The following is a 56,392-nucleotide window of genomic DNA, read 5'->3' as shown; positions in this document are numbered from 1 at the left end:
CGGGCGGGAAGATATCGCAAGTCGACCAGGAGAAACACGCGCTCATCGCTGCCGTTCGCGAGGCAACTGCCACCCTGGCTCGCGCGAAGGCAGCCTGCGCGGCTTGACCGGCAGTGGGAGTGCCCATCGCTGATGCGACGTATTCGATGAGGAGCCGACCCTTCGGAAAGTCGATCGTGTGCGTGGAAGCAGATTCCCTCCTGGCGTCGTTCCCGTCCGCCCCCGGAGATTTCTCCTCGTTCACGGAGGCGATCAATCGGGCTGAGGACGTGGCGTCATAGCTGCCCCCGGGTTGGGACACTCCCGGCAACCGGGGGTACCCGTCGGACATGGTCACCACGAAGGCACCCGAGGACGCCTACACCGCTGCACCCTTCGTTCCGGACCGCGGCGGCCTTCCTGCGTTGCGCCGCGCCGCCGCCGAGTGCCGAGGCTGCCCCCTGCACCGGAACGCCACCCAAACCGTATTCGGCGCCGGAGACAAGAACGCCCGCGTGATGCTCGTCGGCGAACAGCCCGGCGATCAGGAGGACCGCCAGGGCAAACCGTTCGTGGGCCCGGCGGGGCGCCTGCTCGACCGCGCCCTCGCGGAGGCCGGCATCGACCCCGGCGACGCGTATGTCACCAACGCCGTGAAGCACTTCAAGTTCACGCCGACGGAAGCCCCCAAGCGCCGCATCCACAAGGCGCCGACCCTGCGCGAGATGACCGCGTGCGCGCCCTGGCTGGCCGCCGAGCTGGCCGTCGTCGAGCCCGAGCTGATCGTGCTCCTGGGCGCGAGCGCGGGCAAGGCGCTGCTGGGCTCGTCGTTCCGGGTCGGGGAGGTGCGCGGGGCGCTGCTGGAGCGGGAGATCCACGGTCGGCCGGAGAAGCTGGTGGCGACGGTGCATCCGGCGTCCGTGCTGCGGGCACAGGACGACGCCGACCGCAAGGCGGCGTACGAAGGGCTGGTCGCGGATCTGAAGGTGGCGGCGCGAGCACTGTCGTAATGGCTACGATGGCATAGTGTCCCTTACTTTCACTCTCGATCCCGCCGTCACCCCCGCACTCCGCGACGGCATCCTCGATCTGTGGACAGACGTCTCCAACGCGGGCGGAGCCGTGGGCTTCGTGCCGCCGGTGACGCGGGAGGAGATCCGGCCGGAGCTGGTGATGCACTTCGCCGCGATGGCCGACGGGAGCAAGAGGCTGCTCGTCGGGCACGACGAGGAGGGGCGGGTCGCCGCCACCGCGTTCCTCACCTTCAACTCGCACCGGCTGATGGCCCACTGGATCTGGCTGTACACGGTGATGGTGCACCCCCGCCACCAGGGCAAGGGCTACGGCCGTGACCTGCTGGCGGCCGCCGAGCGGGCCGCCCGCGGCTTCGACGGCATCGACGCGATCCGCCTCACCTGCCGCGGTGGCCTGGGTCTGGAGCGCTTCTACGGCTCCTGCGGCTACAAGGAGGTGGGCCGGATCCCGGCCGCCATCCGGGTCGCGCCGGGCGACGACCGGGACGACGTGATCATGCTGCTGCCGCTGGGCTGAACCGCGTGGCGACCCCCCTGCAAGATCGGGTGGGCGGCGTGCTTCACTGGACGGTGGCCCTTTTTGGAATCGGAAGAGTGGATTGAGATGCTCCGCTACACACTGATGCGCCTCGGGATCTTCGTGGGCTGCCTCGTGGTCGTCTGGGGCCTCGTCTACTCCGGCCTCGCCCCGCGCGGCCTCGGCGTCTCCAACGGCATGTGGATCATCCTGCTCGCCCTGGTGATCTCGGCCCCGATCAGCTTCGTCGTGCTGGGCAAGGAGCGCGACCGCGCCTCCATCCGGATCGCCCAGAAGGTCGACCGGGTGAAGGCCAACCTGGAGGCCAACCGCAGCCAGGAGGACGACGCGGTCGACGAGGCGGCTCGGGCGCAGGAGCAGGCTTCCCGGAGCTCGTAGGCCTCGCGGACGCCTCCGGGGTCGGCCGTATCTGCGCTTCCGGAGACCGGCTCTCCCGGATCGGTTCTTCCAGGCCCCGGCTCTTCCTGGTCCCGGCTCTTCCGGGTCCCGCCTGCGCTACCGAGGGGTAACTGTCCGGGGCACCCCCCTTACCCTTGTCCGGATCATGATGTGGGATGGCTGGAACCACATCGGGCCGACCGGTGTATCACCAGTAGGACCCGCATCCAACGGGCATCGGAACACAAGGGGGAACCGTGGCACGAGCGCGCGCGAAACAGGGCGCACGACGCGTTGCCGAGGCCGTAGCCTCCGGCACCGACCCGCGGACTGCCGCGCAGGAGGAACTGCGGCGGCAGATCGGCGGACGGGGGACGGCGGGAGCCGGCGGCGAGGAGTACGACGCACAGGGCTGGGGCATCGACCCGGCCGACTTCCCGGCCGCCCGGGAACAGGGCGGGTCCACCGCCACCGTGATGCGGCAGAAGACCGTGCCGCTGGACGAGGCCGGTGAGGCGCTCGGCCGCAGCGAGCAGGTGCGCGAGGGCGGCGAGGTGGTCCACGCCATCTGCCCGATGGTGATCCCCAAGGGCCGCTCGTTCGTCTCCATGCTGCCGGTGCTGACGCTGCTCGTACTGGGCGCGGTGGGTGCGGGAATCGTGGGGGCGGCCGGTGCCGACGTCCTGACGAACCCGTTGTTCGGCGTGCACTACTGGGTCATCTCGGTCGTCGCCGTCGGCTTCGTGTGGTGGCGGCAGGGCATGGTCATGGTGCCGGACGGCTGCCAGGCCATGATCACCAAGTTCGGCAAGCTGGAGAAGGTCGTCGGCCCGGGCCGGGTCGTGCTGCTGAGCCCGTGGAAGCGGGTGTCGTACATCGTCAACACCACGATCGAGTACCCGTTCAACGCGCCGGTGCGCGAGGCCCCGACCAGGGGCGGCGTGAAGGCGTCGATCGACCTGTTCATCCAGTTCCGGATCAGCGACCCGACCGAGTTCGTCTACACGCTCGGCGCGGTGCGCGGCTTCGAGGAGAAGCTGAGCAACGCGGTCAGTGAGACCATCCGCAGCCTCATCTACGAGCAGGAGGCCGCCGGCATCTACGACATGGTCGGCGAGGACACGGGTCGCCTGCTGGAGCAGCTCAACCAGCAGTTCCGCCCGGCCGTCGAGCTGACCAACGCCAACATCACCCACGCCGAGCCCTCCGACCAGCGCTACCGCATGGACCTGGCGGCGCCCGAGATGGTGCGGGTGGCCAAGGAGGCGTACACACACGAGTACGCGCTCCAGCTCCGCAAGGAGCAGGACGAGGGCGACCTCACCCGCGAACTCGCCTCCAGCCTGGAGACCCTCTCCGCGATCCAGGCCGACATCGCCCAGTACCAGGCGCAGATGGACACGGCCGTCGAGCGCGAGACCAACCGCGCCGAGGCCCTCGCCCGGCAGCGGTACGTCCAGGCCGAGTCGGAGGCGAAGGCCAACGCGGCCCTGCTCGAAGCCCAGGCCCTGGACATCCGCGCGGTGACCGCCGCCGAGGCGCCGGAGATCCTGGAGTACCGCTACCAGCAGCAGGTGCTGGACACGCTGGAGCAGGTCGCCGACCACCTGCCGCGGCTCGTGCGCATCGGCGGTACGACGGACGGGGGCGGCGTAGCCGGGATCGACTTCCTGGAGCTGGCCCGCGAACTGGTCGGCGAGCGCGGCACGGAGCTGTTCACGGACGAGGACATGGCCGCCGTACGATCGCGTCTCGCCGAGGTGTCCGAGCGGATCGCCGCGCGCGAGACGGAGATCGGCGCGCTGCTGGCCGCCGAGCGGCCGACGGTGCCGCGGGTGCCCGACCAGCCCTCATCGACCGAGAGCTCCGGAAACTCCGGCAGCTCCGGCAGCTCCGGCAGCTCCGACCGTTCCGACCGTTCCGATGCCTCCGACCTCTCCGACGTCTCCGAGGAGGCCGCCCAGTGAGCAGCGCCCGTTCCCACCGCCGGTCGGTCATCTCCGAGACGGTCGCCCCCTGGAGCGACATCGCGCGGCTCCTGCGCGGCGGCGAGGCCGACACCCTGATCCCGGTCATCATCCCCCGCCACCGGCGCCGCCTGTGGTGGATGCTGCCGCTGTGGCTCGGCGTCTACGCCCTGTTCATGGGCGTCATGCTGTCCCTCGGCGAGGCGGACTCGACCGCCGGGGAACTGGCCTACGGCACCCTCGCCGCCGTCTCCTACGCCGGTGGCGCCGTCCTGGTGCTGGTCGGCGTGCTGTGGTGGTGGCGCTCCTCGATCGTCGAGATCGAGCAGGGCACCAACGGCGTGCAGACCCGCTACGGCGCCGTCGTCCGCACCCTCGACGCCGGCCGCCACTACCTGTGGCACCCGTGGTCCCGGGTCGACTTCGTCGTCGACACGGCCACCGAGATCCCGTACTCGGCACCGGTGATGGCCTGCCCCACGCAGGAGAACGTCCCTCTCCGTTCCATCGAGTTCTTCCTGAAGTTCCGCATCACCGACGCGGTGCTGTTCGTCCGCACCATCGGCGCGGGCAACTTCGACCTCGTGCTCTCCAGCGCCGTACAGGACGCGATCCGGCAGCGGGCGCGGAAGATGCGCACCGAGCGGGCGTACGACCTGCGCGGCTCGGACGTGGCCGACATGCAGGAGCTGCTCAACCGCCAGCTGTCCGGCTACGGCGTGCGCATCACCGGCTGCAACATCCCGGACGTCCAGCTGCCGGCGCAGTACCAGCAGCACCTGGCCACCCGGGAGCGGGTCGCCAAGGAGCGCACGGCCTACGAGCAGGAGTGGGGGCTGATCCGCAAGCGCCGGATCGACCAGCTGGGCATGGACATCGAGCGGGCCAAGAAGGTGCGGGACGCCCGGATCGTCGAGGTCAGGGCCGCGCTGAACCGGGCCCGCGAGGAGGTCGCCCAGCTCCTGGAGCAGCAGGAGACCAACGCCCAGCGCGTGCGGTTCGAGATCGAGACGCGGGGCCGCAGCGGCCTGATCGCCGCCGAGAACGAGGCGCGCGCCCAGCGTGCCCTCGCCAAGGCCTACCGCGACAACCGGGCGGTCCTGCAGTACGAACTGGCCCGGCGCCGCCTGGAGGTGGGCGCGAAGCTGGCCGGGAAGGCTCCGCAGCCGGTGGTCGTACGGACCGACGGCACGGGCGCCGACACCTCGGCCCTGTCCACCCTCCTCACCGCGCAGCTGCTGCCCCGGCTGACGGCCCTGCCGTCGGGAGCCGGTGAAGGACAGCCGTGGGCGGACCGTATGGACCGGATCGACCGGCTGGCGCGACTCGCGGATGACGTGAGCGGCGAGGAGTAGGACACCCGGGCAGGACAGCTGTTCGCGGCGGGCCGGGTGGGATCGCCCTCCCGGCCCGTACGCTAATCGGCATGGGTGCCGTGAAGACCAAGCGGATGCCGCGTGCGGTCCGTGAGCAGCAGATGCTGGACGCCGCCGTGCGGACCTTCGGCCAGCGGGGGTACATGGCCGCGTCGATGGACGAGATAGCCGAACTCGCGGGCGTGTCCAAGCCGTTGGTGTACCTGTATCTGAACTCGAAGGAAGACCTCTTCACCGCCTGCATCCGGCGTGAGGCGGCCGCCCTCACCGCGGCCGTGCGCGCGGGCGTCCACCCCGAGCTGGCCGCCGACCGCCAACTCTGGGAGGGGTTGCGGGCGTTCTTCACACACACGGCCCAGAACCCGGACGGCTGGTCCGTCCTGCACCTCCAGGCCCGCACCCACGGCGAACCGTTCGCCTCCGAGGTCGCCGCGATGCGCGCGGAGATCGTCGCGTTCGTGACGCAGCTGATCCTCGCCGCCGCCCGTGAGGCACACCGAGACCCCGACCTCCCCGAGCGGGAGGTCGCCGGTCTCGCCGAGGCCCTGGTCGGTGCCGCCGAGTCGCTCGCCGACTGGGCCAACGCCACGCCGGGCGTGACGGAGACGGAGGCGGCGGCCACCCTGATGAACTTCGCCTGGTCGGGCCTGGGCAACCTCATGGGCGGCCGGCCCTGGACTCCGTCGGGCAGCACTCACGAGGTGAGTGGATAGACCTCCCCGGCCAGGTGGACGCGCTCCTCGCCGCCCCGCAGTTCGAACCGCCCGCCCTCCGCGGCGTAGGTCACCGTCCCCGGCAGCAGCACGGGCGCCCGGAACTCCGCCCGTACCAGCACCTTCTCCGGTGTGCCGTACGCGGCGAGGCAGCGGGCCACCGTCCACATGCCGTGGGCGATGGCGCGGGGGAAGCCGAACAGCCGGGCGGTGAGGGGGTGGAGATGGATGGGGTTGCGGTCGCCGGAGGCGGCACCGTAGCGCCGCCCGACGTCCCCGGCGATGCGCCATTCGGCGACCCGGGGGAGCGGCTCGGGCTCCTCGGACGTGCGCCCGCCCACCGCGTTCGTACGGTGCCGGGCGAGATACCTGCTCCTCGACTCCCAGACGACGCCCTCCTCCGCCCGCACCTCGGTGACCACCACGGCCTCCGTCCCCCGGCGATGCGGCACCAACCCGTCGATGTGGACGGTGAGTTCGTACTCACCCGTCGCCGTCATCGCCGTGTGCCGGGTGATCTCGATCGACGTGTGCACGAGCCCGAGCAGCGGCAGCGGGAACTCCCGTGCGCTCATCAGCCGCATGGCCAGCGGGAAGCCGAGGACATGCGGATAGGTGATCGGCAGCGCGTCGTCGCCCGTGGCGAAGCCGCACACCCGCTCGTACGCCGCCAGTCGCGCGAGGTCGACGCGAACACCGGGCAGGACGAGCCGGGTGCGTGGGAACTCCGCGTCCGCCGCCGGTCGTTTGAAGGGTGACAGCAGGGCGCCCCGGGCGAGCAGGGGCGGAAGGGAAGGAGCACTGGTGAGGACGAGGGACATCAGGCCCCCAGCAGGCTCTGGCCGCATACGCGTACGACCTGGCCGTTGACGGCACCGGACCCAGGATCCGCCAGCCACGCGATCGTCTCGGCCACGTCGACCGGCAGTCCGCCCTGCGCGAGGGAGTTCATCCGGCGCCCCGCCTCCCGGATGAACAGGGGAACCGCGGCGGTCATCCTCGTCTCGATGAAGCCCGGCGCGACCGCGTTGACCGTCACCCCGTGCTCGGCGAGCGCGCGCGGCGCGAGGGAGCGGACCAGGCCGACGACACCGGCCTTGCTCGCGGCGTAGTTGGTCTGTCCGGCGTTGCCCGCCAGCCCCGCGATCGACGCCGTCGCCACGATCCGGCCGCCCCGCCGCAGCGTCCGGCTCGCCAGGAGCGCGTCCGTCGTGCGCAGCACGCTCGCGAGGTTGACGTCCAGCACCGAACTCCAGCGCTCGGCAGGCATGTTGGCCAGGCGCCGGTCACGGGTGATCCCGGCGTTGTGGACCAGCACGTCCAGCCCGTCGGGCAGCGCGGCCGCGATGCGCTCGCCCGCGTCGGGGGCGGTGATGTCGAGCGCGAGGGCGGTGCCGTCGAGCCGTTCGGCCACGCGCCGCGCGTCCTGTTCGGCCTGCGGAACGTCGAGGACGACGACCCGCGCGCCGTCCCTGGCCAGCGTCTCGGCGACGGCCTCCCCGATGCCGCGCGCGGCGCCGGTGACGAGGGCGGTGCGGCCGGTGAGGGGGCGGTCGGGGTCGGCGGGCTCCGTGATGCCGTCGTGGGCGCCGACCTCGATGACCTGCCCGCTGACGTAGGCCGACTTGGGAGAGAGGAGGAAACGGAGGGTCGACTCGGCGGCGGGTGCGTCCGTCAGCCGTACGAGGTTCACGGTCCTGCCCCGCCCGATCTCCTTGCCGAGCGAGCGGCTGAAGCCCTCCAGTGCCTGCTGGGCGGCGGCCTGGTGGTGGTCCGCGGGGTCGAGAGGCGTGCCGAGGACGACGATCCGACCGCTCTCGGCGACCGACCGTACGACGGGGTGGAGCGCCGCGTGCACCTCGGCGAGCGTCTCGACGTCCCGGACTCCGGTGGCGTCCAGGACGACGGCGGCGGGCTGCTCGGATGAGGCTGCCTGCGCGGAGGAGGCTGTCAGGTCGAACCCCAGCGCTGTCAGGTCGAGGCCCAGAGCGGCCAGGTCCAGTTCCGACTTGCCGGCCGTCAGCAGCAGCCGGTCGCCCCGCAGCGCCGGCCGCTCCGCCGACCAGCGTTTCAGCGGCGCGGGTTGGGGCAACCCGAGACGGCGGGTGAGGAAGCGGCCGGGTGTGGTGCCGGTGAAGCTCAGATAGCGGTCGGCCATGTGGGACTCCAGTGCGCTCCGGAACTGACTCCGGAGTAAGGTTACCGGAGGTAAGCCCATGGTGACGTGAGGAGTGGGTGGAGATGAGCTCCCTGTTGGCCCCTGCGGTACGGCGCGTCGCGATCATCGGCGGCACCCGCATCCCGTTCGCCCGCTCCGACGGCCCGTACGCCACCGCGTCCAACCAGGACATGCTCACGACCGTCGTCGACGGCCTGGTCGAGCGCTATGACCTCGCCGGCTCCGGCGCGGTCGGCGAGTTCGTCGCCGGAGCCGTACTGAAGCACAGCCGGGACTTCAATCTCGCCCGCGAGACCGTCCTCGGCTCGAAGCTGGACGCGCGCACACCCGCGTACGACATCCAGCAGGCCTGCGGCACCGGCCTCCAGGCCGTCATCGCCGCCGCCAACAAGATCGCGCTCGGGCAGCTCGAGTCGGCCGTCGCGGGCGGCGCGGACACGGCCAGCGACGCGCCCCTCGGCGTCAACGACCAGCTGCGCCGGATCCTGCTGGAGGCCAGGCGGGCCAAGTCGCTCGGCGATCGGGTCAAGGCCCTGACGCGCCTACGACCCGCCCAGCTGGTCCCCGACATCCCTCGCAACGCCGAGCCCCGCACGGGGCTCTCCATGGGTGAGCACGCCGCCGTCACGGCCCGAGCCTGGGGTGTCTCCCGGGAGGCGCAGGACGAGCTGGCGGCGACGAGTCACCAGCGGCTGGCGGCGGCGTACGAACGCGGCTTCTTCGAGGACCTGGTCGTGCCCTTCCGGGGCCTGACCCGTGATCAGAACATGCGACCCGGCTCGACGCCGGAGAAACTCGCCGCCCTCAAGCCGGTGTTCGGCCTCGACCGGCCCGATCCGACCATGACGGCGGGCAATTCGACGCCGCTCACGGACGGGGCGGCGGTCGTGCTGCTGGCGAGCGAGGAGTGGGCCGCGGCGCGGGGACTGGAGCCCATGGCGTACCTCACCGCGTACGAGACGGCGGCCGTGGACTTCGTGCGAGGCGATGTCGCGGACGGCGAGGACGGGCTGCTGATGGCCCCCGCGTACGCCGTCCCCCGCATGCTGGAACGCGTCGAACTCGCCCTCACCGACTTCGATTTCGTCGAGATCCACGAGGCCTTCGCGTCCCAGGTGCTGGCCACGCTGGCGGCATGGGAGAAGCGGGGGCTCGCCCCCGTGGACCGGGCCCGTCTGAACGTGAACGGGTCCTCCCTGGCCACCGGCCACCCCTTCGCGGCGACCGGTGCGCGGATCGTGGCGACGCTGGCCAAGTCGCTGGCGCAGAAGAGCGATTCGGGCCGCGGGCTGATCTCCGTCTGCGCGGCGGGCGGACAAGGGGTGACGGCGGTGCTGGAGCGAGACTGACGGCGGCTCAGGGGCGTGGGGCAGGAGGCGGGTAAGGAAAGGGCGAGACGAAGCTGAGTGCCCCTCACATACCCCCCGACGTTGCACATACCCGGCCCCGGACCCTCGCCGAACCCGCACAACCCCCACACGCGGGAGCCGTACGATCACCTGCCTAACCAGCGGTAACCCTTTCCGCAGGCCTCCGCAGGTGAACGCCACGGTGCGCGAGGCACGTACGTCATGCAGCAAGCAGTTTCTTCGCTGCACGCCCGCCGCAGGAGCCGCCCGTGTCCACCCCGCTTCCCTCCTTCGCCCCCTCGGCCGCCTTCGACGACGCTCCCGGACCGAACCTGGTCCAGCCCGAGACGCGACGGTTGGACGGAGAGGTACGGGAGGCGTACGTGCCGCCGTTCGCGCCCCTGGTGACCCATGGCTCGCTCGCGGACCTGCCCTTCGACAACGCGAGCGCCGCTCCGGACGCGGTGATCCTCAGCCGCAAGGGCGAGAACGGGACGTGGACCGACGTCACGGCGGCACAGTTCGCCGAGCAGGTGCAGACGGTGGCGAAGGGCCTGATCGCCGAGGGGTTCGCCCCGGGCGACCGGATCGCGGTCATGGCGCGCACGCGTTACGAGTGGACGCTCCTGGACTTCGCGGCCTGGGCGGCCGGTCTCGTGACGGTCCCCGTCTACCCCACCTCCTCCGTCTTCCAGACCCGCTGGATCCTCCAGGACTCCGGCGCGGTCGCCCTGGTCACGGAGACCGCCGCCCAGGCGGCCGCCCTCGGCCCCGAACTGGACCGGGTGCCCGACCTGCGCCACATGTGGGTGATGGAGAAGGGCCATGTGGAGCGGCTCGCCGAGCTGGGCGCCCAGCAGCCGGACGGTGAGGTGGCCGTACGGCGCGGCATGCTGGTGCCGGACACGCTGGCGACGCTCATCTACACCTCGGGCACCACGGGCCGCCCCAAGGGCTGCGCGCTGACGCACGGCAATTTCTTCGCCGAGGTGGACAACGCGATCGAGCTGCTCTACCCGATCTTCAAGGCGAGGACGAGCGAAGAGGCGTCGGTGCTGCTCTTCCTGCCCATGTCGCACGTCTTCGGTCGCATGGTGGCGGTGGCGTGCGTCCGGGCCCGGGTCCGCCTGGGGCACGCGCCGAGCCTGAAGGCGGAGGACCTCCTCCCCGACCTGGCGGCCTTCCGCCCCACCTGTCTGCTCACGATCCCCTACATGCTGGAGAAGGTCTTCAACTCCGCCCGCGCCAAGGCCGAGGCGGGCGGCCGGGTGTCGTCCTTCGACCGCGCGGCGTCGGTGGCCGAGCGCTACGGCGAGGCGATGGAGGCACGGGCGGCGGGGACCGGGTCGGGCCCGAGCACAGCCCTCAAGACGGCCCGCGCCTTCTACGACCCGCTCGTCTACCGCCGTATCCGCAACGCCATGGGCGGCCGCGTGAAGTACGCGATCTGCGGCGGCTCACCACTCGGCCGCCGCCTGGCCGCGTTCTTCGCCGGATCGGGCATCGAGATCTACGAGGGCTACGGCCTCACCGAGACGACGGGCGCGGCGACGGTGACACCGCCGCTGAAGCCCCGTCTGGGCACGGTCGGCTGGCCGCTGCCCGGCACCCGGGTCCGTATCGCGGCGGACGGCGAGATCCTGGTCGCCGGCGAGCAGGTGCTGCGCGGCTACTGGGACCCGGCGGCGGGCGGTGTGGTCCCCGCGGCGGCCGACGGCTGGCTCGCGACCGGTGACATCGGCGAGCTCGACGACGAGGGCTATCTGACGATCACCGGCCGCAAGAAGGAAATGCTGATCACGGCGGGCGGCAAGAGCGTGGCCCCGGCGCCCCTGGAGAACTGGCTCCGCTCGCACCCGCTGATCTCGCAGTGCATGGTGCTGGGCGACCGGCGGCCGTACGTCTCGGCGCTGATCACCCTCGACATGGACGGCGTCACCCACTGGCGCCGGATGAACGGCAAACACGCGGTCCCAGCCGAACTCCTGGTCAACGACGACGATTTGCGGGCGATCCTGCAGCGCGCGGTGGACGAGGCCAACAAGCTCGTCTCCCGGCCCGAGTCCATCCGCCGCTTCGCCGTCCTGCCGACCGACTTCACGGAGATGGCCGGCCATCTGACCCCGTCGATGAAGCTGCGGCGGGAGGCGGTCCTGCGGGACTTCGCGGCGCAGGTGGAGGGGCTGTACGCGAAGTAGCGGCGGCTTCAGGGGGTTCCGGAACCGCCCTCAGGCCGAACCGTTCGCGGTCTTCAGCGCCCTGTCCAGCAACCGGTCGGCCAGCTCGGTGAAGGCCGTGCTCAGGGCCTTGTCCGTGGTCTGCCGGGCGTAGGACTGGAAGACCAGGGCGGCCGTGGCCTGGACGGCGGGGGAGACCCGCTTCGCGTCGACGCGGAGCTCCCGTTGCAACTGCACGGGCACGGGCCACCTCCTCGGCCAGGGCATCTTCGGCGGGTCCGGGCAGATGTCGTCCCCGACCTCCCTGAGCACCTCGGCGGGCTTGCGCCCCGCCAGGCTGGCGGCGATCGTCGCCTCCGCCACCGAGACGGACATGTCCCGGACGGCGTGCCACAGGCCGTCCTGCTGCTCGGGCGGCAGCGGCTGCGGGTTGAGCGCCACCTCGCCGGCGACGGGATGGGGAGGGACAACGGGATGGGGAGGCACATACGGCGGGCGCGACTCGACGAGCGGCCACAACCGCGGGTTCAAAAGGGCCAGCAGCCTCAGGACGTCGATGGTCGTCGCCGCACGCTTGACGGTTGCCATGGTGGCTTCCTTCCCTGGATCTCGGTGACAGCGTGAGACCGTAGGGTGCCCTGGTACGGCTGTTCGGGCATTGGCCCTTTCGAGGGCGAGGCCGTGCCTCGGCGCTACGGCGCTACGGCGCTACGGCAGGATCTCCAGCCGAACCGCGCTGTCGGTGCCCCGCAGGCCGGAGATGAGGCAGTCCGTGGGCAGTTGCCTGGGGAGAGAGGTCACGGTCCGCCGTACGACGTGGCCCTTGCCGCGCCCCTCCAGGACCCGGCCCGACTGCAGGACGACCAGGACGCCCGCGACGCGCGCGGTGGTGGCGCCCTCGATGACGATCAGGGACCGGCTGCCGTCGGCGTAGTGGACGGTTTCGGTGCCGCGCGCGCCGGCCAGGGACAGGCAGGAGGCCGCGGGTGCTTCGGCGTGGAAGGAGCCGGTGGCCGCGACGGTGTGGCCGGGGGCGGTCGTGCAGGTGTAGGCCACGTCCGCGTGGTTGTGGGTCTTACGGGGCTGGAGGGTGAGCGGCGGGTCGTAGCGGCTGCTCGCGTTGCCTGTGCAGCTGACGGACTCGTGCCCGCCGGTACTTGCCTGACTGGCCGGGGCCGCCACCAGCGACGAGACCACGAGCGCCAGAGTTCCCAGCGTGACCGCCGTACCGCGCCTGCTGAACACATGCCCTCCTTGAAGACCGCGCACGTCTTTTGTGCCGCTGGTGCCTCAACTGGCCCGGAGGACGAGCGGCTACAGGCGCCTCGCAGCACACCACCGGCGCACGCCCGCCCCAGGCGCCGCGGCGCACGCTTCTGCTCCCGGACGTCCGCTTGACTCCCCGAACCGGCCGGGTAGGAAGCGCCGGACGATTCCTCGTCGACCACGAGCAGGACCCCGAGCAGCAGGAGACCCGAGTGAGCCGTACGACCGCCGACGCCGCGACGACCGCACGCGTGCGCGTGTTCGCGATGATGGACGCCGACGGGGACCAGGTCGTCACAAGGCACGACTACCTCTCCCGGATCGACCGTACGGTGGCGGCCACCGGCCGCACGGAGGACGACCCCCTCGTCGTCACGGCCCGCGCGGAAGGCGTCAAGGCGTGGAGTGAGATGGACGCCGACGGCGACGGGAAGCTGACCTTCGACGAGTACAACGCGTGGGTGGGCGCCGACAAGTTCGACAACGTCTGCCGCTTCGCCCTCGGCGCCCTCTTCGACCTCGCCGACGCGGATGGCGACGGCGCCTTGGACAAAGCGGAGTTCACGACCCTGCGCACGGCACTGAACAACCCGCCCGACAACGCCGCCGCCGCGTTCGAAGCCCTGGACGCGGATGGCGACGGCCGGGTGGCCCGCGACGCGTATCTGGCGTCGATCCGCGCCTACATCGTCGGCGACAGCTCACCGATGGGCGAGGTCCTGTACTGACTCGAACGTTCGAGGGGCGGCCTCCACGAGACCGCCCCTGACCAGCCATCAGCCCGAGTGCCAGGGGCCTAGGGCTGCTGCCTCAAGCGGTCGACGATCGCCCACTCCACCACGTGCGACAGCTGGATGTACGTCTGCTTCCCGGAACGCGAGGTCCGCTCGGCGCGGAAGCCCAGGAATTCGTAGGAATCCGGGTCGAAGATGAGGTACTTGCCCTTCTCGGACCAGTGCTCAGAGTAGGAGATCCCCACGCCGGTGCGCCCGGCAGAGTCCTGTACCCCCGGGGTCACCTTGACCCCGGGCACCAGTGCCAGCGCCTTGTACGCGGCAGGACGCAGTCCCTCGGGCAGCACCGGCCACTTCAGGAGCTCGCCGAGCATGAAGTAGGCGTCGTACCAGTCCAACGCGGTGAAGTCGTCGATCGACTTGCCGGACGTGCCGGCGCCGATGATGCGCGGGATGAGCTTCTCCGGGTCGGTGGGCAGCCTCTCCAGTTTGCTCCACTCCCGAGGCGGCCACACGCTCCCGTTCCCCATGGGCTCCTCCCAGATAACCCGGCCGAGCTCCATGGTCAAAGATCGCTTGGAGCCGTCCACCGAGTCCCAGTTCACGTCCACATAGGTCTTGACCTCGCCGGTCTTCCGCTCCGTCTCCTTGATGATCCGCTTCGAGTAGATGAACTGGTCGTCGCGCGGCGCCACGGGCTTCTCGTGCTTGGTCGCCCACGCCGCCGCCCCGTTCAGCACCGTCACGGCGGCGGCGTTGCGCATCCGCGGGGCGTTCGTGCCCGCGCGATCGGTGCGGCCGCCCTCGTCGGCACCGTCCGTGGCGATCAGTACCGCTGTGCCCGTGACCGCCATGCTGACCACCGCGGCTGTCGCGAGGCGCAGCGCGAGGCGGCGGCTGGGTGCGGCGTCGGAGTGCCGCTCTGTGCGCGCGATCGTGTTGAGCAGTCGGTGGCGGGCCTGCGCTCGGGTCGTTTCGGTGAGCGGGGCCGCGTCCGCGTTCCAGTCCCGCAGGAGTTCGAGTTCGTCAGTCATGGCCGGATGCCTCTCGCAGTGTCGTCGGATCGGATCCGCCCAACGCTTCGCGTAGCTTGCTGCGGGCCCGGTGCAGCCGTGATCTGACCGTGCCGATGGGGACACCGAGGGCCTGGGCCACCTCCTCGTAGCCGAGACCGCCCCACGCCACCAGCAGCAGCACGTCCCGGTGCCGCGCGGGCAGTGCGGCCAGTGCCGCCGCCAGCTCCCGGCGTACGGCCTCGGCCCCCACCCGGGCCGCGGCCCGGTCGGCCAGCGGCTCCTCGTGGTCGACGGGAACCGGGATGCGGGCCAGGGCCTTGAACCGCCGGGCCTCGGCCCGCCGGTGCCGGCCGACCAGGTTGGTCGCGATGCCGAAAAGCCAGGGCCGGGCGCCGTCGCCCGTGGTTTTCGCGGGGTCGTACCGGCGCCGCTGCTGGAAAGCGGTGGTGAAGGTCTCCGCCATGAGGTCGTCGGCCGACTCGCCGCCGAGCCTGCGGGCCAGATAACGGTGTACCGCATCCGCGTGCCGGTCGAAGAGCACGGCGAATGCCTCGGGCTCATCCCGGGACCGCGCAATTACCGAGGCATCGCTGTCCACCCCCGTGCGGACGCCTGGTTCGACGGTCATCGGGGCTCCTCTCGTGCTGGGGAACGCTTCGAAGGCTTGGGCTTTCATCTCTCCTTCGCCCGTCGCCTCCGGCGAGTTCCATCGCCGAGATCCCTAGCCCCGCTCGGTGATCAACTCCCCTGCCAGGAAGGCCGACCAGGTGGTGGGAGTGACGGCGAGCCGAGGGCCGGTGGGGTTCTTGGAGTCGCGGATGTGGATGGTGTGGGGGCAGGTGGCGACCTCGACGCATTCGCCGCCCTCGCCGCTGCTGTACGTCGACTTGCGCCAGGCGTAGGCGACTTCGAGGCAGTCGCCGCCCTCGCCGCCGCTGTAGCTGGACTTGAACCAGTCGAGTATGTCGGTGCTCACAGCTCCCCCAACTTCTTCTCGATCAAGGCGCGGGACTCCAAGGGACTGAGGGCCAGTGCCCGCATGATCCCATAGCGCTCGGCGAGCTTCCGCACCTCTTCCATGTCAGTGATAAGCCTTGGGTAGCCCTGCACCTCCGTATAGCCCACCTGCGCATGCTTCTGGGGTGTCAGCAGGTTGAATGCGCCATCCATGTTGGGGTGCTCCTCGACCTTGGTCGGCATGACCTGGAGCTCGACGTTCCGCAGGTTGCCGATCCGTAGCAGACCCTCCAACTGCTCTGCGAAGAGGGCCTTCCCGCCGATCGGACGGTCCAGGAGAACCTCTTCGAGGATGTAGCTGATGACGGGCAGGGGCTCGCGGTCGAAGACCTGTTGCCGGGAAAGCCGGTCCGACACCCGCTTCTCGATGGCCTCTTCGGTCAGCAGCGGGCGCCGCTTGACGAACACCGCACGCATGTAGTCCTCGGTCTGCAGTAGCCCGTGCAGCGCATGGCTGCAGTAGTGGTGCAGCTCGACGGCGTCGGCCTCCAGCGCCGCGTAACTCCGGTACCACTCCGGATGCCGCGTCCGCCGCTTGGACATCGCCCGCTCGACGTCCTCGATCGCATCCGTCAACAGCCCGCCCGCGTTGAGGATTTCATCCGCCTTCTGCAGGAACTCCGGCCGCGGCACCCGCACGCCCCGCTCGATCGCTCCGATCTGGTCGGGACCGTAGCCGACCAGCTGGCCGAACTCCTTCTGCGTCAGCCCCGCCCGCTCGCGCAGCCGCCGGATCATCTTGCCCAGCGTCCGGAACAACTCAATGGTTCCGTCGGCCTCCGCCGGAGTCTCCGGCCTCCGCCGGAGTCTCCGGCCTCCGCCGGAGTCTCCGGCCTCCGCTCCCGCTCGTCCTTCACCCGCGTCCCCGTCCTCACGTCCCGTCCTCGTGGTCACGGCCGACTACCCGACTTCGCACGCACGGAAGCCGTACAGCTACGCAGAGTCGCTCAATCGCCCCTGTTCAGGGTAGATACAACCGACCACGCTCAGTGACGTGAACCCGGAAATCACCCACCCCACAACCGCCCCCACCTTCACCCAACGCCTCAGCGCCACCCCCCGAGGCGCCCGCCTCGCCAGACGCCTCACCGCACACCAACTCACCGCCTGGGGCCACCCGTACGACAGCGACGCGAACCACACCGCACAGCAACTCGTCGCCGAACTCGCCGCGAACGCCGTCACCCATGGCCGCGTCCCGGGACGGGACTTCGAGCTGCGGCTCATCCTTCCCACCGAGCAAACCCTGCGTATCGAAGTCAGTGACGCCCGCGGTGACCGCCCGCTCCGTTTCGTCACCGACCCCGACGCCGAGGGCGGACGAGGCCTGCTTCTCGTCGCTCTTCTCGCTCTGACCTGGGGAGTTGCCGATCGGGACGTCGGTAAGACGGTGTGGGCGGAGGTCGCACTCAAGGACGCCTTGACCTGAACGTGGAAAACGGTTGCCGTCTCGTTACGACAACACCTTGACGTGACATGCCATATCCGCGTTGGCTACCGCCAACCCCGGGTAGCAACGCCGCTCCTCCGCTCGGAAGGCACCACCAGTGAACGTCCGCACCCCCCACATCTCCGCTGTACGCCGCCGTCTCGGCATAACCCTCGCCGCCTCCGTCTCGGCCCTGTCGCTCACGGCGTGCGGGGCCTTGGACGGCATCGGGGGCGGTGACAGCTCCGCGGCACCGGAGAAGGGCGACGACATCACCGTGGGGCTGCTGCTGCCCGACAAGGACACGGCACGCTTCGAGAAGTTCGACTACCCACTGATCAAGAAGGAAGTCGCCGCCCTCACCAACGACAAGGGCAAGGTCGACTACGCCAACGCCGAGGCGAGCCCGGACAAGCAGAGTGAGCAGTTCCAGCAGATGATCGAGGACCAGGTGGACGTGATCCTGGTCGACGCGCTGGACGCCAAGGCCATCGCCTCCGACGTGCGGAAGGCCAAGGACGCGGGCATTCCGGTCATCGCCTACGACCGGCTCGCCGAGGGGCCCATCGACGCGTACGTCTCCCACGACAACGAGCTCGTCGGGGAGGTCCAGGGCCGCGCGCTCGTCGAGGAACTCGGCTCGAACGCCTCGTCCAGCAAGGTCGTCATGATGAACGGGGACCCCGCCGACCCGAACACGGGCCGGTTCAAGGCGGGCGCGCTGGACGAGCTCGAGGGCGAGGTCGACATCGTCAAGCGCTACGACACCGACAAGTGGTCGCCCGAGATCGCCAAGAAGAACATGCAGGCGGCGATCGCATCGATAGGGCTGAGCAACATCGCCGCCGTCTACTCGGCCAACGACGGCATGGCGGGCGCCGTCATCGAGGCGCTCAAGGAGGCCGGGGCCACCAAGCTGCCGCCGGTGACCGGGCAGGACGCGAACCTGGACGCGGTGCAGCGGATCGTCGCGGGCGAGCAGTTCATGACGGTCTACAAGCCGTTCGCGCAGGAGGCGACCAACGCCGCGAGGATGGCCGTGTACAAGGTCCAGGGACGTGACATCGAGTTCGACGCACTCGCCCAGGACTCGGTCGACAGCGCGTCGCAGGAGAACATCCCCGCGCAGCTGGTGTCGGTGGTCTCGGTCACGAAGAAGAACATCAAGGACACGGTGGTCAAGGACGGCGTCTACACCGTCAAGGACATCTGCACTCCCGAGTACGAGGCGGACTGCGCGGCCATCGGCCTGAAGTAGGCCCAGAGCCGGGAGTGGTCAGCCCTGCGCGCCCCGGCGATGGCTCTCCACCAGGTCCGCGAACGCCCTCGCCGGGGGGCTGAGCGCGTCCCAGCGGCGGACCGCCCAGCCGACGGGCAGGGGCCGCAGGGCGGGGAGGGGGATCAGGCGCAGGTCGCCCTCGGCCTCCCCGCTGCCGGGTGCGGGCAGCCCCGGAAACGCCGGCACCACCGCCCGCCCGACCCCCAGCTCGGCCAGCAGCAGCGCCGTGTCCCAGTCGGCGACGCTCGTGTCGTGCGCGAGCCGGACGCCCAACTCGGCGCAGGCCGCGTCCAGATGAGCGGCCGAGGCCGAGTTCGGTGGCAGCCGGATCAGCCGTACGTCACGCAGGTCGGCGCCGGCATCGACGTACGGCCGCCCCGCCAGCGGATCGTCGGCCCGTACCGCCAGCACCCACGGCAGCTCCACCACCGGCCGCTGCTCGATGCCGCGCACCGGCGGGCCGAGGGTGATCCAGGCCAGGTCGAGCGTGCCGTCGGCCAGCGCGTCGAAGCTGCCGCGCCCCGAACTCACCGTGCGGAACTCCAGGTTGACCTTGGGGTGCCGGCGCCGGTAGGCGACGACCGCCTCCGACATGAAGTGCCGCACGCTCGTCGCCCCCGTCGCCACGCGCACGAACCCGCTCTCGCCGTCGACCAGGTCCCGCAGCTGCCGTATCGCCAGATCCAGCCCGGAGATCCCCTCGGCGGCGGCCGTCTCCAGCACCCGTCCCGCCCGGGTCGGTACGACTCCCCGGGGCTGCCGCTCCAGCAACGTGACCCCGGTCTCCCGCTCCAGCCGCTTCACGTGCTGACTCACCGCCGACTGGGTGCACCCCAGCTCCCGGGCCACCGAACTCAGGCTCCCGGCCCGGCACACGGCCACGAACACGCGAAGGTCGTCGAGGGTCATGACTTCTAAGTTAACCCTTGGGGATTGCGACAAATCCCAAGGATTGACTGGCCTCTGCCCGATGTACGACGATCCTTGACGGGCCCGGGCGGCAACCCGCTCCACGCCCTCGCCGGAGTCCGGACCGGGTGCGGGGGAGGGGGCGGGTGCCGACCCAACGGCAGACCGTGAGCTCCGCAGGGGCGGCAGGGGAGTGCCGCTTGCCCGCCGCTTGCCCAACTCCCTTGCCTGCTCCTTGACTTCACAGGGCATCCGCGCCACATTCGCATTTCTGACACCTGACTTCTGACACACCCTCAGAAAACGCGGCGTCGTCCATGCGGGAGCGGCCTCCATGTCCACCAGCGCGAACCCTTCTCGAAGACACGTTCTCGCCGCGGGAGCCGCGGGCACGGCAGCGGCCGCCTTCGGCGTCGTGGGAGCGGCCCAACAGCAGGCGTCGGCCGCCGACCTGCCCCTTCTCGGCACCTACGACGTCGTCGTCATCGGCTCCGGAGCCGCCGGCATGACCGCCGCCCTGACCGCCGCCGAGCAGGGCCTGAGCTGTGTGGTGCTGGAGAAGGCCGCCACCTTCGGCGGGTCCGCCGCCCGGTCCGGTGCCGGGATCTGGATTCCCAACAACTCGGTGATCCTCGCGGCCGGCGTCCCGGACACCCCCGCGAAGGCCGCCGCCTACCTCGCCGCCGTGGTCGGCCCGGACGTGCCCATCGAGCGGCAGCGCGCCTTCCTCGCCCACGGCCCGGCGATGCTCTCCTTCGTCATGGCCCGCAGCCCCCTCCGGTTCCGCTGGATGGAGGGGTACAGCGACTACTACCCGGAGCTGCCCGGCGGCCTTCCGATCGGCCGCTCCGTCGAACCGGACCAGCTCGACGGCAACATCCTCGGCCCGGAGCTGGCCCGGCTGAACCCGCCGTACATGGACGTGCCCGTCGGCATGGTCGTCTTCAGCGCCGACTACAAGTGGCTGGCCCTGGCCGCCGTGAACGCCAAGGGTGCCGCCGTGGCCGCCCAGTGCCTGGCGCGGGGCACGGCGGCGGCCCTGCGCGGGGAGAAGCCGCTGACCATGGGGCAGTCACTGGCGGCGGGTCTGCGGGCGGGGCTGCGGTCGGCCGGGGTTCCCGTGTGGCTCGGTACGCCGCTCACCGACCTGTACGTCGAGGGCGGTGCCGTGCGCGGAGCGGTCGTCACCAGGGACGGCGGTCCCGCCCTGGTCCGCGCCCGCCGGGGCGTGATCGTCGGCTCCGGCGGCTTCGAGCACAACGCGGCCATGCGTGAGCGCTACCAGCGCCAGCCCATCGGAACGGACTGGACGGTCGGCGCCAAGGAGAACACCGGCGACGGCATCCGGGCCGGGCAGCGGATCGGCGCCGCCCTCGGCCTCATGGACGACGCCTGGTGGGGCCCGGCGATCCCGCTCCCCGGCCAGCCGTACTTCTGCCTCGCCGAACGCACCCTCCCCGGCGGCCTGCTGATCAACGCCGCGGGCGCGCGCTTCGTCAACGAGGCCGCCCCCTACAGCGACGTCGTCCACACCATGTACGACGTCAACGACACCGACCCGGCCATCCCGGCCTGGCTGATCGTCGACCAGCACTACCGCAACCGCTACCTGTTCAAGGACGTCCTGCCGGCGCTGCCCTTCCCCGGCGCCTGGTACGACTCGGGCGCCGCGCACAAGGCATGGACCCTGGACGCGCTCGCCACCTCGATCGGCGTCCCGGCGACCGCCCTGCGTACGACGGTGGACCGCTTCAACTCCCAGGCGCTGCGCGGCGAGGACCCCGACTTCCACCGGGGCGACAGCGCCTACGACCACTACTACACGGACCCGTCGGTCCTCCCGAACTCCTGCCTCGCGCCCCTCTGGCTCCCTCCGTACCACGCCTTCCGCATCGTCCCCGGCGACCTCGGCACCAAGGGCGGCCTGCTCACCGATGCGCGGGCGCGGGTGGTGCGGGAGGACGGCTCGGTGATCCCCGGCCTGTACGCCGCCGGAAACGCCAGCGCCGCCGTGATGGGCCGCAGTTACGCGGGGGCCGGTTCGACGATCGGCCCGGCGATGACGTTCGGGTACATCGCGGCGCGGGACCTCGCCGGAGTGCTCTAGATCTCCGGTCGGGCGGGCTTCCGGACGATCAGGAACGCCTGCTGGGACACCTCGTCGAGCCCCGGGTCGGGTTCGCGGACGGTGTGGGAGACGAGGGCGAATCCGGCCGCCCTCAGCAGGCCGACGACGTCCTCCGGCCGGCGCCGCTGGAAGGTGAGCGAGACGGGGTGCCCGAAGGGCCGGTCATGGTGCCGGTGCTCGTCGCCGGCCTGGAAGGCGACGAGCAGGGGCGCGCCGGGGGCCAGCACGCGGTGGAACTCGGCGAAGAGGGAGGGGAGTTGTTCCACGGGGGTGTGGATGGAGGAGTAGAAGGAGAGGGCGCCGGCCAGAGCCCAGTCGGGGAGGTCCAGCTTCAGCATCGACCCCTGCTCGAACCGCAGGCCCGGGTTCTCGCGGCGGGCGATCGCGAGCATCGACTCCGACAGGTCGATCCCGAACACGGGCAGCCCCAGCGCGGCGAGGCGGGCGGTCGTCCGACCGGGGCCGCATCCCAGGTCGGCCACCGGACCGTCCCCCTCGACGAGTTCGGCGAACACTCCCAGCACCGCCCGCTCCAGGGGCCGGTTCGCCAGCTCGTCCCGGAAGAGGTCCGCGTAGTCCTCGGCGATGGCGTCGTAGAAGGTGCGGGTGCTGGTGATGAAGTCGGCTTCGGTCATGGCCGGGGACCCTAGCGAAGCCGGGCGCTACTCGCCCCTGTCTTCCTGCTGACCCGTCCGCTTCAGGCCGACACTCATCGCGGCCCCGATGGCGATACCCAGCCCCATCCCCAGGGCGAGTCCCAGCCCCAGGTTGTCGAAGAGGACCAATCCGAAGACGACGCCGATGCTCGTACCGAAGGAGAGGCCGAGCGCAATGCCCGTCGCCGCGCGGTTGTCGGGGGCAGCCCCGCCGTCGTCGCCGCCGTTGTTCCCCAGGTCGTTCTCTCCACCGCTCGTCACCTGGCGATTTTCCCATGGGGGCTCCTCAGGCCACCCCCACCGCCCGCAGCACCGCCGTGACCACCGCCGCCCCCAGCACCACCACCGGGAACGGCGCCCGCCGCCAGGCCAGTACTCCGGCCACCAGCACCCCGGCCGGCCGGGCCCACCCCGCGAAGCCGCCGTCCTCGGTCAGCGCACCCGTGGCCAGCAGGGCCACCAGCAGGACGACCGCGCCCGCCGACAGCAACTCCTGGACCCTGGCCGGAAGTTCCACCCGCCCGTGGAGGACCGGCCCGACCAGCCGGAAGGCGTACGTCCCGACCGCGAGCGCCAGAAGCATGGCCACCGTCGCGCTCATGCCGTACGCCTTCCGCCGTCGCGTCCGAACAGGGCGAGCCCCGCCAGTGCCACCAGCACCGGCACCCCCGCCGGGACGGCCGGCGTCACCGCCAGCGCCAGACCGGCGCCGAGCAGCGCGCAGCGCCGTACGGCCGGATCGTCGCGCAGGGCGGGCAGGACCAGGGCGACGAGGACGGCGGGGAAGGCCGCGTCGAGGCCGTAGGTGCCGGTGTCGCCCAGCGCGCCGCCCGCCAGTGCCCCGGCCAGGACGCCCAGGTTCCACACGGCGAACAGACCGAGCCCGGAGATCCAGAAGGCCGCCCGCCGCCGTGCCGGATCCGGCTGGGCGAGGGCGAAGGCCACCGTCTCGTCCGTCACCAGGTGCGCGCCGAGAAACCGGGCGAGGCGGCCCGGGCCGACGAGGCGGCTCGGGCCGATGATGTCCGCGACGGCGAGGCTGAAGGCCGCCGTTCGGGTGTTGAGCAGCAGCCCGGTGGTCGCGGCCGCCACCGGACCGCCCCCGGCGAGCAGCACACCGACCGCGCTGAACTGAGCCGAGCCCGCGTACACAACCAGCGACATCACCACCGGCACCCACACGGGCAGCCCACCGGCCACGGCGATCGCGCCGAAGGAGACGCCGACGACTCCGCTGGCCAGCCAGACGAGTGCGCTGTCACGCACCAGAGCCGCTGTCGGAGGTGCCATCATCGGTGTTCGGAGTGGCGAACGCATGTTTTCCAGAATGAACAGGCAGGCGTCGTTCGTCAAGGCGAACGAACATACCGGTAGAGCGAACGACGGGAAGTGGACCATATGAGCGAGCCGCTCGCGTGGATCGCCGCCTCGCTGCGGCGCGAGCGCACCCGGGCCGGGCTGTCCCTGTCCGAGCTGGCCAAACGGGCGGGGATCGCCAAGTCGACGCTGTCCCAACTGGAGGCGGGCGGCGGGAATCCCAGCGTGGAGACGCTGTGGGCGCTGGGGGTGGCGCTCGGCGTGCCGTTCAGCGCTCTGGTGGAGCCGCCGGCTTCGGCCGTTCAGGTCATCAGGGCGGGTGAGGGGCCGACCGTCGCCTCCGAGCGGTCGGACTTCGTGGCCACGCTGCTCTCGGCCAGTCCGCCCGGCGCCCGCCGGGACATTTACCACCTGCGCGCCGAGCCCGGCACGCCCCGGGAGTCGGAGCCGCACATTCCGGGGAGTGTGGAGCACCTGATCGTCAGCACGGGGCGGGTGAAGGCGGGGCCGCGGGGAGAAGAGGCCGATCTCGGGCCCGGCGACTACATGTCGTATCGCGGGGATGTGCCGCACTCGTACGAGGCTCTGGCGGCCGGGACGACGTTCGTGCTGATCATGCAGCACGTGTAGACCGGCGGTGAAGGTCGTCGGTGAGCGTCGGCGGTGAACCTCGGCCGTGAGCATCGGCCGTGAAAAAGGCAGGAGCCCCGCTGCCGTACGGCATGGGGCTCCTTGGGTACTGCTCTCAGGTCCGGATCAGAGATACGGATCGCCTCAGATGGCGGTGACGTTCTCCGCCTGCGGGCCCTTCGGGCCCTGGGTCACGTCGAAGGAGACCTGCTGGTTCTCCTCCAGCGAACGGAAGCCGTTCGCGTTGATCGCGGAGTAGTGGACGAAGACGTCGGGGCCGCCGCCCTCCTGGGCGATGAAGCCAAAGCCCTTTTCGGCGTTGAACCACTTGACGGTTCCGGTAGCCATAAGCCCTCCTTGGGCCCAAAGGGTCGCCCTGCTCCAGAACCTGCAAGTGTGAGAGCTAATGCCGCACTGCATACGTCTGAAAACGACTAGAGCCCGCGGTTACATGCTCCGCAGGCTCTGTACTGCAAGGGAAACCAAACTGCAACTTGCGGCGAGCCTAGCACGCGGGCAGCCGAAAGCAATAGAGGTCAAGATCACGTCACCCGGACGTTTGAAGATCAAAAATAGGTTGACCCCAGGGGGTGGAGTCTGGAGCGTACCCCAATGGGTCTAGTCTCGCGATGTGGACAATTCTCGCACCCGGCCGCGCGTGGGCCACATCCAGTTCCTGAACTGCCTGCCCCTGTACTGGGGGCTCGCGAGAACGGGCACACTCCTCGACTTCGAGCTGACCAAGGACACCCCGGAGAAACTCAGCGAGCAGCTGGTGCGGGGCGACCTGGACATCGGGCCGATCACCCTCGTCGAGTTCCTGCGCAACGCCGACGACCTGGTCGCCTTCCCGGACATCGCGGTCGGCTGCGACGGCCCGGTGATGTCCTGCGTGATCGTCTCGCAGGTCCCCCTCGACGAGCTGGACGGCGCCCGCGTCGCCCTCGGCTCGACTTCCCGTACGTCCGTCCGCCTGGCCCAGCTGCTGCTGGCCGAGCGCTACGGCGTACGCCCCGACTACTACACGTGCCCGCCCGACCTGAGCCTGATGATGCAGGAGGCGGAGGCGGCCGTACTCATCGGGGACGCGGCCCTTCGGGCCAACCTCCTCGACGGCCCGCGCTACGGCCTGGAGGTCCATGACCTCGGCTCGCTCTGGAAGGAGTGGACCGGCCTGCCCTTCGTCTTCGCCGTGTGGGCGGCGCGCCGGGACTACCTGGAGCGCGAGCCGGTCATCACCCGTAGGGTCCACGAGGCCTTCCTCGACTCCCGCAACCTCTCCCTGGAGGAGGTCGGCAAGGTCGCCGAGCAGGCGGCCCGCTGGGAGGCCTTCGACGAGCGGACCCTGGAGCAGTACTTCACCACCCTCGACTTCCGCTTCGGCGGCCCGCAGCTGGCGGCGGTCGCGGAGTTCGCCCGGCGGGTGGGCCCGACGACCGGATTTCCGGCGGATGTGAAGGTGAATCTGCTCCAGTCGTAGAGGGGCAGACTCCAAGGGGCCCCAAAGGAGGGGCGCTTCGGCGGGGCGGCGCTAACCTGCTGGCAGTTCCACGGGCGCGACAGGCCGTACGGGGGAGGGGTGGGCGCCGATGCAGCCGCTCGGAGTTGACGAACCGACCGCCGTCGGGCCGTACCGGCTGCTGGGGCGGCTCGGTTCCGGCGGGATGGGGCGGGTGTACGTCGGACGCAGCGCGGGCGGCCGTACGGTCGCCGTCAAGATCGTGCATCCGCACTTCGCGCTGGACGAGGAGTTCCGCGCCCGCTTCCGCCGGGAGGTGGCGGCGGCGCGCCGGGTGGGCGGTGCCTGGACGGCGCCCGTGCTGGACGCGGATCCGGAGGCGGCGGTGCCGTGGGTGGCCACGGCGTTCGCGGCCGGACCCTCGCTGGCGGCGGCGGTCACGGGCTCGGGTGCGCTGCCCGCTCATTCCGTACGTGTGCTGGGGGCCGGGCTGGCCGAGGCGCTGGCGGCGGTGCACGAACTGGGGCTGGTGCACCGGGATGTGAAGCCGTCGAACGTGCTGCTGACACTCGACGGCCCCCTGCTGATCGACTTCGGCATCGCGCGCGCCATGGACGGCACGGCGTCCCTGACGTCGACCGGCGTCTCGATCGGCTCGCCCGGCTACATGTCGCCCGAACAGATCCTGGGCGAGGGGGCCACGGGTGCGGCGGACGTCTTCTCGCTGGGCGCGGTGCTGGCGTACGCGGCGACCGGGGAGCCGCCGTTCTCCGGGGACACTTCGGCGGCGCTGCTCTACAAGGTCGTCCATGAGGAGCCCGAACTCGGCTCGACGGACGGTGCGCTGAGCGGCGAGCTGCGGGAGCTGGTGGAGGCATGCCTGGCCAAGGAACCGGGCGCGCGGCCCGCGCCGGGGGAGGTGGCCCGACGGCTGGCTCCGGACGGCGCCGCTCGGGCGGTGGCGGGTGGGTGGTTGCCGGGGCCGTTGGTGGAGCAGGTCAGTCGCAGTGCCGTGCGGCTGCTGAATCTGGAGACGGGGGAGGACGTCGCCTCGGGGCCGGTGGAGTTCAGCCGGCAGGCGACCGTCGGGGAGTTCGGGCCGCCGCCGGTGATGCCGGGAGCGGCGCCCGGGACCGCGCCCGCGACCGGTTCCGGCGCCGGGGAGCCTGTTCCCGCGCCCGAAACGCGTGACGCCGTGCCTTCCCAGGTCACGGCCCCGCCTCCGCAGGGCAGCGGCCCGGCCCCCCAGATCACGGCTTCGCCTCCGCAGGACACGGCCCCGGCATCCGAGAACCGCCCCGGCAAGCTCTCCCTCTCCGTCGCGGCGGCCTCGACGCCGGGGGACGGAGGGCGTGGGCGGCGGCTGAGCTGCACGGTGGCGCTCGCGGTGGCGGGGGCGCTGGCCGCGGTGACGGTGGGGTCCGTGTTTCTGTTCGAGCTGCTGCCGGGCGGCGGGGGCCAGGACACCAACGCGGACTCGGGAACGGTCTCGCCCCAGACGCCGGGCGAGGAGGTGTCCGCCACCCCGGCCGCGGGCTCCGTCCCCGCCCGCTACCTCGGCACCTGGGAGGGCGAGGCCGAAGCGCTGGGCGGCAGGTTGCCGGCGGGGACTTTCCGGCTCACCGTGCACCGGGCCGACGTCGGCGACGAGTTGGGCACCCTGCGGCAGACGGACCTGCTCGGCGGCGTCTGCAACGACGTACTGACCCTGAAAGAGGTGACGGCGAAGGAGCTGGTCGTCACCTCCGTGGGCAAGAAGGGCAACCACGGCGGGTGCAACCCGACCCCGCACACCGTCCGGATCACTCCGGCGGGCGACGACCTGGTGTATCGCTCGGAGAGCGACGCGGAGGGCAGTCCCGAGGCGCGGTTGTCGAAGGTCGGGTAGGCACCGGGACCCTCTACTGTGTCTGCTGCTCAGGTGCGCATGACGACGGGGGAGGGCGACCATGGCGACACCGCAGCCCGACGAGCCGCGGGAGTCGGGCGGCCACCGACTGCCGTGCGGACTCGTCCGATGAGCACCGCTCTGCTGGTTCTCGCCGCCGCGCTCTGGGGTGCGGCGGCGGGGGCGCTGCTGCCCAGGGCCGCCTACCGGTTCTCCGTGCCTGAGGAGTCGGAGGAGCCGGAGAACTCAGAGGGGGCGGAAGAGCCGGAGGAGCCGGAGGAGGGGTGGCGGGAGCGGTGTCCGGGCGGGCATCCCTTCGTGGGGTTCGGCGGGGGGTGGATCGGGCGGGCCCGGTGCGGACAGTGCGGGACTGGTTCACCGTCCAGCTCCGGCACGCCGGTCGGCCTCCGCACCCGGTGCAGCCCGGGCACGCTGTACGGCCCCGGCGCCCCGACGCTCGCCACCGTCACCGCCCTGGTCTGCGCCGCCCTCGCCGCCGCCACCGGCACCCGGCCCGAGCTGGGCGTCTGGCTGCTGCTGGCGCCGGTCGGGGTGCTGCTCGCGGTCGTCGACCTCCGGGTGCGGCGGCTGCCCGACCCGCTCACCCTCCCGCTCGCGGCCGCCGCGCCGGCGCTGCTCGGCCTGGTCGCCCTCGTCCCCGAACACTCCGGCGACTGGTCGACCGCCCTGTGGGCCACGCCCGCGCTCGGCGCCTTCTACTACCTGCTGTGGCTCATCAACCCCCGCGGCATGGGCTTCGGCGACGTGAAACTGGCGCTCGGCGCGGGGGCGGTGCTGGGCTGGTACGGCTGGCCGACGGTCATGCTGGGCACCTTCGCCGGGTTCCTGTCCGGGGCGCTGTACGGCTGGGGCCTCGTACTGACAGGGCGGACCGGGCGCAAGTCGGCGATCCCGTTCGGGCCGTTCCTGCTCGGCGGGACGTTCGCGGGGCTGCTGATCGGGGCGTACGCGGCCTGACGTCCGTACGGCAAAAGGCCTGGCGTAGGCTGGTTCGGTCCGCCCATAACCGGGTGGATCTGTCCACAACCCTTGACGAAAGGGACGCCCCGGTGACCGAGAAGGCCGACCTCCAGTCTGTGCTCGACCGTGCCGCAGCGGGCGGGCGGATCACCCCAGAGGAAGCGCTCGACCTCTACCGCGACGCCCCGCTGCACGCCCTGGGCGCGGCCGCCGACGCCGTACGCCGCCGCCGGTACGCGGGCACCGAGCACATCGCGACGTACATCATCGAGCGCAACATCAACTACACGAACGTGTGCGTCACGGCGTGCAAGTTCTGCGCCTTCTACGCGCCGCCGAAGGACACCAAGAACGGCTGGACCCGGGACCTGGACGACATCCTGCGCCGCTGCGCGGAGACCGTCGAACTCGGCGGCACCCAGATCATGTTCCAGGGCGGGCACCACCCGGACTACGGCGTCGAGTACTACGAGAAGCACTTCAAGGCCATCAAGGACGCGTACCCGCAACTCGTCATCCACTCCCTCGGCGCGTCCGAGGTCGAGCACATGGCCCGGATCTCGAAGGTGTCGGTCGAGGAGGCGATCCAGCGCATCCACGCCGCCGGCCTGGACTCCTTCGCGGGAGCCGGCGCGGAACTGCTCCCCGAGCGTCCCCGCAAGGCCATCGCGCCGCTCAAGGAGTCCGGCGAGCGCTGGCTGGAGATCATGGAGACCGCGCACAACCTGGGCGTGGAGTCCACCTCCACCATGCTGATGGGCACCGGCGAGACCAACGCCGAGCGCATCGAGCACCTGCGGATGATCCGTGACGTACAGGACCGGACGGGCGGCTTCCGCGCCTTCATCCCGTACCTCTACCAGCCCATGAACAACCACCTGAAGGGCCGCACGCAGGCCACGATCTTCGAGTACCTGCGGATGATCGCGATCGCCCGGCTCTTCATGGACAACATCGCCCACATCCAGGGTTCCTGGCTGACCACCGGCCAGGACGCGGGCCAGCTGACCCTGCACTACGGCGCGGACGACCTCGGTTCGGTCATGCTGGAGGAGAACGTCGTCTCGGCGGCCGGCGCCAAGCACCGCTCCAACCTGCAGGAAATGATCGACATGATCCGTACGGCGGGGCGGGTCCCGGCCCAGCGCTCCACCACGTACGAGCACCTCGTCGTCCACGACGACCCGGCGAACGACCCCGTCGACGAGCGGGTCGTCTCCCACATCTCCTCCACGGCGATCGAGGGCGGCACGGCCCACCCCGAGCTGAAGATCCTCGCCTCCAACTGACGTACTCGTGCTGACGATCCACGCGGACTCCAAGGGGCGGGCGCTCGCCGTGCAGGGCGCGTGGATCGCCGACGTGGGTGAGTTGGCGGATCTGGTCGCCGCCCATCCGCGGGCCCGGGTGCGGGAGTGGCCCGGCATCCTCACACCCGGACTGATCAACCTCCACGGCAACGAGCTGCTGGAGGAGGCCTACCACCCCGACCCACGCGAGGCCGACGAGTTGGGCACCGAGCCACTGACCGGCGACGCGTTGGCGGCGCTCACCATGGACGACGCCCGCTGGGGAGCGAGTGCGCGGCGGGGGGTGCAGCGGATGCTGGCGCACGGGACGGTCCGGGTGGCCTGCGAGGAGTTGCGCAACCGGGCGGTGCGGGACGCTGTGCACCGCTCGGGACTGGCGGTCATGGGACGGCTCGGACGCCCTGGCGGGACCCCGGCGCTCGACCCGTACGACTCCGGGTTGCCGGTGGAGTTCGCGGAGCCGAGGGAGCGGAATTCCGCAGCCAACTTCGCGGTGTTCGACGTAGGGGACGAGACGGAACTGGCGAAGCGGGGCGCGGGGACGTGCGTGGCGACGGTGGTGGACGGCCGGTTGGTCTACCGCCGACGGTGAGTGAACGTTTTTAGGGGGGCGCGGGGAACTGCGCGATCGGCCGCCAACGGCCCGCAGTCCGCTACCACAGAAGCGACCGAGCTCATCCCGAAAACGCCACCGCAAACGCCCCGTCCGCCTGATCCACCCCACTGCAATTGGTCAACGCGTCATCCTCCGAATCCTCCCCACACTGCTGATCCCGGAATGTCGCCCACATGGACACCCACCCGACCCCCTTCTCCTCCGCGAACTCCCGCACCTGAGCCGCATCCTCAAGCGTGAACGTCTCGCCGTCGACGTCATTCACCCCGAGCATCGAGGTCAACGCCATCGCATTCCAAGCGGTAGCGTCCGCCGTACCGAAGATCTCCTTCAACTGGGCATGCGTGGCCTTCGCGGACGTGAGCGCGTAGTCCCCCATGTCACCGGTGTACGACTCGCCGTAGTTCATGGTCATGATGTTGACCGTGGAGACCTGCACGTCATGCGAGTTGGCGGACTCCAACAGCGCCACACCGCCGCTGGGCGACGCACCGGGCAATGCGTCCTCCACTTCCTCTGGGAGCCGCCGGACAACTGCTTCGGCAGCGCACTGACCGACCTGGCCGCCTTCCTCTTCTGCTGAATCCTCGGCTTCGCGCACCGGGAGGGTGTCCTGCGCCGCCTCAAGCCGCTCGCCGTCACCGTCCTCTCCCTCGCGGCGATGGCGTACGGCGGCTGGTTCGCCCTCACGCACCAGGCCGAGACGGGTTCGTACGACCTGGACGACATCCCCCTCGCCCAGGCGTTCTGGTCGGCGGGCCTTGTGACGCTGCTGATGTACGCGAAGGAGTTCTTCCGGATCGACTTCGCCTGGCTCACCCGCTTCCCCCGCCTCGACCGCCTCGTCACGGTCTTCAACGCCCGCGCCGTGACGGTCTACCTCTGGCACGAGATCGCCCTGATCCTCGCCGTCCCGCTGATCGACAGTTCTGGAACGTGCCGCGTTCGAGAAGTACCTGCCGCTGGAGAGCCAGTGGTTCATGTTCGGCATCGGCTGGATACTGATCGCCGTGTTCGTCCTGCTGTGCGGCTGGGTGGAGGACGTGGCGGCCAAGAAGAAGCCGGAGCTCGTCCCCGGAGGCCGTACTGCCACAATGGGCCCGTGACCCGCGCATCCCTGGACAAGCAGCCGCACGAAGTCGCCTCGATGTTCGACAACGTGGCGGAACGGTACGACCTGACCAACGACGTGCTGTCGCTCGGCCAGGACCGCAGATGGCGCAAGGAGGTCGCGAAGGCCGTCGACGCCCGACCCGCGCAGAAGGTCCTCGACCTGGCCGCGGGAACGGCCACCTCCTCGCTGCCCTTCGCGCGGACCGGCGCGTACGTCGTGCCCTGCGACTTCTCCCTGGGCATGCTCCAGGTCGGCAAGCGCAAGCACACCTGGCTGCCGTTCACGGCGGGCGACGCGACGAGGCTGCCGTTCAAGGACGACACCTTCGACGCCGTGACGATCTCCTTCGGACTGCGCAACGTCCAGGACTTCGACGCCGCCCTGCGCGAGATGTACCGGGTCACGCGGCCCGGCGGCCGAGTCGTGATCTGCGAGTTCTCGCACCCGACCTGGGCGCCCTTCCGCACGGTCTACACCGAGTACCTGATGCGCGCTCTGCCCCCGGTCGCGCGCACGGTGTCCTCCAACCCCGACGCGTACGTCTACCTCGCCGAGTCCATCCGCGCCTGGCCCGACCAGCCGGCCCTCGCCGAGCGTCTGCGCAAGGCCGGCTGGTCGAAGGTGGCCTGGCGGAACCTGACGGGCGGGGTGGTCGCCCTGCACCGCGGCTTCAAGCAGAGCTGAGCATCGGTTTCAAGCAGAGCTGAGCATCTACTTCAAGCCGAGCTGAGCATCTACTTCAAGCAGAGCTGACAACGGCGTACGGGTCCCCGGGCTCGTCCAGCTCGCGCTGCAGCCCACCCGACGGCGGCCGGGGGATGCGCGGCTCGCGTACGCCTCCGCCGCCCTCGCCATCGCCGAAGTCGAACCAGATGTAGACCATCGAGTCCCGCGGCACCTCGGCACCGGGCTGGGGATACTGGCGTACGACGTAGTCGACGACCGTGAGGTGGAAGTCCGGTCGGTCCGGCGCGTTGAGGAGCAGGCCGTGCGACTTCGCTGCCTCACGTGCGTCCATGGCCATCAGTCCGACGAGCTTCGGCACTCGCACCTCGGGCGTTTTGGGTGTTATGCGCACAGATGTCACCCCCAGCGGTACTGGCAGGGTAACCGCCCGGGGGTACCGTCCGGAAGCGCTGAGTGCCTTTCTGTAGCAGTCAGCTACTCAGAGTTACCGCTCGGGCTGGGCAGAGCCAGCCGGTAGCAGTGCCCCTTCTGCTGCCCGTCCGGCGTGGTGAACACCTCGGCGAGCTCCATCCCCAGCCGCCGCGTCACCGCGATCGACCGCGCGTTGCGGGCGTCGACCATCGCCACCACGCTCGGCACCCCGGCCGCCTCGACCCGCTCCAGCGTCAGCCGCGCGGCCGCCGTGACATACCCCTGGCCCCAGTACTCCCGCCCGAGCCGCCAGCCGATCTCGATCTCCCCGACGGGACCCCAGTCCCGCTCCCACGGCTGCGCGCCGGTGAAGCCGATCACCCGCTCGTCCTCGTCGAGCACGGTCCACAGGCAGAACCCGCGCTCGGCGTCGTGCCGGCGCTGGCGGGCGGTGAGTTCCTCGTAGACGGACAGCTCCGCGGCCCTGCCGCCGTGGAACTCCATGACGTCCGGGTGGGAGAAGACCCGGTGCCAGGCGACCGCGTCCTCGTCGGTGGGCACTCGCAGCCGTACTACGGGGAGAGCTCGGTTCACAGGGCAGCCCTTCAGCCGGGTGATCAATTCTGCTGAATAGACTGCCCATGTCCAGTGCCGGTCGGCACGCAGATTTCGAACCCGGGGAGATCCAGCCGTGACCGTCGTGACCGAGCACCACTCCTCGCCCCTCTCCGAGAACACCGCCGACGTGATCGTCGTGGGCGCGGGGCCGGCCGGCTCCACGACGGCGTATCACCTGGCCAAGTCAGGCCTCGACGTACTCCTGCTGGAGAAGACCGAGTTCCCGCGGGAGAAGGTCTGCGGCGACGGCCTCACCCCGCGCGCGGTCAAGCAGCTCGTGGCGATGGGCATCGACATCTCCGAGGAAGCGGGCTGGCTGCGCAACAAGGGCCTGCGGATCATCGGCGGCGGTGTGCGCCTCCAGCTGGACTGGCCGGATCTCGCCTCCTTCCCCGACTACGGCCTCGTCCGCAAGCGCGACGACTTCGACGAGCAACTCGCCCGCCAGGCCCAGAAGGCGGGCGCCCGGCTCTACGAGCGCTGCAACGTCGGCGCCCCGATCATCGACGACCGCACCGGCCGGATCACCGGCGTCCACGCCAAACTCGGCGAGGAGAAGCGCGAGGTCACCTTCCACGCCCCGCTGGTCGTCGCCGCCGACGGCAACTCCACCCGTCTGTCCCTCGCGATGGGCCTGCACCGACGCGAGGACCGTCCGATGGGCGTGGCCGTACGGACGTACTTCGAAAGCCCTCGCCACGACGACGACTACCTGGAGTCCTGGCTGGAGCTGTGGGACCGCCGCGGCCCGGGCGAGGACCGCCTCCTCCCCGGCTACGGCTGGATCTTCGGCATGGGCGACGGCACGTCCAACGTCGGCCTCGGTGTGCTCAACACCTCCGACTCCTTCAAGGAGCTGGACTGGCGCGAGGTGCTGAAGGCCTGGTGTGCGTCGATGCCGGAAGACTGGGGCTACACGCCGGAGAACATGACGGGCCCGATCCGCGGGGCCGCCTTGCCGATGGCGTTCAACCGCCAGCCCCACTACACGCGCGGTCTGCTGCTGGTCGGCGACGCCGGCGGACTGGTGAACCCCTTCAACGGCGAGGGCATCGCCTACGCCATGGAGTCCGGCCAGATCGCCGCCGACGTCATCGTCCAGGCCCACGCCCGCTCGACGCCCGGCGGGCGTGAACTCGCGCTGCAGCGCTACCCGCGCGTCCTGAAGGACACCTACGGCGGCTACTACACGCTGGGCCGCGCCTTCGTGAAGCTCATCGGCAACCCGAAGGTCATGAAGATCGCGACCCAGCGCGGCCTGACCCACCCGCTGCTGATGAAGTTCACCCTCAAGCTCCTGGCCAACCTCACCGACCCGACGGGCGGCGACGCGATGGACCGGATCATCAACGGGCTGAGCAAGGTGGCACCGAAGGCCTGAGCGACAGTGCCCAGGGCCTGAGCGGCAGCGACTAAGGCATGGGCGGCAGTGCCCAAGGCCCGAGCGGCAGCGACTAAGGCCTGCCGAGGGCCTCGATGTTGGCGGCCCGGCGCGCGAAGACCTCCTCCCGCCGGTCCGCCACCTGCCGCAGCGCCTCCTTCCGCTCCCGCTTGGAGAGCCGGTCCAGATAGAGCTGCCCCTCGCAGTGATCGGTCTCGTGCGCGAGGCAACGGGCGAAGTACCCGGTGCCCTCGATCAGGAGTGGTTCGCCGTCCTTGTCGAACCCGCGCACCACGGCCCGGTCCGGGCGCGGTACGTCCATCACCGCGCCCGGCACCGACAGGCACCCCTCGCTGTCGTCGAGGAGCCGGCGGCGCGTGGCGTCCAGCGGCTCCAGCACCGGGTTGACGATGTGCCCTACGTGCCGGACCCCGTCGTCGTCCGCGCAGTCGTACACGAACAGCCGCAGATCGACGCCGACTTGATTGGCCGCAAGCCCGGCCCCGTCGGCGATGTACATCGTCAGGAACATGTCGTCGATGAGCGCGGCGAGATCCGGCCCGAACTCGGTGACGTCCCGGCACGGCTTGTGCAGGACCTCCTCGCCCGTCTCGGTGATCCTGCGCACCGACCCGCGCCGGGCCTCGGGCGCAAGCGGCGGATACGACTCGACGGGCCTGCCCTGGACGAACACGCTTGGCATGGCTGCTTCTCCCTGCTGTTGTGAGGATGCTGTAGGTGACCGGGAAACGGGCTTCCGGCCTTCGGAGCCCCTCCCTACCCTCCGGGAATCATGACAACAGAACACACCCAGGAGCCCCAGGAGAAGACCGGCCGTGCCCCATCCGGCCACACCCGCAGACGCTTCCTCACGGCCACCGGGGGAGTCGCTTTCGCCGCAGGTGCCTTAGGAACGGCCAGCACGGCGTCCGCCGCGGCCCTGTCCAGCTCCGGCAGCTCCGGCAGCTCCGGCAGACGCGTCGCCGTCCTCGGCGGCGGAGTCTCCGGCCTGAGCGCCGCCCACGAACTCGCCGAGCGCGGCTACGCCGTCACCGTCTACGAGTACTACGACGCCCTCGGCGGCAAGGCCCGCTCGATGCCCGTCCCCGGCACGGCCTCCGGTGGCCGCGCGGACCTCCCCGCCGAGCACGGCTTCCGTTTCTTCCCCGGCTTCTACCGGAACCTGCCGGACACCATGCGCCGCATCCCCGTCCCGGGCAACGCGAACGGCGTCCACGACAATCTCGTCAGCGGCACCGAGGCCCTGTTCGCCCGTGCCGGCGGCCGCCCCGACCTGCACTTCCCGCTCCGCCGGGCCACCACCCCGCCCCGCCCCGGCGACCTCACCCCCGGCTGGATCCGCGACCAGCTCCTCTCGGTGCTGGACCTCGGCACCCGCCTGCCCGCCCACGAGGTCGCCTACTTCGCCGACCGCCTCCTCGTCCACCTCACCAGCTGCGACGCCCGACGCGAGCAGGTGTGGGAGAAGGTCGCGTGGTGGGACTTCATACGCGCCGAGGAGATGAGCGAGGAGTACCGGACCGTCCTCGGCGTCGGCCAGACCCGCAACCTCGTCGCCACGCGCGCGGAGGTCGCCTCCACCCGAACCGTCGGCCGGGTCATCATCGAGGCCCTGCTCCTGTGGGGCCTGCTCGGGCGCGGCATGGACGGCGACGCCGACATCGACCGCGTACTCAACGCCCCCACCAGTGAGGCCTGGATCGACCCCTGGGAGACCCACCTGCGCTCACTCGGCGTCGAGTTCGCCCTCGGAACACAGGTCCGGGAGGTCCTCTACGACGCCGGTCGCGTGAGCGGCGTCCGCGTCTCGGCCCGCGGCGGCGGCGACGAACGCACCGTCACCGCCGACCACTACATCTGCGCGCTCCCGGTCGAACACGCGCGCACGACGTGGGGCCCGGCCCTGCGCGCGGCGGACCCGCAGCTCGCGCGTTGCGACGCCCTCCAGACCGACTGGATGACCGGCGTGATGTTCTACCTGCGCACACCCACACCGGTCGTGCACGGCCACATCAACTGCCTCGACTCGCCCTGGTCGGTGACGGCCGTCGGCCAGGTCCAGTTCTGGGACGGACGGGACTTCTCCCGCGACTACGGCGACGGCCGCGCCCACGACTGCCTCTCCGCCATCATCTCGGAGTGGGACAAGCCGGGCATTCTCTACGGCAAGACGGCCAAGGAGTGCACCAAGGAGGAGGTCGTCGCCGAACTCTGGGCTCAGTTGAAGGACGGCCTCAACGACGCCGGCAAGACCACCCTCCGGGACGAGGACCGCCTCGGCTGGTTCATGGATCCGGCGGTGACCGGCCTGGGCGGCCCCGACCCGCAGAACCGCGAGCAGCTCCTCATCCACCCCACGGGGACCCTCTACAACCGCCCCACGGCCCGTACGAAGGTCCCGAACTTCTACCTCGCGGGCGACTACGTCCGCACCGACGTGGACCTGGCGACGATGGAGGGCGCCAACGAGTCGGCCCGCCTCGCGGTCAACGCGCTCCTGGACGCGGACAATTCGGACGCCGACCGCTGTGAGATCCGGGAGCTCTACCGGCCTCCGGAGCTGGAGCCCCTCAAGCGGATCGACGAGGTGCGCTACCGGCTGGGCCTGCCCAACACCTTCGACCTCGGATAGCGCCGAGGGTCACCTCGGACAGGACCGCCGAAGGCCACCTCGGACAGGACGGAGGGGCCGCTGCCCCCGAGCGGCTGCGGCCCCTTCCGTACGACTGTGCCGTACGGCCTCGCGTCAGAGTACGCGCACCGCACCCGACGCGGGGTAGCCGGAAAGGTCCTGGATGACGACGCCCTTGGACGGGTTGGCCGCGTCCAGGTACTGGCCGTTACCGATGTAGACGCCCACGTGGTAGGCGGAGCCCTTGCCGCCCCAGTAAAGGATGTCGCCGACCTGGATCTGCGAGAGCGGGATGTCGGTGCCGGACATCGACTGGTCCTGCGACACCCGCGGCAGGTCGACGCCGACCTGCTTGTACGCGGCCTGGACCAGGCTGGAGCAGTCCCACGCGTTGGGGCCGGTGGCACCCAGGACGTACGCGTCGCCCAGCTGCGCCTTGAGGAAGGAGATGACCGTCCCGACACTGCCGCTCGCGGGAGCGGACACGTCCGTGCTCGCGGACGCGGACAGGGTGGCGCGCTCGGCGCTGCGCGAGGCGGCGGCCTCGGCGGCGGCCCTGCGGGCCTCCTCCGCCTTCTTCTTCGCCTCGGCCTTCTTCTTGGCCTCGGCGAGGTCCTTCTTGGCTTCCTTGGCGGCCGCGGCGGCGGCCGCGTCACGCTCGGCGTCGAGCTCGTAGTTCGCCGCCGCCAGCTGGGTGGCGTCCGCGGACTGGGCGAGCTGGGCCGCCAGGTCACCCGTGAGGGTGGGCAGTTCGATGGTCTGGGTCACCGGCTCGGCGGCGTTCGCCGTGGCCGACGCACCCGCCGCTGCCATGCTGAGGACGCCACCGGCAACTCCGGCACGCATCGCGATGGACGACGACGCGCTGCGCCGGGGCTTCCGGTGGCTACGTATGTGAGCGGTGTGGGACATGAGAACAACGGGTATCAGGGGCTCCTCCATACCTTCAAGAAACGTGGGCTGCGCCACAGTTGCTCAATCGCCGCCCCAATTCCCCCGCGCTCCACTCTTTATTGACGCCGTAACGGACATTGCGGACGCGCCCTGTCACGCCCGTGATCACGGCCTTTCATCATTAAGTCCGGATTGCCCGCCGCCTACCACTGGTTGGGACCGGTGGCCAAGCCCGCTTCTCGGAGATCTCCCATTGATGTGGTGGAGGTCACGCAACGATTACGGCGTCGTGCGCGTCCTGTGCCCGAATCCCGCCCCGTGTCGCTCGTGAACGTGTGCACGCGTCCACATCCCGCTCCAAAGCTCCCTCTGAGGTGTGAACGCGCTCCTCTATCAAGGCGTGCCGTCCAGCGCCAATTTGCATGCAAGGGAACTCTCTTGATACTGAGACGCCCCTTCCGAGCTGCGCCGACGAGCGAAAATGTCACCTCTGGTGATCACTCGGACGCTTCTTGTACGAAGATCGACGCTCATCCAGCTTCATGATCCTTCGTCAGGTGGTGGAGATCACAAAGCTTGTGTAATACCCCGTGTCGCAGATCACAGAGCGGCGGGCATAAGATGCGAGGCAGTTGGGCTTGTGACCTGCTTCACATGTTCTCGATCTTCGCCGGGACGAGCGGGGCTCGTGAGATCGGTGGGGCGGCTGTGAGCCCAGTGCAACCGCCAGCAGTCAGTGCCGACTGAGAGGAGCGAGGAGCGGTGAACGCGTATGCGCCCATCCTCGTACTGGGAGCCCTCGGGGCAGGCTTTGCGATCTTCTCCGTGGTCATGGCCACGCTGATCGGTCCGAAGCGATACAACCGGGCCAAGCTCGAGGCGTACGAGTGCGGTATCGAGCCGACCCCCACGCCGGCCGGCGGCGGGCGCTTCCCCATCAAGTACTACCTGACGGCGATGCTCTTCATCGTCTTCGACATCGAGATCGTCTTCCTCTACCCCTGGGCCGTCACCTTCGACGCCCTGGGGATTTTCGGGCTCGTGGAGATGCTGCTCTTCGTGCTCACCGTCTTCGTCGCGTACGCGTACGTATGGCGGCGCGGCGGCCTGGAATGGGACTGAGGGGCCTTTAACGACATGGGACTCGAAGAAAAGCTGCCGAGCGGATTCCTGCTGACCACCGTCGAGCAGGCCGCGGGCTGGGTGCGCAAGGCGTCCGTCTTCCCGGCCACCTTCGGCCTCGCCTGCTGCGCCATCGAGATGATGACCACCGGCGCCGGCCGCTACGACCTGGCGCGCTTCGGCATGGAGGTCTTCCGCGGATCCCCGCGCCAGGCCGACCTGATGATTGTCGCCGGCCGGGTCAGCCAGAAGATGGCGCCGGTGCTCCGGCAGGTCTACGACCAGATGCCGAACCCCAAGTGGGTGATCTCCATGGGGGTCTGCGCCTCCTCGGGCGGCATGTTCAACAACTACGCGATCGTCCAGGGCGTCGACCACATCGTCCCGGTCGACATCTATCTCCCCGGCTGCCCGCCGCGGCCGGAGATGCTGATGGACGCCATCCTCAAGCTGCACCAGAAGATCCAGACCTCCAAGCTCGGCGTGAACGCCGAGGAGGCGGCCCGCGAGGCGGAGGAAGCGGCGCTCAAGGCCCTGCCCACGATCGAGATGAAGGGGCTGCTGCGGTGAGCGACGCGAACGGCACCAATGGAGCGAACGGGGCGAACGGCTCCAACGGGGTCAATCCCGAGAAGGACCTCTCCGCCTCCAACCTCCCCGGCCAGCGCGGCCAGGGCGGCGAGGAGATCCGCGTCCAGCGCGGCATGTTCGGCGCCAACAACGGCGGCGACACCTCCGGCTACGGCGGCCTGGTCCGCTCGGTCCGGCTCCCGGGACCGGCGAGCAGGCCGTACGGCGGCTGGTTCGACGAGGTCGCCGACGAACTCGAGGGCGCGCTGGAGGAACAGGGGCTCCTCCCCGACAACGCCATCGAGAAGACGGTCGTCGACCGCGGCGAACTCACCTTCCACATCGAACGCGAGCACCTGGTCCGCGTCGCCCGCACCCTGCGCGACGACCCGGCCCTGCGCTTCGAACTGTGCACCGGCGTCAGCGGCGTCCACTACCCGAGCGACAAGGGCCGCGAGCTGCACGCCGTCTACCACCTGCGCTCGATCACCCACAACCGGCTGATCCGCCTCGAGGTCAGCGCCCCCGACAGCGACCCGCACATCCCGTCGCTCGTCTCCGTGTACCCGACCAACGACTGGCACGAGCGCGAGACGTACGACTTCTTCGGCATCGTCTTCGACGGTCACCCCGCCCTGACGCGGATCATGATGCCGGACGACTGGCAGGGCCACCCGCAGCGCAAGGACTACCCCCTCGGCGGCATCCCCGTCGAGTACAAGGGCGCCCAGATCCCGGCTCCGGACCAGCGGAGGTCGTACTCGTGAGCACGCAGTCAGCATCCGCCCGTGAGACCACCGAGGGCACCGTATACACGGTCACCGGTGGTGACTGGGACGAGGTCGTCGAGTCCGCGGCCCGCGCCGACGACGAGCGCATCGTCGTCAACATGGGCCCCCAGCACCCCTCCACCCACGGAGTGCTGCGCCTGATCCTGGAGATCGAGGGCGAGACCGTCACCGAGGCCCGGTGCGGTATCGGCTATCTCCACACCGGCATCGAGAAGAACCTCGAGTACCGGACCTGGACGCAGGGCACCACGTTCGTGACGCGCATGGACTACCTGACGTCCTTCTTCAACGAGACCGCCTACTGTCTCGCCGTCGAGAAGCTCCTCGGCATCGAGGACCAGATCACCGAGCGCGCCAAGATCATCCGGGTGCTCCTGATGGAGCTGAACCGGCTCTCCTCCCATCTGGTGTGCATCGCCACCGGTGGCATGGAGCTCGGCGCCACCACGATCATGATCTACGGATTCCGTGATCGTGAAATGATTCTCGACATCTACGAGCTCATCACGGGCCTGCGCATGAACCACGCGTACATCCGGCCCGGCGGACTCGCCCAGGACCTGCCGCCAGGCGCGGTGGACCAGATCCGCGAGTTCGTGAAGAAGATGAAGAAGAACCTCCCGGAGTACGACAAGCTCGCCACCGGGAACCCCATCTTCAAGGCCCGCATGCAGGACATCGGCTACCTCGACCTGGCCGGCTGCATGGCCCTCGGCGCCACCGGCCCGATCCTGCGCTCCACCGGCCTGCCGCACGACCTGCGCAAGGCACAGCCGTACTGCGACTACGAGACGTACGACTTCGAGATCCCGACCGCCGACACCTGCGACTCCTACGGGCGCTTCCTGATCCGCCTGGAGGAGATGCGCCAGTCGCTCGGGATCATCGAGCAGTGCCTGGACCGGCTTCAGCCCGGCCCGGTCATGGTCGCCGACAAGAAGATCGCCTGGCCCGCCCAGCTCGCTCTGGGACCCGACGGGCTCGGCAACTCCCTCGACCACATCAAGAAGATCATGGGCACCTCCATGGAGGCCCTGATCCACCACTTCAAGTTGGTCACCGAGGGCTTCCGCGTCCCGCCGGGACAGGCGTACGCGGCCGTCGAGTCGCCCAAGGGCGAGCTCGGGGTGCACGCCGTGTCCGACGGCGGCACCCGCCCCTTCCGGGTCCACTTCCGCGACCCGTCCTTCACCAACCTGCAGGCCATGGCGGCGATGTGCGAAGGCGGCCAGGTCGCCGACGTCATCGTCGCCGTCGCGTCCATCGACCCCGTGATGGGAGGCGTCGACCGGTGACCACCTCTTCTTCCGAGCGGGGCGTCAGCCTGGGCATGCCCCAACTGCCCGCACCCGGCTACCCGGACGACGTTCGAGCCCGGCTGGAGGCCGACGCGCGCGAGATCATCGCCCGCTACCCGGACTCCCGCTCCGCCCTGCTGCCGTTGCTGCACCTCGTGCAGTCGGAGGAGGGCCATGTCACGCGCACCGGGATGCAGTTCTGCGCGGACATGCTCGACCTGACCACGGCCGAGGTCACCGCGGTCGCCACCTTCTACACGATGTACCGGCGCAAGCCGAGCGGTGACTACCAGGTCGGCGTCTGCACCAACACCCTGTGCGCGGTGATGGGCGGGGACGCGATCTTCGAGGAACTCCAGGAGCACCTGGGCGTCGGCAACGGCGAGACCACCGACGACGGCAAGGTCACCCTGGAGCACATCGAGTGCAACGCGGCCTGCGACTTCGCGCCGGTCGTGATGGTCAACTGGGAGTTCTTCGACAACCAGACCCCGGCGAGCGCCAAGCGCCTCGTCGACGACCTGCGCGCGGGGAGGCCCGTCGATCCGACGCGCGGGGCACGGCTGTGCACCTTCAAGGAGACCGCGCGGATTCTGGCCGGCTTCCCCGACGAGCGGCCCGGGGCCGTCGAGGAGAGCGGCAGTGCGGGACCGGCGTCGCTGGTGGGCCTCCGCCTGGCCAGGGGAGAGGCCGCACCCGCGCGCGTGGTCCATCCGCGGGAGGGCGGCCCGCACGGGGGGCCGCAGGACAGGGCAATGCACGAACCGTCGCCGGCTGAACACCTCAGCTCGCACGACGCGCCGCAGAAAACGTCCGCGTCCGACCCAGCCCACCCGGCAGGGCCTGTCGCCGAGGAGGGGGAGTGATGACGTTGGCACCCGAGCTGAAGGAAAACAGCCCCGAGAAGCTGCTCGCACCCGTGCTGTCGGCCTTCTGGGACGAGGACAGGTCCTGGACGCTGGACGTCTACCGAAGGCACGAAGGGTACGAGGGGCTTCGCAAGGCGCTCGCCATGTCGCCGGACGACCTGATCGCGTACGTCAAGGACTCCGGTCTGCGCGGGCGCGGCGGCGCGGGATTCCCGACGGGAATGAAATGGCAGTTCATTCCCCAGGGTGATGGAAAACCGCACTATCTAGTTGTCAACGCCGACGAATCGGAGCCCGGAACCTGCAAGGACATCCCGCTCCTCTTCGCGAACCCGCATAGCCTCATCGAGGGCATTGTCATCGCGTGTTATGCCATCAGGTCTTCGCATGCCTTCATCTATCTGCGTGGTGAAGTCGTCCCCGTGCTGCGGCGGTTGCACTCGGCCGTGAGCGAGGCCTATGCGGCCGGCTACCTCGGCGAGAACATCCTCGGCAGTGGCCTCGACCTCCAACTCACCGTGCACGCGGGCGCGGGCGCGTACATCTGCGGTGAGGAGACCGCACTGCTCGACTCGCTCGAAGGCCGCCGTGGTCAACCGCGGCTCCGTCCCCCCTTCCCTGCGGTGGCAGGTCTCTACGCCTGCCCGACTGTTGTGAACAACGTCGAGTCGATCGCCTCGGTTCCCGCGATTCTGAATCGGGGCAAAGAATGGTTCCGGTCGATGGGCAGCGAGAAGTCCCCGGGCTTCACGCTCTACTCGCTCAGCGGCCATGTCGCCAACCCCGGCCAGTACGAGGCCCCGCTCGGCATCACGCTCCGCCAGCTGCTGGAGATGAGTGGCGGAATGCGACCCGGGCACCGGCTGAAGTTCTGGACGCCCGGCGGCTCCTCGACGCCGATGTTCACCGACGAGCACCTCGACGTCCCTCTTGACTACGAAGGAGTGGGCGCCGCCGGTTCCATGCTCGGCACCAAGGCGCTCCAGTGCTTCGACGAGACGACCTGCGTCGTCCGCGCCGTCACCCGCTGGACCGAGTTCTACGCCCACGAGTCCTGCGGCAAGTGCACGCCCTGCCGCGAAGGCACGTACTGGCTCGTGCAGTTGCTGCGCGACATCGAGGCCGGCAAGGGCGTGATGAGCGACCTCGACAAGCTGAACGACATCGCCGACAACATCAACGGCAAGTCCTTCTGCGCCCTCGGCGACGGCGCCGCCTCGCCGATCTTCTCCTCGCTGAAGTACTTCCGCGAGGAGTACGAGCAGCACATCACGGGCCGTGGCTGCCCCTTCGACCCGGCCAAGTCGACGGCCTGGGCCGATCACCGCACGGAGGTGAACGCATGACCGTGACCACCAATGCTCCCTCGGGAGGGGGAGAGGCGGCGGTCCCGCCGGAAGATCTGGTGTCGCTGACGATCGACGGCATCGAAATCAGCGTGCCGAAGGGCACCCTGGTCATCCGGGCCGCCGAACAACTCGGCATCGAGATCCCCCGCTTCTGCGACCACCCCCTCCTCGACCCGGCAGGCGCCTGCCGCCAGTGCATCGTCGAGGTCGAGGGCCAGCGCAAGCCGATGGCGTCCTGCACGATCACGTGCACGGACGGCATGGTCGTGAAGACGCACCTCACCTCGCCGGTCGCCGAGAAGGCCCAGAAGGGTGTGATGGAGCTCCTGCTCATCAACCACCCGCTGGACTGCCCGGTCTGCGACAAGGGCGGCGAGTGCCCGCTGCAGAACCAGGCCATGTCGCACGGGCACGCCGAGTCCCGCTTCGAGGGAAGGAAGCGGACGTACGAGAAGCCCGTGCCGATCTCCACGCAGGTGCTGCTCGACCGTGAGCGGTGCGTGCTGTGCGCCCGCTGCACCCGGTTCTCCAACCAGGTCGCGGGCGACCCGATGATCGAGCTGCTCGAGCGCGGCGCGCTCCAGCAGGTCGGCACCGGCGAGGGCGACCCGTTCGAGTCGTACTTCTCCGGCAACACCATCCAGATCTGCCCCGTCGGCGCGCTCACGTCGGCGGCCTACCGGTTCCGTTCGCGTCCCTTCGACCTGGTCTCCTCACCATCGGTGTGCGAGCACTGCTCCGGCGGCTGCGCGACGCGTACGGACCACCGGCGCGGCAAGGTCATGCGGCGCCTCGCCGCCAACGACCCCGAGGTCAACGAGGAGTGGATCTGCGACAAGGGCCGTTTCGGGTTCCGGTACGCCCAGCAGCGCGACCGGCTCCAGACGCCCCTCGTGCGCAACGCCGAGGGCGACCTCGAACCGGCCTCCTGGCCGGAGGCACTGCAGATCGCGGCCCAGGGGCTGCTCGCCTCACGCGGCCGGACCGGGGTCCTGACCGGCGGCCGGCTCACCGTCGAGGACGCCTACGCCTACAGCAAGTTCGCGCGCGTGGCGCTCGACACCAACGACATCGACTTCCGCGCGCGCGTGCACAGCGGCGAGGAGGCCGACTTCCTGGCGGCGCGGATCGCGGGTCACGGCCGTGACCTCGACGGTACGGGCGTCACGTACGCCTCACTGGAGAAGGCACCGGCCGTCCTGCTGGCCGGGTTCGAGGCAGAGGAGGAGGCGCCCGGCATCTTCCTGCGGCTGCGCAAGGCCTGGCGCAAGCACGGCCAGAAGGTCTTCGCCCTGGCCACGCACTCCACGCGTGGCCTGGAGAAGGCCGGCGGCACGCTGCTGCCCGCTGCCCCGGGCACCGAGACCGAGTGGCTGGACGCGCTCGCGAGCGGGGTCGGGCTGGAGGACGCGGGTGCCGAGGCGGCCGAGGCGCTGCGCGCCGAGGGTGCGGTGATCGTCGTCGGTGAGCGGCTGGCCGCTGTGGCGGGCGGACTCACCGCCGCCGTCCGAGCCGCCACCGCGACCGGCGCCGAGCTGGTGTGGATCCCGCGCCGGGCGGGGGAGCGCGGTGCCGTCGAGGCCGGTGCGCTGCCGTCGCTGCTGCCGGGCGGACGTCCCGCGACCGACCCACGCGCGCGCGAGGAGGTCGCCGCCGTCTGGGGCCTGTCCGATCTCCCGCTGCGCTACGGCCGTGACACCGGACAGATCGTCGAGGCCGCCGCCACCGGCGAACTGCAGGCCCTGCTGGTCGCGGGCGTCGAGGTCGCCGACCTGCCCGACCCGGCACGCGCGCGTGAGGCGCTCGCCGAGGCCGGGTTCGTGGTGTCGCTCGAACTGCGGCCGGGCGAGGTCACCGAGCGCGCCGACGTCGTCCTGCCCGTCGCAGCCGTCGCCGAGAAGGCCGGCACCTTCCTCAACTGGGAGGGCCGGGTGCGCTTCTTCGAGGCCGCGCTCAAGCCCGATCAGATGACCCGCCGGCTCGCCCCGACCGACGCGCGGGTGCTGCAGATGCTGGCCGACGCCATGGACGTACACCTGGGTCTGCCGGATCTGCGCACCACGCGCGCGGAGATCGACCGGCTGGGCCCCTGGGACGGGCCTCGGGCCACCGAACCCCTGGCGATCGCCGACCAGTTGCCGCGGCCGGCCGCCGGCGAGGCCGTTCTGGCCGGGCACCGGCTGCTGCTCGACCAGGGCCTCCTCCAGGAGGGCGACGAGGCGCTCGCCGGTACCCGGCACGCGGCCCACGCGCGCGTGTCGGCCGCCACGGCGGCCGAGGCCGGCGTCAAGGGCGGCGACGTGCTGGCCGTGACCGGCCCCTCCGGAGTCGTCGAACTCCCGCTGCAGATCACCGAGATGCCCGACCGGGTGGTCTGGCTCCCGCTGAACTCCACCGGTGGCGGCGTCGCCTCCGACACCGGGGCGCTGCCCGGCTCACTCGTCCGCATCGGCCCGGCGACCCTTGCGGCCGAGTCCCCGAAGGAGGTGGAGGCATGAGCCCGTACCTCGCCGCTGAAGACCTCTCGATGTTCGGCCGCGACCCCTGGTGGCTGGTCGTCATCAAGGCGGTGTTCTGCTTCGCCTTCCTGATGGTGACCGTGCTGTTCTCCATCGTCTGGGAGCGCAAGGTCGTCGCCTGGATGCAGCTGCGCATCGGCCCCAACCGGCACGGCCCCTGGGGCATGCTCCAGTCGCTCGCCGACGGCATCAAGCTGATGCTCAAGGAAGACGTCGTCGTCAAACGCGCGGACAAGGTGGTCTACGTCCTCGCACCGATCGTCGCGGCCATCCCGGCCTTCATGGCGATCGCGGTGATCCCCTTCGGTCCGGCAGGCAACGAGATCTCGATCTTCGGCCAGCGCACCACGATGCAGCTCACCGACCTGCCGATCGCGATGCTCTACATCCTCGCCGTCGCCTCGGTCGGCATCTACGGCATCGTCCTTGCGGGTTGGAGTTCCGGATCCACTTACCCGCTGCTCGGCGGCCTGCGGTCCTGCGCGCAGATGATCTCCTACGAGATCGCCATGGGAGCCGCCTTCGCCTCGGTGTTCCTCTACTCCGGGTCGATGTCGACCTCGGCGATCGTCGAGGCGCAGCAGGACCGCTGGTACATCGTCCTGCTGCCGGTGTCGTTCGTGATCTACATCGTGACGATGGTCGGCGAGACCAACCGCGCCCCCTTCGACATGCCGGAGTCCGAGGGCGACCTGGTCGGTGGCTTCAACACCGAGTACTCGTCGATCAAGTTCGCGATGTTCATGCTCGCCGAGTACGTGAACATGGTGACGGTCTCGGCGGTGTCGGTGACGCTCTTCCTGGGCGGCTGGCGGGCCCCGTATCCGGTCAGCGCCTTCTGGGAGGGCGCGAACCACGGCTGGTGGCCGCTGCTGTGGTTCGTGATCAAGGTTCAGCTGCTGCTGTTCTTCTTCATCTGGCTGCGCGGCACGCTCCCCCGCGTCCGCTACGACCAGCTGATGAAGCTCGGCTGGAAGGTCCTCATCCCGGTCTCCGTCGTCTGGCTGATGCTCGTCGCGACCGTGCGGACTCTGCGCAACGAGAACTACGAATTCGCCGACATCGCCCTCTACGTGGGCGGTGGCGTCCTCGCGCTGCTGATCCTCTCCTTCGTCGCGGACATGTTCCGCGAACGGACGAAGGCAGGCGCGCAAGGCGTCGAGGAACCCGCCGCCTTCGACGCGATGGCGGGCGGATTCCCCGTACCGCCACTGCCCGGACAGGAGCTTCCGCCCGTGCCGCGGCGCCGCCCGCGCCGGGAGCGGGAGCTGATTGTCAGTGGTGGGCCCGATACTCAGAGTGACGGATCTCTGGATGGAAAGGAGGCGTCCGATGGCTGAGGAGCCCAAGGAGACCAAGCCCGGTTTCCTGAACCCCGTGGCCGGCTTCGGCGTGACCTTCAAGGCCATGTTCAAGAAGCGGCTGACCGAGCAGTACCCGGAGCAGCAGAAGACCACCGCTCCGCGCTTCCACGGACGGCACCAGCTCAACCGCCATCCGGACGGCCTGGAGAAGTGCGTCGGCTGCGAGCTGTGCGCCTGGGCCTGCCCCGCCGACGCCATCTATGTGGAGGGCGCCGACAACACCGACGAGGAGCGCTACTCGCCGGGCGAGCGGTACGGCCGCGTCTACCAGATCAACTACGCCCGCTGCATCCTGTGCGGCCTGTGCATCGAGGCGTGCCCCACGCGCGCGTTGACGATGACCAACGAGTTCGAGCTCGCCGACTCCAGTCGCGCCAACCTCATCTACACCAAGGAGCAGCTGCTCGCCGGCCTGGAAGACGGCATGGTCGACACGCCCCACGCCATCTACCCGGGGACCGACGAGCAGGACTACTACCGGGGTCTGGTGACGGAGGCCGCGCCCGGCACCGAGCGCCAGGTGGCCCTCTCCAAGGGAGAAGTCCCCCAGGAGGCCGCCTCGACCTTCGGCGAGGACGAACCGGCGTCGGGGAAGGTGATCGGCCGATGACCGAGCAGCTCGCCGCCTACTCCACGTCCACCGGAGAGGCCGTCCAGTTCTGGATCCTCGGCACCGTCGCCGTGATCGGCGCCCTGTGCACCGTCTTCATGAAGAAGGCCGTGCACAGCGCGCTCTGCCTCGCGGGGACCATGATCGTCCTGGCGGTCTTCTATCTCGCCAACGGCGCCTACTTCCTGGGCGTCGTGCAGATCATCGTCTACACCGGCGCGATCATGATGCTGTTCCTGTTCGTGGTGATGCTCGTCGGCGTCACGGCCGCGGACTCCCTGAGGGAAACCATCAAGGGCCAGCGGTGGCTGGCCCTCCTCTGTGGCCTCGGCTTCGGCATCCTGCTCGTCGCGGGCATCGGGAACGCCGCGCTCACGGAGTTCAACGGCCTCGCCCAGGCGAACGCGAACGGCAATGTGGAGGGCCTCGCGGCCCTCATCTTCACCAAGTACGTCTTCGCCTTCGAGATCACCGGCGCCCTGCTCATCACGGCCACCGTCGGCGCGATGCTGCTCACCCACCGCGAGCGCACCGAGCGCGCCAAGACCCAGCGCGAGCTGGCCGAGCAGCGTGTCCGCGAGGGCAAGCACGTCCCGCCGCTACCGGCGCCCGGCGTGTACGCCCGGCACAACGCCGTCGACATCGCGGGCCTGCTGCCCGACGGCACGCCGTCCGAGCTGACGGTCAGCAAGACGCTGCGCGAGCGCGGCCAGATCCGTGACGTGTCCACCGAGGCGCTCAACGACCTGCGGGCCCTGGAGCAGCGCGCGGAGGAACGGCTGGAGCGGACAGCGATCGAGCCGTCGGCCTTCAAGCGGCCCGAGGAGGCATCCAAGTGAACCCGGTCAACTACCTCTATCTCGCCGCCCTGTTGTTCACGATCGGTGCCACCGGCGTGCTGATCAGGCGCAACGCGATCGTCGTCTTCATGTGCGTCGAGCTCATGCTCAACGCCTGCAACCTCGCGCTGGTCGCCTTCTCCCGGATGCACGGCAATCTCGACGGCCAGATCATCGCCTTCTTCACGATGGTCGTCGCCGCCGCCGAGGTCGTCGTCGGGCTCGCGATCATCGTGTCGCTGTTCCGTTCCCGCCACTCGGCCTCGGTCGACGACGCCAGCCTGATGAAGCTCTGAGGGGTCGGAAGAATCGTGGAGAACCTGATTGCGCTGCTGATCGCGGCGCCCCTGCTCGGAGCGGCCCTACTGCTGTGCGGCGGCCGGCGTCTCGACGCCGTGGGCCAGTGGCTCGGCACGCTTCTGTCGTTCGTCTCCTTCGTGTTCGGTGTGATCCTCTTCGCCGATCTGCTGGGCAAGGACGCCGAACACCGCACCCTCACCCAGCACCTGTTCAGCTGGGTCCCGGTCGAGGGCTTCCAGGCGGACATCGCCTTCCGGCTCGACCAGTTGTCGATGACGTTCGTGCTGCTGATCACCGGCGTCGGGTCGCTGATCCACCTGTACTCGGTCGGGTACATGGAGCACGACGAGCGGCGCCGCCGCTTCTTCGGCTATCTGAACCTGTTCCTCGCGGCGATGCTGCTGCTCGTCCTCGCCGACAACTACCTGCTGCTGTACGTCGGCTGGGAGGGCGTCGGCCTCGCGTCCTACCTCCTCATCGGCTTCTGGCAGCACAAGCCCAGCGCCGCCACCGCCGCGAAGAAGGCCTTCCTGGTCAACCGCGTCGGGGACATGGGCCTGTCGATCGCGATCATGCTGATGTTCCTGTGGTTCGGCACCTTCGCCTTCGGGCCGCTGCTCGGCACCGAGGGAGAGCCCGGCCTGGTCGGTGAGGCGAACGAGGGCAAGCTCACCGCCATCGGCCTGATGCTGCTGCTCGCCGCGTGCGGCAAGTCCGCCCAGGTGCCGCTGCAGTCCTGGCTCGGGGACGCGATGGAGGGCCCGACCCCGGTCTCGGCCCTCATCCACGCCGCGACCATGGTGACGGCGGGTGTCTACCTGATCGTCCGCTCCGGCGCCATCTTCAACGCCGCGCCCGACGCCCAGCTGGTGGTCACCATCGTCGGTGCCGTCACGCTCCTCTTCGGTGCGATCGTCGGTTGCGCGAAGGACGACATCAAGAAGGCGCTGGCCGGCTCGACCATGTCGCAGATCGGCTACATGATCCTCGCCGCGGGCCTCGGCCCCATCGGCTACGTCTTCGCGATCATGCACCTGGTGACGCACGGCTTCTTCAAGGCCGGGCTGTTCCTCGGCGCCGGTTCCGTCATGCACGGCATGAACGACGAGGTCGACATGCGCAAGTACGGCGGCCTGCGCAAGTACATGCCGGTCACCTTCGTCACCTTCGGCCTCGGCTACCTCGCGATCATCGGCTTCCCGGGTCTGTCCGGCTTCTTCTCCAAGGACAAGATCATCGAGGCGGCGTTCGCCAAGGGCGGCACCGAGGGCTGGATCCTCGGCGGCTGCGCGCTGCTGGGCGCTGCCATCACGGCGTTCTACATGACGCGCGTGATGCTGATGACGTTCTTCGGCGAGGAACGCTGGCGCCACGCCCCGACCCCGTCCCCGGCCGAGCCCAGCGTGGAGCCCGCCGCCGAGACGCGCGGCGAGCACGCGGAGCCGCACCCGCACGAATCACCCAGGGTCATGACGATCCCCATGATCGTGCTGGCCGTCGGGTCGGTGGCCGGCGGTGCGTTCTTCAGCATCGGCGACCGCTTCATCCACTGGCTGGAGCCCGTCACCGGGCACGCCCACGGTCACCCGCCCATCAGCGCGGGAGCGGTCACCGGCGCGACCGTGGCGTGCATGGTCATCGGCGTCGCGATCGCCTACGCCCAGTACGGCCGCCGACCGGTCCCGGTCGTCGCCCCGCGCGGGTCGCTGCTCACCCGGGCCGCCCGGCGCGATCTGCTCCAGGACGACTTCAACCACGTCGTCCTCGTCCGCGGCGGCGAGCACCTCACGCGCTCCCTGGTGTACGTCGACCACACCCTGGTCGACGGAGTCGTCAACGGTACGGCGGCCTCCATGGGCGGCCTGTCCGGACGGATGCGCAGGCTGCAGAACGGCTTCGCGCGGTCGTACGCGGTCTCGATGTTCGGCGGTGCGGCGATCCTCATCGCCGCGACCCTGCTGATGAGGGCGGTCTGATACCGATGTCCTTTCCTCTGCTGACAGCCACGGCGGTGCTCCCGGCGATCGGGGCGATCGCCACGGCCGCCGTACCGGCCGCGCAGCGCACCGCCGCCAAATGGCTGGCGCTGCTCTTCTCGCTCGGCACGCTCGCCCTCGCGGTCACCGTGCTGGTCCGCTTCGACCCGGACGGCGACCGCTACCAGCTCACCGAATCCCACTCCTGGATCAAGGACTTCGGGGTCCGTTACGAGCTCGGCGTGGACGGCATCGCGGTCGCACTCATCGCGCTGACGGCGCTGCTGATCCCGTTCATCATCCTCGCGGGCTGGCACGACGCCGACCCGCTGGAGACCGGCAGCAGGCGCTGGCGGCCCACGCAGGGCTTCTTCGCCCTGATCCTGGCCGTCGAGGCGATGGTGATCATCTCCTTCGAGGCCACCGACGTCTTTCTCTTCTACATCTTCTTCGAAGCCATGCTCATCCCGATGTACTTCCTCATCGGCGGCTTCGGGGACCGTGCCCACGAGCACGGCGAGAAGGTGGCATCGACGCAGCGGTCGTACGCGGCCGTGAAGTTCCTGCTCTACAACCTGGTCGGCGGACTGATCATGCTGGCCGCGGTGATCGGCCTCTATGTGGTCGCCGGGAACTTCTCACTCCAGGAGATCGCCGAAGCCCGCGCCAACGGCTCGCTCGACATGGCGACGAACACCGAACGCTGGCTGTTCCTCGGTTTCTTCTTCGCCTTCGCGGTGAAGGCGCCGCTGTGGCCGCTGCACACCTGGCTGCCCAACGCGATGCAGGAGGCCACCGCACCGGTCGCCGTCCTCATCACCGCGGTCGTCGACAAGGTCGGCACCTTCGCGATGCTCCGCTTCTGCCTCCAGCTGTTCCCGGAGGCCAGCAAGTGGGCGACGCCCGCCATCATGGTGCTGGCGTTGATCAGCATCGTCTACGGGGCGCTGCTCGCGGTCGGCCAGCGGGACATGAAGCGCCTGATCGCGTACGCGTCGATCTCGCACTTCGGCTTCATCATCATGGGCATCTTCGCGATGACCAGCCAGGGCCAGTCCGGCGCGACGCTGTACATGGTCAACCACGGGATCTCGACGGCCGCGTTGATGCTGGTGGCCGGCTTCCTGATCTCCCGGCGCGGCTCGCGGCTCATCGCCGACTACGGCGGTGTGCAGAAGGTCGCACCCGTGCTCGCGGGCACCTTCCTGATCGGCGGTCTGGCGACCCTGTCACTGCCGGGACTGGCGCCCTTCGTGAGTGAGTTCCTGGTCCTGGTCGGCACGTTCACGCGCTATCCGGTGATCGGCATCATCGCCACCTTCGGCATCGTGCTCGCCGCGCTCTACACCCTCGTCCTCTACCAGCGGACGATGACGGGCCCGGTGAAGCCGGAGGTCTCCGCGATGCCCGACCTCAGGGTGCGTGAGCTCGTGGTCGTCGCCCCGCTGGTCGTACTGCTGATCTTCCTGGGCGTCTACCCGAAGCCCGTCACGGACATCGTCAACCCGGCGGTCAAGCAGACCATGTCCGACGTACAGAAGAAGGACCCCCAGCCCGAGGTGGAGGCGGCCAAGTGAGCGCATCAGCCGTCCACAGCCTGTGGACAACCGCGGCCGACCCGATCTCGAAGATCGACGCGCCGAAGATCGAATACGGACAGCTGTCGCCCACCCTGATCGTCGTCGGTGCGGCGGTCGTCGGAGTGCTGATCGAGGCGGTCCTTCCGCGCAAGTCGCGTTACTACGCCCAGGTGTTCGTCGCCGTTGTGGCGCTGGTCGCGGCCTTCGCCGCGGTCGTGGCGCTGGCGGCCGGCGGGTACGCCACGACCAAGTCGGGCATCGCGGCGATGGGAGCGATCGCCGTCGACGGGCCGGCGCTCTTCCTGCAGGGCACGATCCTGCTGGCGGGCCTGGTCGGCCTGTTCACCTTCGCCGAGCGGCGGCTCGACCCGGCCGCGCACGGCAACCGCGTCGACTCCTTCGCCGCCCAGGCGGCGTCCGTGCCGGGCAGCGAGGGTGAAAAGGCAGCGGTGAAGGCCGGGTTCACCACGACCGAGGTGTTCCCGCTGCTGATGTTCGCGGTCGCGGGCATGCTGATCTTCCCGGCGGCCAACGACCTGCTGACACTCTTCATCGCTCTGGAAGTCTTCTCGCTGCCGCTGTACCTGATGTGCGCCCTGGCCCGCCGCAAGCGGCTCATGTCGCAGGAGGCCGCGGTCAAGTACTTCCTGCTCGGTGCCTTCGCGTCCGCGTTCACCCTGTTCGGCATCGCGCTGCTGTACGGCTACTCCGGCTCGGTGTCGTACGCGACGATCGCGCAGGTCGTCGACGGCACGGTCCCGGAGGTGACCCCGGCCCTCGCGGACACCATGGGCAACGACGCCCTGCTGCTCATCGGCGCCGCGATGATCGTCATGGGCCTGCTGTTCAAGGTGGGCGCGGTGCCGTTCCACATGTGGACGCCGGACGTCTACCAGGGGGCGCCGACGCCCGTCACCGGGTTCATGGCGGCGGCGACGAAGGTGGCCGCGTTCGGTGCGCTGCTCCGCATTCTGTACGTCGTGCTGCCCGGCCTGCGCTGGGACTGGCGGCCGGTCATGTGGGGCGTGGCGATCGTCACCATGCTGGGCGGTGCGATCGTCGCGATCACGCAGACCGACATCAAGCGGCTGCTGGCGTACTCGTCGATCGCGCACGCCGGCTTCATCCTCGCGGGTGTCATCGCGGCCACGCCGTCCGGTGTGTCGTCCGTCCTCTTCTACCTGGCCGCGTACTCCTTCGTGACGATCGGCGCGTTCGCGGTGGTGACGCTGGTGCGCGACGCCGGCGGCGAAGCGACGCACCTGTCCAAGTGGGCCGGACTCGGCCGGCGTTCACCGCTGGTCGCGGCCGTGTTCGCGGTGTTCCTGCTGGCCTTTGCCGGCATCCCGCTGACCTCCGGCTTCGCCGGGAAGTTCGCCGTGTTCAAGGCGGCGGCGGAGGGCGGGGCGGGCCCGCTGGTCGTGGTCGGTGTGGTCTCGTCCGCGATCGCGGCGTTCTTCTACATCCGCGTCATCGTGCTGATGTTCTTCAGCGAGCCGAAGCCGGAGGGGCCGACGGTCGCGGTGCCGTCGCCGCTGACGATGACGGCGATCGGGGTCGGCGTCGCGGTCACGCTGGTGCTGGGTGTGGCGCCCCAGTACTTCCTGGACCTGGCGAACCAGGCCGGGGTGTTCGTGCGCTGACCCGGCGCCCTCTGGACATGGTGGCGGCCCGGCTTCCCAGGGAGGGGAGCCGGGTCGCCGTTGTTGTAGCGGGGTGGGAGGAGGCCGCTCCGTCGCGGTCGGGGGTGGGAGGGGGCGGGCCGCTCCGCTGTGGTCGGGGGGCGAGCCTGTGGATAACTCCGGCGGTGTCCGTGGCGGCCCCTATCGTGGAGGCAGTGGTCGAAGGACGACGTACGGGGGACATGGCGATGGGCGCGACGGGTGGGATCAGGGAGATGCCAAGGGTGACCGAGGCGGCGGGCGGGGCCGAGAGCGAGGCGCTGGCGGCGCTGCACCGGGTCTTCGGGTACGAGGCCTTCCGGGGCGAGCAAGAGGCGGTCATCGAGCATGTGACGGGCGGCGGGGATGCCGTCGTGCTCATGCCGACCGGCGGCGGGAAGTCGCTGTGCTACCAGATTCCGTCCCTCGTCAGACCGGGTACCGGCGTCGTCGTCTCGCCGCTCATCGCGCTGATGCAGGACCAGGTGGACGCTCTGCGGGCACTCGGTGTGCGCGCCGGGTTCGTCAATTCCACGCAGGACTTCGACGAGCGGCGGGTGGTGGAGGCCGAGTTTCTGGCGGGTGAGCTGGACCTGCTCTACCTGGCCCCGGAGCGGCTGCGGCTCGACTCGACGCTGGACCTGCTGTCGCGCGGCAAGATCGCGGTCTTCGCGATCGACGAGGCGCACTGCGTGTCCCAGTGGGGCCACGACTTCCGCCCCGACTACCTGGCCCTGTCGCTGCTCGGCGAGCGCTGGCCGGACGTCCCGCGGATCGCGCTCACGGCGACGGCCACCCGTGCCACGCACCAGGAGATCACCGCACGGCTGAACATGCCGACCGCCCGGCACTTCGTGGCGAGCTTCGACCGGCCCAACATCCAGTACCGGATCGTGCCGAAGGCCGACCCGAAGAAGCAGCTGCTGAGCTTCCTGCGGGAGGAGCACGCGGGCGACGCGGGCATCGTCTACTGCCTGTCGCGCAAGTCGGTGGAGGCGACGGCCGAGTTCCTCACCCGCAACGGCATCGAGGCGGTGCCCTACCACGCGGGCCTGGACGCGGGAACGCGCGCGGCGCACCAGTCCCGGTTCCTGCGGGAGGAGGGCCTGGTCGTGGTGGCGACCATCGCCTTCGGGATGGGCATCGACAAGCCGGACGTCCGCTTTGTCGCCCACCTCGACCTGCCCAAGTCGGTCGAGGGCTACTACCAGGAGACGGGCCGTGCGGGACGGGACGGACTCCCCTCCACGGCCTGGATGGCCTACGGCCTCAACGACGTCATACAGCAGCGCAAGCTGATCCAGTCGGGCGAGGGCGACGAGGCGTTCCGGCGCCGGGCCGCCGCGCACCTGGACGCGATGCTGGCGCTGTGCGAGACCGCCCAGTGCCGGCGCGGTCAGCTGCTCGCCTACTTCGGCCAGGACCCCGATCCGGTGGGCTGCGGCAACTGCGACACCTGCC

The 56,392-nt window shown here is 70.1% G+C and carries 56 protein-coding genes (1 of these 56 cut by a window edge); 37 read left to right on the top strand and 19 right to left on the bottom strand.

The features are described from left to right. Positions 1-329 precede the first annotated feature (329 nt). The 6 genes from ACIBAG_RS40175 to ACIBAG_RS40150 all read left to right on the top strand — a co-directional run bounded on the left by ACIBAG_RS40175 (position 330) and on the right by ACIBAG_RS40150 (position 5,985). Positions 330-989, top strand: a complete 660-nt coding sequence (locus tag ACIBAG_RS40175; RefSeq protein ID WP_399112387.1) for a UdgX family uracil-DNA binding protein — start codon at positions 330-332, stop codon at positions 987-989. A gap of 16 nt (positions 990-1,005) precedes the next feature. Further along, on the top strand, positions 1,006-1,530 hold the full coding sequence (locus ACIBAG_RS40170) for a GNAT family N-acetyltransferase (protein WP_399112385.1): 525 nt from the start codon (positions 1,006-1,008) through the stop codon (positions 1,528-1,530). Between the two features lie 87 nt (positions 1,531-1,617). Next, a complete protein-coding gene (locus tag ACIBAG_RS40165) occupies positions 1,618-1,929 on the top strand; it encodes a DUF4229 domain-containing protein (RefSeq protein ID WP_399112383.1) in 312 nt (103 codons plus the stop codon). 257 nt (positions 1,930-2,186) lie between these two features. Then, complete coding sequence (locus ACIBAG_RS40160; protein WP_399112382.1) at positions 2,187-3,896, top strand: SPFH domain-containing protein; 1,710 nt, start codon at positions 2,187-2,189, stop codon at positions 3,894-3,896. Further along, entirely contained in the window at positions 3,893-5,251 is a 1,359-nt protein-coding gene (locus tag ACIBAG_RS40155) for an SPFH domain-containing protein (RefSeq protein WP_399112380.1), read from the top strand. Before ACIBAG_RS40160 ends, ACIBAG_RS40155 begins: the two co-directional genes overlap by 4 nt. 71 nt (positions 5,252-5,322) lie before the next feature. Next, positions 5,323-5,985, top strand: a complete 663-nt coding sequence (locus ACIBAG_RS40150) for a TetR/AcrR family transcriptional regulator (protein WP_399112379.1) — start codon at positions 5,323-5,325, stop codon at positions 5,983-5,985. Here the strand turns inward: ACIBAG_RS40150 and ACIBAG_RS40145 are convergent. After that, complete coding sequence (locus ACIBAG_RS40145; protein ID WP_399112377.1) at positions 5,967-6,806, bottom strand: MaoC family dehydratase; 840 nt, start codon at positions 6,804-6,806, stop codon at positions 5,967-5,969. The two genes, ACIBAG_RS40150 and ACIBAG_RS40145, sit on opposite strands and share 19 nt — an antisense overlap. Further along, positions 6,806-8,143: a 3-oxoacyl-ACP reductase gene (locus ACIBAG_RS40140; RefSeq protein ID WP_399112375.1), complete on the bottom strand. Its 1,338-nt coding sequence runs from the start codon at positions 8,141-8,143 to the stop codon at positions 6,806-6,808. The genes ACIBAG_RS40145 and ACIBAG_RS40140 overlap by 1 nt, the downstream gene beginning before the upstream one ends. 83 nt (positions 8,144-8,226) lie before the next feature. Here ACIBAG_RS40140 and ACIBAG_RS40135 point away from each other — a divergent pair, with 83 nt between their 5' ends. Then, complete coding sequence (locus ACIBAG_RS40135) at positions 8,227-9,513, top strand: acetyl-CoA C-acetyltransferase (RefSeq protein ID WP_399112374.1); 1,287 nt, start codon at positions 8,227-8,229, stop codon at positions 9,511-9,513. Positions 9,514-9,782: 269 nt separating this feature from the next. Then, positions 9,783-11,711 (top strand): AMP-dependent synthetase/ligase, encoded by a 1,929-nt coding sequence (locus ACIBAG_RS40130; RefSeq protein WP_399112372.1) that lies wholly within the window; start codon positions 9,783-9,785, stop codon positions 11,709-11,711. Between the two features lie 30 nt (positions 11,712-11,741). Here the strand turns inward: ACIBAG_RS40130 and ACIBAG_RS40125 are convergent, their stop codons facing one another. Both ACIBAG_RS40125 and ACIBAG_RS40120 read right to left on the bottom strand, forming a co-directional pair. Continuing rightward, positions 11,742-12,278, bottom strand: a complete 537-nt coding sequence (locus ACIBAG_RS40125; protein ID WP_399112370.1) for a hypothetical protein — start codon at positions 12,276-12,278, stop codon at positions 11,742-11,744. 120 nt (positions 12,279-12,398) lie between these two features. Next, positions 12,399-12,935: a hypothetical protein gene (locus tag ACIBAG_RS40120; RefSeq protein WP_399112368.1), complete on the bottom strand. Its 537-nt coding sequence runs from the start codon at positions 12,933-12,935 to the stop codon at positions 12,399-12,401. A gap of 149 nt (positions 12,936-13,084) precedes the next feature. Between ACIBAG_RS40120 and ACIBAG_RS40115 the strand changes: the two genes are divergently transcribed. Continuing rightward, positions 13,085-13,684: an EF-hand domain-containing protein gene (locus ACIBAG_RS40115; RefSeq protein WP_399112367.1), complete on the top strand. Its 600-nt coding sequence runs from the start codon at positions 13,085-13,087 to the stop codon at positions 13,682-13,684. Positions 13,685-13,752: 68 nt separating this feature from the next. On the opposite strand, the gene ACIBAG_RS40110 is transcribed toward ACIBAG_RS40115, so the two are convergent. The 4 genes from ACIBAG_RS40110 to ACIBAG_RS40095 all read right to left on the bottom strand — a co-directional run bounded on the left by ACIBAG_RS40110 (position 13,753) and on the right by ACIBAG_RS40095 (position 16,461). Then, the gene (locus ACIBAG_RS40110; RefSeq protein ID WP_399112365.1) at positions 13,753-14,724 is read right to left on the bottom strand and encodes a CU044_5270 family protein; all 972 of its coding nucleotides are present in this window, start codon (positions 14,722-14,724) and stop codon (positions 13,753-13,755) included. Then, positions 14,717-15,334 carry an RNA polymerase sigma factor gene (locus tag ACIBAG_RS40105; RefSeq protein WP_399112363.1) on the bottom strand — a complete coding sequence of 206 codons (618 nt, stop codon included), beginning with the start codon at positions 15,332-15,334 and terminating at the stop codon, positions 14,717-14,719. Before ACIBAG_RS40105 ends, ACIBAG_RS40110 begins: the two co-directional genes overlap by 8 nt. Positions 15,335-15,427: 93 nt before the next feature. Next, positions 15,428-15,682 carry a DUF397 domain-containing protein gene (locus ACIBAG_RS40100; RefSeq protein ID WP_399112361.1) on the bottom strand — a complete coding sequence of 85 codons (255 nt, stop codon included), beginning with the start codon at positions 15,680-15,682 and terminating at the stop codon, positions 15,428-15,430. Continuing rightward, positions 15,679-16,461 carry a helix-turn-helix transcriptional regulator gene (locus tag ACIBAG_RS40095; protein ID WP_399112360.1) on the bottom strand — a complete coding sequence of 261 codons (783 nt, stop codon included), beginning with the start codon at positions 16,459-16,461 and terminating at the stop codon, positions 15,679-15,681. Before ACIBAG_RS40095 ends, ACIBAG_RS40100 begins: the two co-directional genes overlap by 4 nt. A 256-nt stretch (positions 16,462-16,717) precedes the next feature. Here ACIBAG_RS40095 and ACIBAG_RS40090 point away from each other — a divergent pair, with 256 nt between their 5' ends. Together ACIBAG_RS40090 and ACIBAG_RS40085 are read left to right on the top strand one after the other, a co-directional pair. Then, on the top strand, positions 16,718-17,152 hold the full coding sequence (locus ACIBAG_RS40090) for an ATP-binding protein (protein WP_399112358.1): 435 nt from the start codon (positions 16,718-16,720) through the stop codon (positions 17,150-17,152). Between the two features lie 118 nt (positions 17,153-17,270). Next, positions 17,271-18,410 (top strand): sugar ABC transporter substrate-binding protein, encoded by a 1,140-nt coding sequence (locus ACIBAG_RS40085; RefSeq protein ID WP_399112356.1) that lies wholly within the window; start codon positions 17,271-17,273, stop codon positions 18,408-18,410. Positions 18,411-18,428: 18 nt separating this feature from the next. Here ACIBAG_RS40085 and ACIBAG_RS40080 read toward each other — a convergent pair whose 3' ends face one another. Next, on the bottom strand, positions 18,429-19,340 hold the full coding sequence (locus ACIBAG_RS40080) for a LysR family transcriptional regulator (protein WP_399112355.1): 912 nt from the start codon (positions 19,338-19,340) through the stop codon (positions 18,429-18,431). Between the two features lie 334 nt (positions 19,341-19,674). On the opposite strand from ACIBAG_RS40080, the gene kstD reads away from it, so the two are divergent. Beyond that, positions 19,675-21,447 carry a 3-oxosteroid 1-dehydrogenase gene (gene kstD / locus ACIBAG_RS40075; RefSeq protein WP_399112353.1) on the top strand — a complete coding sequence of 591 codons (1,773 nt, stop codon included), beginning with the start codon at positions 19,675-19,677 and terminating at the stop codon, positions 21,445-21,447. Here the strand turns inward: kstD and ACIBAG_RS40070 are convergent. From ACIBAG_RS40070 to ACIBAG_RS40055, 4 genes are read right to left on the bottom strand one after another with little or no spacing between them, the layout of a single operon-like run. Further along, complete coding sequence (locus ACIBAG_RS40070) at positions 21,444-22,103, bottom strand: class I SAM-dependent DNA methyltransferase (RefSeq protein ID WP_399112351.1); 660 nt, start codon at positions 22,101-22,103, stop codon at positions 21,444-21,446. The two genes, kstD and ACIBAG_RS40070, sit on opposite strands and share 4 nt — an antisense overlap. A gap of 27 nt (positions 22,104-22,130) precedes the next feature. Further along, complete coding sequence (locus tag ACIBAG_RS40065) at positions 22,131-22,385, bottom strand: hypothetical protein (RefSeq protein WP_399112350.1); 255 nt, start codon at positions 22,383-22,385, stop codon at positions 22,131-22,133. 25 nt (positions 22,386-22,410) lie between these two features. Next, on the bottom strand, positions 22,411-22,725 hold the full coding sequence (locus tag ACIBAG_RS40060) for an AzlD domain-containing protein (RefSeq protein ID WP_399112349.1): 315 nt from the start codon (positions 22,723-22,725) through the stop codon (positions 22,411-22,413). After that, positions 22,722-23,441 (bottom strand): AzlC family ABC transporter permease, encoded by a 720-nt coding sequence (locus ACIBAG_RS40055; RefSeq protein WP_399112347.1) that lies wholly within the window; start codon positions 23,439-23,441, stop codon positions 22,722-22,724. Before ACIBAG_RS40055 ends, ACIBAG_RS40060 begins: the two co-directional genes overlap by 4 nt. An 81-nt stretch (positions 23,442-23,522) precedes the next feature. Between ACIBAG_RS40055 and ACIBAG_RS40050 the strand changes: the two genes are divergently transcribed. After that, positions 23,523-24,071 (top strand): helix-turn-helix domain-containing protein, encoded by a 549-nt coding sequence (locus tag ACIBAG_RS40050; protein ID WP_399112346.1) that lies wholly within the window; start codon positions 23,523-23,525, stop codon positions 24,069-24,071. Between the two features lie 144 nt (positions 24,072-24,215). Here the strand turns inward: ACIBAG_RS40050 and ACIBAG_RS40045 are convergent, their stop codons facing one another. Next, on the bottom strand, positions 24,216-24,419 hold the full coding sequence (locus tag ACIBAG_RS40045; protein WP_043442843.1) for a cold-shock protein: 204 nt from the start codon (positions 24,417-24,419) through the stop codon (positions 24,216-24,218). A 283-nt stretch (positions 24,420-24,702) separates the two neighbouring features. On the opposite strand from ACIBAG_RS40045, the gene ACIBAG_RS40040 reads away from it, so the two are divergent. The 5 genes from ACIBAG_RS40040 (at position 24,703) to ACIBAG_RS40020 (ending at position 30,301) form a co-directional block, all read left to right on the top strand. Then, positions 24,703-25,551 carry a menaquinone biosynthetic enzyme MqnA/MqnD family protein gene (locus ACIBAG_RS40040; protein WP_399112343.1) on the top strand — a complete coding sequence of 283 codons (849 nt, stop codon included), beginning with the start codon at positions 24,703-24,705 and terminating at the stop codon, positions 25,549-25,551. Positions 25,552-25,660: 109 nt separating this feature from the next. Continuing rightward, positions 25,661-27,418, top strand: a complete 1,758-nt coding sequence (locus ACIBAG_RS40035) for a protein kinase (RefSeq protein WP_399112341.1) — start codon at positions 25,661-25,663, stop codon at positions 27,416-27,418. 129 nt (positions 27,419-27,547) lie between these two features. Further along, complete coding sequence (locus tag ACIBAG_RS40030; protein ID WP_399112340.1) at positions 27,548-28,396, top strand: prepilin peptidase; 849 nt, start codon at positions 27,548-27,550, stop codon at positions 28,394-28,396. A 92-nt stretch (positions 28,397-28,488) separates the two neighbouring features. After that, a complete protein-coding gene (mqnC, locus tag ACIBAG_RS40025; RefSeq protein ID WP_399112339.1) occupies positions 28,489-29,688 on the top strand; it encodes a cyclic dehypoxanthinyl futalosine synthase in 1,200 nt (399 codons plus the stop codon). A 7-nt stretch (positions 29,689-29,695) separates the two neighbouring features. Then, positions 29,696-30,301, top strand: a complete 606-nt coding sequence (locus ACIBAG_RS40020; RefSeq protein ID WP_399112337.1) for an imidazolonepropionase-like domain-containing protein — start codon at positions 29,696-29,698, stop codon at positions 30,299-30,301. An 82-nt stretch (positions 30,302-30,383) separates the two neighbouring features. On the opposite strand, the gene ACIBAG_RS40015 is transcribed toward ACIBAG_RS40020, so the two are convergent. Then, positions 30,384-31,316, bottom strand: a complete 933-nt coding sequence (locus ACIBAG_RS40015; protein ID WP_399112335.1) for a hypothetical protein — start codon at positions 31,314-31,316, stop codon at positions 30,384-30,386. On the opposite strand from ACIBAG_RS40015, the gene ACIBAG_RS40010 reads away from it, so the two are divergent. Further along, entirely contained in the window at positions 31,306-31,431 is a 126-nt protein-coding gene (locus ACIBAG_RS40010) for a hypothetical protein (protein ID WP_399112333.1), read from the top strand. The two genes, ACIBAG_RS40015 and ACIBAG_RS40010, sit on opposite strands and share 11 nt — an antisense overlap. Further along, entirely contained in the window at positions 31,428-32,123 is a 696-nt protein-coding gene (locus tag ACIBAG_RS40005) for a demethylmenaquinone methyltransferase (protein ID WP_399112331.1), read from the top strand. The genes ACIBAG_RS40010 and ACIBAG_RS40005 overlap by 4 nt, the downstream gene beginning before the upstream one ends. A gap of 55 nt (positions 32,124-32,178) precedes the next feature. On the opposite strand, the gene ACIBAG_RS40000 is transcribed toward ACIBAG_RS40005, so the two are convergent. Together ACIBAG_RS40000 and ACIBAG_RS39995 are read right to left on the bottom strand one after the other, a co-directional pair. Next, positions 32,179-32,490, bottom strand: a complete 312-nt coding sequence (locus tag ACIBAG_RS40000) for a PASTA domain-containing protein (RefSeq protein WP_399112329.1) — start codon at positions 32,488-32,490, stop codon at positions 32,179-32,181. 110 nt (positions 32,491-32,600) lie between these two features. Continuing rightward, entirely contained in the window at positions 32,601-33,131 is a 531-nt protein-coding gene (locus tag ACIBAG_RS39995; RefSeq protein ID WP_399112328.1) for a GNAT family N-acetyltransferase, read from the bottom strand. Between the two features lie 97 nt (positions 33,132-33,228). Between ACIBAG_RS39995 and ACIBAG_RS39990 the strand changes: the two genes are divergently transcribed. Continuing rightward, positions 33,229-34,536, top strand: coding sequence for a geranylgeranyl reductase family protein (locus ACIBAG_RS39990; RefSeq protein ID WP_399112326.1), 1,308 nt, complete (start codon positions 33,229-33,231; stop codon positions 34,534-34,536). Between the two features lie 73 nt (positions 34,537-34,609). Here ACIBAG_RS39990 and def read toward each other — a convergent pair whose 3' ends face one another. Further along, entirely contained in the window at positions 34,610-35,239 is a 630-nt protein-coding gene (def, locus tag ACIBAG_RS39985) for a peptide deformylase (protein WP_399112324.1), read from the bottom strand. Positions 35,240-35,329: 90 nt separating this feature from the next. Between def and ACIBAG_RS39980 the strand changes: the two genes are divergently transcribed. Continuing rightward, on the top strand, positions 35,330-37,189 hold the full coding sequence (locus ACIBAG_RS39980) for an FAD-dependent oxidoreductase (protein ID WP_399112322.1): 1,860 nt from the start codon (positions 35,330-35,332) through the stop codon (positions 37,187-37,189). A gap of 114 nt (positions 37,190-37,303) precedes the next feature. Here ACIBAG_RS39980 and ACIBAG_RS39975 read toward each other — a convergent pair whose 3' ends face one another. Further along, positions 37,304-38,131, bottom strand: coding sequence for a C40 family peptidase (locus ACIBAG_RS39975; RefSeq protein ID WP_399112321.1), 828 nt, complete (start codon positions 38,129-38,131; stop codon positions 37,304-37,306). A 714-nt stretch (positions 38,132-38,845) separates the two neighbouring features. Between ACIBAG_RS39975 and ACIBAG_RS39970 the strand changes: the two genes are divergently transcribed. From ACIBAG_RS39970 to recQ, 15 genes are all read left to right on the top strand, one after another. Next, entirely contained in the window at positions 38,846-39,205 is a 360-nt protein-coding gene (locus ACIBAG_RS39970; protein WP_003992243.1) for an NADH-quinone oxidoreductase subunit A, read from the top strand. A 15-nt stretch (positions 39,206-39,220) separates the two neighbouring features. Continuing rightward, on the top strand, positions 39,221-39,775 hold the full coding sequence (locus tag ACIBAG_RS39965; protein ID WP_003998928.1) for an NADH-quinone oxidoreductase subunit B family protein: 555 nt from the start codon (positions 39,221-39,223) through the stop codon (positions 39,773-39,775). Next, on the top strand, positions 39,772-40,542 hold the full coding sequence (locus tag ACIBAG_RS39960; protein ID WP_399112319.1) for an NADH-quinone oxidoreductase subunit C: 771 nt from the start codon (positions 39,772-39,774) through the stop codon (positions 40,540-40,542). The genes ACIBAG_RS39965 and ACIBAG_RS39960 overlap by 4 nt, the downstream gene beginning before the upstream one ends. After that, positions 40,539-41,861 (top strand): NADH-quinone oxidoreductase subunit D, encoded by a 1,323-nt coding sequence (locus ACIBAG_RS39955; protein ID WP_399112318.1) that lies wholly within the window; start codon positions 40,539-40,541, stop codon positions 41,859-41,861. Before ACIBAG_RS39960 ends, ACIBAG_RS39955 begins: the two co-directional genes overlap by 4 nt. Beyond that, positions 41,858-42,730, top strand: a complete 873-nt coding sequence (nuoE, locus tag ACIBAG_RS39950; protein WP_399112317.1) for an NADH-quinone oxidoreductase subunit NuoE — start codon at positions 41,858-41,860, stop codon at positions 42,728-42,730. The genes ACIBAG_RS39955 and nuoE overlap by 4 nt, the downstream gene beginning before the upstream one ends. Beyond that, positions 42,730-44,079, top strand: coding sequence for an NADH-quinone oxidoreductase subunit NuoF (nuoF, locus tag ACIBAG_RS39945; RefSeq protein ID WP_399112315.1), 1,350 nt, complete (start codon positions 42,730-42,732; stop codon positions 44,077-44,079). The genes nuoE and nuoF overlap by 1 nt, the downstream gene beginning before the upstream one ends. Continuing rightward, positions 44,076-46,580 (top strand): NADH-quinone oxidoreductase subunit G, encoded by a 2,505-nt coding sequence (locus ACIBAG_RS39940; protein WP_399112313.1) that lies wholly within the window; start codon positions 44,076-44,078, stop codon positions 46,578-46,580. Before nuoF ends, ACIBAG_RS39940 begins: the two co-directional genes overlap by 4 nt. Then, positions 46,577-47,941, top strand: a complete 1,365-nt coding sequence (gene nuoH / locus ACIBAG_RS39935; RefSeq protein ID WP_399112312.1) for an NADH-quinone oxidoreductase subunit NuoH — start codon at positions 46,577-46,579, stop codon at positions 47,939-47,941. The genes ACIBAG_RS39940 and nuoH overlap by 4 nt, the downstream gene beginning before the upstream one ends. Then, on the top strand, positions 47,934-48,575 hold the full coding sequence (gene nuoI, locus ACIBAG_RS39930; protein WP_399112310.1) for an NADH-quinone oxidoreductase subunit NuoI: 642 nt from the start codon (positions 47,934-47,936) through the stop codon (positions 48,573-48,575). The genes nuoH and nuoI overlap by 8 nt, the downstream gene beginning before the upstream one ends. Continuing rightward, a complete protein-coding gene (locus ACIBAG_RS39925; protein WP_399112309.1) occupies positions 48,572-49,414 on the top strand; it encodes an NADH-quinone oxidoreductase subunit J in 843 nt (280 codons plus the stop codon). The genes nuoI and ACIBAG_RS39925 overlap by 4 nt, the downstream gene beginning before the upstream one ends. Further along, complete coding sequence (nuoK, locus tag ACIBAG_RS39920; RefSeq protein WP_009310327.1) at positions 49,411-49,710, top strand: NADH-quinone oxidoreductase subunit NuoK; 300 nt, start codon at positions 49,411-49,413, stop codon at positions 49,708-49,710. The genes ACIBAG_RS39925 and nuoK overlap by 4 nt, the downstream gene beginning before the upstream one ends. 15 nt (positions 49,711-49,725) lie before the next feature. Then, on the top strand, positions 49,726-51,690 hold the full coding sequence (gene nuoL, locus ACIBAG_RS39915; RefSeq protein WP_399112307.1) for an NADH-quinone oxidoreductase subunit L: 1,965 nt from the start codon (positions 49,726-49,728) through the stop codon (positions 51,688-51,690). Positions 51,691-51,695: 5 nt separating this feature from the next. Continuing rightward, positions 51,696-53,267: an NADH-quinone oxidoreductase subunit M gene (locus ACIBAG_RS39910; RefSeq protein ID WP_399112305.1), complete on the top strand. Its 1,572-nt coding sequence runs from the start codon at positions 51,696-51,698 to the stop codon at positions 53,265-53,267. Then, positions 53,264-54,913, top strand: a complete 1,650-nt coding sequence (nuoN, locus tag ACIBAG_RS39905; RefSeq protein WP_399112304.1) for an NADH-quinone oxidoreductase subunit NuoN — start codon at positions 53,264-53,266, stop codon at positions 54,911-54,913. Before ACIBAG_RS39910 ends, nuoN begins: the two co-directional genes overlap by 4 nt. 227 nt (positions 54,914-55,140) lie before the next feature. After that, positions 55,141-56,392: the 5' portion of a DNA helicase RecQ gene (recQ, locus tag ACIBAG_RS39900; protein ID WP_399112521.1), read on the top strand. 773 nt of this gene lie beyond the right edge of the window; the window shows 1,252 of its 2,025 coding nt (coding positions 1-1,252); its start codon is at positions 55,141-55,143; its stop codon lies off the right edge, out of view.

The sequence above is a fragment of the Streptomyces sp. NPDC051243 genome, assembly GCF_044455405.1.
Classification (GTDB): Bacteria; Actinomycetota; Actinomycetes; order Streptomycetales; family Streptomycetaceae; genus Streptomyces.
Note: the sequence above shows the minus strand (reverse complement) of the source record. Positions and strands in the feature narration are given on the sequence as shown.

Bases quoted from the DNA above. Each gene is read 5' to 3' on its own strand.
- ACIBAG_RS39980 (WP_399112322.1), top strand. From the start codon at position 35,330: ATGACAACAGAACACACCCAGGAGCCCCAGGAGAAGACCGGCCGTGCC.
- ACIBAG_RS40015 (WP_399112335.1), bottom strand. From the start codon at position 31,316: ATGCCGAACATGAACCACTGGCTCTCCAGCGGCAGGTACTTCTCGAAC.
- ACIBAG_RS40175 (WP_399112387.1), top strand. From the start codon at position 330: ATGGTCACCACGAAGGCACCCGAGGACGCCTACACCGCTGCACCCTTC.
- ACIBAG_RS40050 (WP_399112346.1), top strand. From the start codon at position 23,523: ATGAGCGAGCCGCTCGCGTGGATCGCCGCCTCGCTGCGGCGCGAGCGC.
- nuoF (WP_399112315.1), top strand. From the start codon at position 42,730: ATGACGTTGGCACCCGAGCTGAAGGAAAACAGCCCCGAGAAGCTGCTC.
- ACIBAG_RS40165 (WP_399112383.1), top strand. From the start codon at position 1,618: ATGCTCCGCTACACACTGATGCGCCTCGGGATCTTCGTGGGCTGCCTC.
- ACIBAG_RS40150 (WP_399112379.1), top strand. From the start codon at position 5,323: ATGGGTGCCGTGAAGACCAAGCGGATGCCGCGTGCGGTCCGTGAGCAG.
- ACIBAG_RS40110 (WP_399112365.1), bottom strand. From the start codon at position 14,724: ATGACTGACGAACTCGAACTCCTGCGGGACTGGAACGCGGACGCGGCC.
- ACIBAG_RS40030 (WP_399112340.1), top strand. From the start codon at position 27,548: ATGAGCACCGCTCTGCTGGTTCTCGCCGCCGCGCTCTGGGGTGCGGCG.
- ACIBAG_RS40060 (WP_399112349.1), bottom strand. From the start codon at position 22,725: ATGAGCGCGACGGTGGCCATGCTTCTGGCGCTCGCGGTCGGGACGTAC.
- ACIBAG_RS40095 (WP_399112360.1), bottom strand. From the start codon at position 16,461: ATGATCCGGCGGCTGCGCGAGCGGGCGGGGCTGACGCAGAAGGAGTTC.
- ACIBAG_RS40055 (WP_399112347.1), bottom strand. From the start codon at position 23,441: ATGCGTTCGCCACTCCGAACACCGATGATGGCACCTCCGACAGCGGCT.
- ACIBAG_RS40140 (WP_399112375.1), bottom strand. From the start codon at position 8,143: ATGGCCGACCGCTATCTGAGCTTCACCGGCACCACACCCGGCCGCTTC.
- ACIBAG_RS40145 (WP_399112377.1), bottom strand. From the start codon at position 6,806: ATGTCCCTCGTCCTCACCAGTGCTCCTTCCCTTCCGCCCCTGCTCGCC.
- ACIBAG_RS40125 (WP_399112370.1), bottom strand. From the start codon at position 12,278: ATGGCAACCGTCAAGCGTGCGGCGACGACCATCGACGTCCTGAGGCTG.
- def (WP_399112324.1), bottom strand. From the start codon at position 35,239: ATGCCAAGCGTGTTCGTCCAGGGCAGGCCCGTCGAGTCGTATCCGCCG.
- ACIBAG_RS40105 (WP_399112363.1), bottom strand. From the start codon at position 15,334: ATGACCGTCGAACCAGGCGTCCGCACGGGGGTGGACAGCGATGCCTCG.
- kstD (WP_399112353.1), top strand. From the start codon at position 19,675: ATGTCCACCAGCGCGAACCCTTCTCGAAGACACGTTCTCGCCGCGGGA.
- ACIBAG_RS40045 (WP_043442843.1), bottom strand. From the start codon at position 24,419: ATGGCTACCGGAACCGTCAAGTGGTTCAACGCCGAAAAGGGCTTTGGC.
- ACIBAG_RS40010 (WP_399112333.1), top strand. From the start codon at position 31,306: ATGTTCGGCATCGGCTGGATACTGATCGCCGTGTTCGTCCTGCTGTGC.
- ACIBAG_RS39965 (WP_003998928.1), top strand. From the start codon at position 39,221: ATGGGACTCGAAGAAAAGCTGCCGAGCGGATTCCTGCTGACCACCGTC.
- ACIBAG_RS40135 (WP_399112374.1), top strand. From the start codon at position 8,227: ATGAGCTCCCTGTTGGCCCCTGCGGTACGGCGCGTCGCGATCATCGGC.
- nuoI (WP_399112310.1), top strand. From the start codon at position 47,934: ATGGCTGAGGAGCCCAAGGAGACCAAGCCCGGTTTCCTGAACCCCGTG.
- ACIBAG_RS39910 (WP_399112305.1), top strand. From the start codon at position 51,696: ATGTCCTTTCCTCTGCTGACAGCCACGGCGGTGCTCCCGGCGATCGGG.
- ACIBAG_RS40035 (WP_399112341.1), top strand. From the start codon at position 25,661: ATGCAGCCGCTCGGAGTTGACGAACCGACCGCCGTCGGGCCGTACCGG.
- ACIBAG_RS40070 (WP_399112351.1), bottom strand. From the start codon at position 22,103: ATGACCGAAGCCGACTTCATCACCAGCACCCGCACCTTCTACGACGCC.
- ACIBAG_RS39925 (WP_399112309.1), top strand. From the start codon at position 48,572: ATGACCGAGCAGCTCGCCGCCTACTCCACGTCCACCGGAGAGGCCGTC.
- ACIBAG_RS39940 (WP_399112313.1), top strand. From the start codon at position 44,076: ATGACCGTGACCACCAATGCTCCCTCGGGAGGGGGAGAGGCGGCGGTC.
- ACIBAG_RS40080 (WP_399112355.1), bottom strand. From the start codon at position 19,340: ATGACCCTCGACGACCTTCGCGTGTTCGTGGCCGTGTGCCGGGCCGGG.
- nuoH (WP_399112312.1), top strand. From the start codon at position 46,577: ATGAGCCCGTACCTCGCCGCTGAAGACCTCTCGATGTTCGGCCGCGAC.
- ACIBAG_RS39975 (WP_399112321.1), bottom strand. From the start codon at position 38,131: ATGGAGGAGCCCCTGATACCCGTTGTTCTCATGTCCCACACCGCTCAC.